The following is a 57,671-nucleotide window of genomic DNA, read 5'->3' as shown; positions in this document are numbered from 1 at the left end:
TTTTTATCGCCAAAGTTTATCCCATTGAACTTGCATATTGTTATGTTCAATTAAAATTTCTATCATCTCACTTACCGCCCCATTACCACCTTTTCTGTTTAAAACTTTATCAGTTTTTAAAGCCTTATGCGCATCTTTTGGCTTAAAACTATAAGCAACTGCTTCAAGTAAACTCATATCGTTATAATAATCCCCAATAGCAGCACATTGAGAAAAGTCTAAATTTAATTTTTCTAAAATTTCTTTAGCACAAGTTAATTTATCACTAATACCTTGATATACTAGATCAATTTTTAAATCTCTAGCTCTAAAATACACACACTCGCTAGTCCTGCCTGTAATAATAGCAACTTTTTTGCCAAGCTTTTGCCAAGCCTCAATTGCTGCACCATCTTTTACATTAAACTCTTTAATTTCACCATAATTTTGTGTGTAGATGATTTTACCATCTGTTAGACAACCATCTACATCTAAAAAAATAAGCTCTATCATAATTTTACTCTCTTACTATAAACGCACCAGGAAAAGAACCACCATCAACAAAATCCCTTGCCTCTTGCTCGCTTCTAAAGCCTTTTAAAAATACTCTATGTAAACCATCTTTAGCACTTGTTTGTATTGTTGAAGTATAAGAATTATAATTTTTATATCTACTTGCTATTAACTCTGCGCCACTTTTATTTCTAAATGCCCCAATTTGCACCATAAAAGCTCCACCTTGGAAAATATGGCCACTATCAGCAATCTCCCCACTGCTACCTAAATTAGAATTAGTATGCACTGAACCTGAATTTGCACTTGTTCCAAAACCAATTACTTCAAGTCTTACAGGAGCCGTTCCTGCTTGAATCATATCAATATCTCTTGCGGCCATATTAGATAAATCTATAATCCTACCTGCTACAAAAGGCCCTCTATCATTTATTCTTACGGTAGTTTGACGATGATTTTTTAAATTAGTTACCTTTACTATAGTATTCATAGGTAAAGTTTTATGAGCTGCTGTATAAGCATGTTGATCATAAGTTTCACCATTGGAAGTTTTTTTACCATGAAAGCCCGGTCCATACCAACTAGCTATACCATCAGCAGTCTCACCTACTTCTACTACGGTTGGATAATATGTTTTACCATTAATAGTATAAGGTTTCATAGTGCCTTTTAAGCCTGTATTATTATGCTTTATACTTTTAAAATCTCTTTCTGGATAATACACAGTAGGTGTGCTAATAGGCACCATACTACAAGCACTAAATAAAACCCCTACACAACTAACGACTAACGACTTTTGTATGAGAGTTTTTTGGTAATTTTTGAGTAGTTTTGATTTTTGCATTGTTATTCTCCTTAATTTTTAACACAAGTTTTTGATTAATATTAATCAAGTTTCCTTTGATTTTATTATATTCTTTAATGCTTTCAACACTAATTTTATGTTTTTTTGCAATAGTATAAAGACTATCACCCTTTTTTACTATATAAATTTTTGTATGCGGAATAGTTGTATCCACTTTAGCTAGCTTTACATTCTCTAATGCATTTTCCACAGCCACACTTTTGCTTAAAGGAATATACATATAATAATCTTTTTTATCAGGCGGAGTAAAGTCATAATTAAAATGTGGATTATAACGCTTAAATTCATTATAAGACATCTTAGCTACTTTAGCAAGCTCTCTTAAAGAAACACTTGGTGGAACAGGTATTTTTTTAACTTCACTCGATAGAGCATAATTAAGCAAAGCACTATCTTGTGAAATCAAAAAATCATTATTATTAGCCAAAAATGCCATAGTAAGAATTTTTCTAATAAAAATTCTAGTTTCCAATGGTAAATATTTTTTATCAGGATCAAGCAAGATTCTTAAATCATCACTTTTTGCTTTTTTTATAGCTTGGCGTAATTTACCATCACCACAATTATAAGCTAAAATTGCTAAATACCATTTTCCAAACTGCTCTTTTAATTGCTTTAAATAAGCAATGGCTGCATAAGTTGATTTGACTAAATCTCTTCTTTCATCAACATAAGGATCTATTCTTAAACCTAAAGTTTGTGCCGTTGGCTTCATAAACTGCCAAACACCTACTGCTTTAGTTCTAGAAACACTATGAATTTTTAAACCAGATTCTACAATTGCCAAATATAAAAATTCTTGAGGAATATTTTCTTTTTCTAAAATTTTACGGATAATTGGAGTGATTTTATAAAATTCTCTCATAGTATCAACTAAAGTTTTAGAATGCATATTTAAAGAAGATTCTTTAAATTCTAAAAATAACATATCACTAAGATAGCTTGCTTCTATGTCTAAATTTCTTAGAATTTGAGCTTGCTGAGTATAATATTCAGGAGTTACCTGCAAGGCTTTAGCATTTAAACATAATAATACTAATATAAAAAATATAAAGTTTTTTTTCATTATAAACCTTGAAAAAACAAACGATTAGCATTTAAATTCGTAAGTTTTACTACTTCAACTTTAGATAATTTTAAAAGATCAGATATTTTTTGTGCTACAAAATGCGTTAAAATAGGATCGTTTACTTTACCACGATGTGGTTCTGGAGTTAAATAAGGCCCATCTGTTTCCAAAACAAGTTTATCTTTTGGAATTTTAGGTAAAATTTCCACTAATTTTTTTGCATTTTTAAAAGTTAAAACCCCGCCTATACCAAAATAAAATCCTTCACCTGCTAGTTGAAGTAAAAGCTCGCTTGCATTAAAGCAATGCAAAACACCGCCTTGTAATTCTTTTGAGTATGTTTTTAGAATATTAAAGCTGTCTTCATTAGCTTCACGCACATGCACAATCAATGGCTTTTTATATTCAATAGCTAGTTGTATTTGAGCTATAAAAACTTCTTTTTGTCTTGTTTTGATAGTATCATCATTAGTATTTAAACGATAATAATCAAGCCCACACTCACCCACTGCGATACATTTTTTATCATCTACAAATTCTTTTAAAACTTCTAAATCAAAATCATCTATATCATAAGGATGCACCCCACAAGAAAAATACACATTATCATAAGTATGTGCTATCTCTCTTGCTCTTGGTAGATCTTTTATATCTGCACCTGGTATAATGATTTTATCTACACCATTTTCAAATGCATGCGTTAACATCTCATCTAAATATCCAAAATAAGCTTGACTATCTAGATGACAATGAGTATCTATGATTTTTTCGCTAAAATCACAATCTAAAAACATACCTCTACCCTATTTTTTCCATTAGCCTTAGCTAAATCTAATGCCTTTTGTGCGTTATTGAGCAAATCTTGCATTTGGCTTCCTTTGCTACCAAAAGCAACCCCCACAGAGATGCTATAATCAACCTCGTCTAAAGCTATCAAAACGCTTTCTTTGGAAATATTAACTCTTATATTTGAAAAAGCTTTTAAAGCCTCTTTATTGCTTATATTTTTTAAAGCAATGTAGAATTTACCATCTTCAATTCTAGTAGCTAAATCCATACCACGAATTTGATCTTTAATCTTTTCGGCTGTATGTTTTATCACTCCATCACCGCAATCATAACTTAATTCATAATTAATTGTTGCAAGATTATCAATATCAATCAAAGCCAACGCCATTTCTTCATTTTCTTGTATATCTTCTAAATAATCTAAAAATCTTTTTTCAAAAGTAGCATAATCATCAAGTCCTGTTAATAAATCTTTACCTAAACTATACTCATCTAGCAAAACACACTTTTGCATATAATCTAAACAATTATTTACTCTACAATTTAGTGATTCTTTTTGGAAAGGTCTAATCACATAATCATTCACACCTTTTCTAAAAGCTCTTGCTTCTAATGCATCATCTTTATCCCCAACCATAATCACACCAAGTTCTATTTTAGAATATTTTGAGCGAATTTCTACAAGTAAATCTTCCCCATTAATTACCGGCATAGTAGCATCGCAAATTACTAATTTTGTATCAGGATGATCGCTTAAATAGCTTAGTGCCTCTTCCCCATGAGCTGCTGCTAAAACATTAAAAAGCTGATTGTTTAAGTTTTTCTTCATTTCTGCGCGTAAAGTTACATTTGCAATTGCTAAAATTATCTTAGTTTTATTATTTTTTTGAAGCATTCTAATAGAATTTAACATTTCATTAATACAATCTTCACTTTCTTTTTGAATATAATTAATAATATCTTTTTCCATAAATTTTTTACGAGTTTGTCCGTCATTACTTCCTGTAAGAACAATAGCGGGGATATTTTTTTCTAAAACTACATCAACCACTTCACCATTAGGAGCATCTGGTAAACAAAGATCTACAAAAGCCATAAAATAATCATTTTTCAATAAATCTTTTGCACTATTCATATCAAAAGCAACATCTACCTTTAATCCTAAAGTATTTTCTACTTTTTTTGCTAAAAGTTTAGTTAGCATTTTATTATCATCAATGATTAAAATTTTTTCTTCCATGGTAAAACACTCTCTTTAAATAATTTTAAAAAACTAATTATATCATATTGAAATTTACTTTTTGTTTTTAAAGCAAAGTTCTAGTAAATTCTAAAGCTTCTTGGGTAATATTTTCCCCGCTTACCATTCTAGCAAGTTCTTTTACTCTTTCTTCTTTTTCTATCTTTCTTACCTTACTTTCATTTCCTATTTTTTCTACTAGGAAGTGATTGCTTGCTTTTGATGAAAGCTGTGGTAAGTGTGAAATTGCAAAAATTTGATAAAACTTAGCAAGCTCTTTTAAAACTTCAGCTATACTCATTGCTTCTTTACCACTTAAATTTGCATCAATTTCATCTAAAAATATTATCCCACTAGCTTTATTAGTAACATTACATTCAGTTGCAATAAAAGAAAGTCTTAAACGATTTATCTCACCTGAGCTTAAATTTTTCAAACTAGCTTCATTTATATTTAAATTCACTTCATCTTTACCTAAAATACTCAAAGCACAATCTTTAAGCTCTAATTTAATCTCTTTCATATAAAGTTTTTCAAGATAAAAATTAAGTAATTTCTCAAGCTCTTTTAATCTTTTTTTGCGCAAAGTACTTATTTTTTGGCTTTTCTCATCTAAAAGCATTTTAGCATTTTGCACTTTCTCTTCTAATTCTTTTTTTTCAAAACTTAAATTTTCATAATGAGCTAATTCTGCTTTTTTCTTCTCTAAAACTTCTAAGGCTTCTTCTATACTTCCATATTTTGAAATCAAAGAAGAAAGTTTTTCTATCCTATCAAGCACTTCTTCTATATCAAAATCAAAATCATCAAAACTTTGATTTTCCCACACCACCCTTAGTTCATTTAAACACTCTGAAAAAAATGAACTATCAACATCACTAATTTGCAAAGCTTCAATCACTGCTGATTCTAATTCAAAAATTTTGCTTGCCCTGTTCCAAGCTGCATCAATTTTGTCTTTTTTAGAAAGCCTTTTTTTTAAACTCATCAACTCATCAAATTCGCCTATTTTTGGGTTAATACTTTGGATTTTTTGTATTTCAAAGCTTGTAAATTCTTTTAATTCTTCTACCTTTTTTTCTTCTTCTTGAATTTTTTCTAATTTAATTTTATTTTCTATATATTCTTTATAAACATTTTTATATTCATTTAAAAAATCTTTAAATTTCTTATCCTCTTTTGATTGCATAAAATCAAGTAAGTTTAAAAATCTTTCATTTGAAAACTCATTATTTTCCTTAGCTGAAAGATATTTTACAAATTTCTTAGAAAGTAAGGCTAAATTCTTTTTTGAAATAAGTTGATTATTGACAAAATAACGCGAGCTTTTATCTTTTAAAAGTTTAAATACATTTAATTCTTCATTTTCAATGCCAAACTCATCTAATTCAAGCTCATCATTTAATAAAACTTCCACCATTTTAGCTTCGCTCTCACTTAAAGCAAATGCTGCTAAAATAGCCTTAAAAAGCACAGACTTTCCAGCACCACTTAAACCAGTAAAGACAGTAAGTCCCGCTTCTAAGTCTAATTTTGCTTGTTTAAAACCTAAATTTTCGTTGATTAAAATACTTTCTATCATCACTTACCCCAATTTAACTTTTCTTTTAAAACTTGGAAATAATCTCTATCTTTTTTATGTATAAAACTAAGTTCTTTCTTGCTAAGCCCTATAAGAATTCTATCATATTCTTTAGGATTAATCACTTCTTGCCCATCTAAATACAGCAAACAATGCTCAACTTTTAATTCAAGCTCAAAACCATAAGGTAAAACTATAGGTCTTTGGGTTAAAGAATGAGAACAAACCGGAGTTAGAACAAAAATTTTACTCCAAGGATGTACTATAGGTCCACCTGCACTAATATTATAAGCAGTTGAACCACTTGAACTAGCTATGATTAAACCATCTCCATAATAAGCATTAAAAAGTTTATTTTCAAAGAAAACTTCCACATTTGCCATTAAAGCATTATCGCGAGAAAAAACCGCGTCATTAAAAGCAAATTTTTTAATGATTTTATTCTTTTTACAAAGCGTTATTTGAAGCATTTTAGCTTTTTCTATTTTAAAGTCATTTTTAAAAAAATCTTTAAAAAAACTTTCTACTTCATTAAAAGAAAAAGCAGTTAAAAAACCTAAATTTCCTGCATTTATCCCCAAAATAGGCTTTTTTGCTTGATAAGCTTGCCTACATAAAGACAAAAGCGTGCCGTCCCCACCTAGAGAAATTAAAAAATCTAATTTCTGTAAATCTTTAAGATTATTTTTTTTCTGATCTAATAGCACAAGCTCTATATTTTTTTGCAAAAAAATTGTTTTTAAAAAAGCAATTTGCTCATTTAAATTTGTATTTAACCTGCAAAATAAGCCTACTTTTTGAATTTTTTCTATATTTATACATTTTTTCATAAAAAAATTATAACAAAACTTAGCTAAGCAAAAGAATAAAATACTATAATAACAAAATTGAACAAAATTAAGCTAAGGAAAAATTTTGAGAACTCATTATAATACAGAGCTTAACATACAAAATGTTGGCGAGGAAGTAACATTATGTGGTTGGGTAAATTCTTACCGTGATCATGGAGGTGTAATTTTTATCGATCTTAGAGATCGTAGCGGACTTATACAATTAGTATGCGATCCAGCGGATAATCAAGAAGCACATAATATAGCTTCATCAGTAAGAAATGAATATGTTTTAATAGCACAAGGAAAAATTCGCCCACGCGGTGAAGGACTTGTAAATCCAAAATTAAAAACCGGAGAAATAGAAGTTGTTATAAATAAACTTACTATTGAAAATGAAAGTGCTGTAGTACCTTTTGCTATAGGCGATGAAAGTGTAAATGAAGAATTAAGATTGAAATATAGATTTTTAGATTTAAGAAGCAAAAAACTTTATGATAATTTTGCTCTAAGATCAACTGCTTGTATAGCAACAAGAAATTCTTTAGCAAAAATGGGATTTTTAGAGGTTGAAACCCCTATTTTAACCAAAGCTACTCCAGAAGGCGCAAGGGATTATTTAGTACCATCACGCGTACATCAAGGTGAATTTTATGCCCTACCTCAAAGCCCTCAACTTTTCAAACAACTTTTAATGTGTTCAGGATTTGATAGATATTTTCAAATTGCAAAATGTTTTAGAGATGAGGATTTAAGAGCAGATCGCCAACCTGAATTTACTCAAATAGACATAGAAATGAGTTTTTGTGAACAAAAAGATATCATAGCTATGGCAGAAAATTTACTTAAAGATATTTTCAAAGCTTGCGGAAAAGAAATTAGCATACCTTTTAGGCAAATGAGTTACAAAGAAGCTATGGAAAATTATGGCTCTGATAAGCCTGATTTAAGATTTGATATGAAATTTATTGATGTGATTGATATTTTTGCAAAATCAAATAATGAAATTTTTGCAAATATCGCAAAAGACACGAAGAAAAATCGTATTAAAGCTTTAAGAGTTCCAAAAGGCGATACGATTTTTTCTAAACGCCAAATGCAAAGATTTGAAGAATTTGTGCGTAAATTTGGAGCAGCAGGACTTGCATTTATACAAATGAAAGAAGATGGTCCTAAAGGCCCACTTTGTAAATTCTTTAGCGAAGAGGACTTAAATGCTTTAATCCAAAGATGTGAATTAGAAGTTGGTGATGTAGTATTTTTTGGTGCAGGGATTAAAAAAACTGTGCTTGATTATATGGGCAGATTTAGATTATTCCTTGCTGATGAAATGAAAATTATCGATGAGGATAAATTAGAATTCTTGTGGGTTATTGATTTTCCTATGTTTGAGCAAAATGATGATGGAAGCTATTCTGCAATGCACCATCCATTTACTATGCCAAAAAATATTGATGAGCAAGACTTAGAAGAAATTAATTCTATTGCACATGATGTAGTGTTAAATGGTGTAGAATTAGGTGGTGGTAGTATAAGAATTCACAAAAGTCCTATCCAACAAAAAGTATTTAAGCTTTTAAATATTGATGAAGAAGAACAAAGAAAGAAATTTGGCTTCTTACTTGATGCATTAAGTTTTGGAGCACCACCACATGGTGGTATAGCAATAGGCCTTGATAGACTTATTATGCTTTTAACAAAATCTTCAAGTATTAGAGAAGTTATAGCATTTCCTAAAACACAAAGAGCGCAATGTCTTATGACTCAAGCTCCAAGCGAAGTAAGCAATGAACAAATGAGAGAACTAGGTATAAGATTAAGGGAGAATACTAAATGAAACAATTATTTTTAATCATAGGTGCACCAGGTAGTGGTAAAACAACCGATGCAAGCATCATAGCTACAGATGATGCAAGCATTACTCATTATTCTACAGGCGATTTACTAAGAGCAGAAGTGGCTAGTGGAAGCGAACTTGGAAAGACTATTGATAGTTTTATTTCTAAAGGAAATTTGGTTCCTTTAGAAGTGGTAGTTAATACTATCATCACTGCTTTAAAAAATGCACCAACTAATACTATATTAATAGATGGTTATCCAAGAAGTGTTGAACAAATGCTTGAGTTTGATAAGGTATTAAAAAATCAAAGTGAAGTAATTTTAAAAGGTGTGATAGAAGTTAAAGTTAGTGAAGAAGTTGCTAGAGAAAGAGTTTTAGGGCGTGCTAGAGGTGCTGATGATAACGAAGAAGTTTTTAATAATAGAATGAAAGTTTATTTAGAACCTTTAGAAGAAATAACAAATTTTTATACTAAAGAAAATATCCACCATGTAATCAATGGTGAAAGAAGTATTGAAGCTATCGTAGCTGATATGAAAAATTTAATCAATGATTTATTAAAATAAAGGATAAAAAATGGATATTAGCAAAATCAAAGTTGGAGAAGTACCAAATAAACTTAATGCAGTTATTGAAATTCCTTATGGATCAAACATTAAATACGAACTTGACAAAGAAAGCGGAACCATCATGGTTGATCGCGTGATGTATTCAGCTATGTTTTATCCAGCAAACTATGGTTTTATACCAAATACTCTTGCAGATGATGGCGATCCTATTGATGTTTTAATATTAAATGAATATCCTATCCAAGCAGGAGCTGTGATTCCTTGTCGTTTAATAGGGGTATTATTAATGGAAGATGAAAGCGGTATGGATGAAAAATTACTTGCTGTTCCTGTAAGTAAAATAGATCCAAGATATGATAATATTAAATGTTTAGATGATTTACCAAAAGCAAGCCTAGATAAAATCAAAAATTTCTTTGAAACATATAAAATGCTTGAGCCAAACAAATGGGTAAAAGTAAAAGAATTTGCAGGTATTGAAAAAGCAAGTGAAATTTTAGAAAATTCTATTAAAAATTATAAATAATCAAAGTCCTTTTGAGGACTTCACAAAGGATAAAAAATGAAAAGTATTATTGCTTTTAGTATAGCTTTTGTGGTGCTAATAGGCGCTAGTATTGGTTTTTATATGTGGTATTTTGAAGATGATTCAAATACTTATGTATATGATTATAAAAAAAGTAGTTCTTATCAAAGCTACACTCCGCCAAGTACTCAATACAATCAAGAAAGAAATAATATAAGTGATAATACTTATTATCCATCACAGCAAATAAATCCGGAGTCTTTAAAAGAAGAAACTCCAGTACAAAATAATCCTACCATAGATGAAAATACAAGCACTCAAGAAGTCGCACCAACAACCCAAACAAATATAGCTGAAGTTTCTAAAAATGAAACTATTACTCCTAAAGTAGCCCAAGAAGAACAAAAAGTTCTCGTTGAAAACAACAAACAAACAAGCATAAAAAAAGAAAAAACAACAAAATATAAAAATACTATGCAAGAATACATTACAAAAGGTAAAACTAGCAGATATGAACCAAGATTAAGTAATGATTTTGTTAAAGTTTATGTATTGGATGGAAAAAGTTTAAGTGATTATAGGGTTGATATGTTAAAAGAAATGATCAATCCTGTTAAAATTAATTCTCAAGATTATAATTTAACGATTTTTATCGATATGCTTTCAAATGACAATATGAAACTAAGCATATATAATAAAGATATTGTTTTTGCTAAAAATAAGAAAAAATACAATTATGTAGATGTTAAAATTTCTGATTTAAAATTTTTATTTGAAAGAAATGGATATAGTGAATACAGCAATGAAAATCTACTTGAAAAAATCAATCAAAATCTAGCAAGAGAAGATATACTCAAAAGAGTTAAAATTCAAGGTTATGCAGACGATAGAGGTAGCACTTTTGCAAACTATATGATAGGATTAAATAGAGCAATGAATGTGGCTAAACATTTCTTTAGTTTTACTGAGGTTATAGAAATAAAATCTTTGGGAAAAGACACCTATCCTACTAAAGATAAGTCTGATTCTCAAAGACAAAATAATCGTAAAGTAGAAATTAGTTTTTATAACTAATTTCTAAATTTCAAAACTTCTTTAACAATTTTAAGCTAACATAACAATTTATTTTCATTCTCAAGGTAGCAATTATGTATGATAAATCACTAGAAAAAGAATATTATAAAATTTGCGAAGAACGCGGATATTTTGAAATCAATGGTAATGAAAAAATTCAAGAAAAAGGTAAAAACTTTTGTATTATGATGCCACCACCTAATGTAACAGGTGTTTTGCATATAGGTCATGCTCTAACTTGTACTCTACAAGATATCACAACGCGTTATAAAAGAATGGATGGTTACAAAACTCTTTATCAGCCAGGACTTGATCATGCAGGGATTGCAACACAAAATGTTGTAGAAAAACAACTTTTAGCTCAAGGCATTAAAAAAGAAGAACTCGGTAGAGAAGAATTTGTAAAAAAGGTATGGGAATGGAAAGAGCAAAGCGGTGGTACCATAGTTAAGCAAATGCGAATTTTGGGTATCACTCCTGCTTGGAGTCGTTTGCGTTTTACTATGGATGAGGGTTTGGTAAATGCAGTAAAAAAAGCTTTTGTAGATCTTTATGATAAAAAGCTTATTGTACGTGGAAATTACATGGTAAATTGGTGCACTCATGATGGAGCATTAAGCGATATAGAAGTAGAACACAAAGAAAATAAAGGAAAATTATATTATTTAAAATATTTCTTAGAAAATTCTCAAGAATATATCGTAGTAGCCACCACAAGACCAGAAACTTATTTTGGTGATAGCGCTGTGATGGTTAATCCAAACGATGAAAGATTTAAGCATTTAATAGGCAAAAATGTCATTTTACCTTTAATAGATAGAAAAATTCCTATTATTGCTGATGAGCATGTGGATATGGAATTTGGTACAGGCTTTGTGAAAGTAACCCCAGCACATGATCATAATGACTATGAAGTAGGCTTAAGACATAAACTTGAATTTATTACCATCTTTGATGAAAAAGGTATCTTAAATGAACATTGCTTGCATTTTAAAGGCTTAGAAAGATTAGAAGCAAGAAATATTATTATAAAAGAATTACAAGAAAAAGGTTTTGTTGAAAAAATAGAAGATTATACTAATCAAGTAGGATATTGCTATCGTTGTAAAAATGTGGTTGAGCCATATATTTCTAAACAATGGTTTGTAAAAAATGAAATCGCAAAAGAAAGTATAAAAAAAGTTAATCTTGGTGGAAGTAAATTTTACCCTGCACATTGGATTAATAGTTTTAATGCTTGGATGAGGGATTTAAAAGATTGGTGTATTTCAAGACAACTTTGGTGGGGTCATCAAATTCCTGTGTATTACTGTGAATGCTCTCATGAATGGGCAAGCGAAGAAACTCCAAGTCAATGCCCAAAATGCCAAAGCACTAATTTCAAACAAGATCCTGATGTTTTAGACACTTGGTTTTCTTCAGGTCTTTGGGCTATGAGTACTTTAGGTTGGGGTAATAAAGACTGGGGTAAAAATACACTTTGGCATGAAGATGATTTAAAAGACTTTTATCCAAATTCTTTATTAATCACTGGTTTTGATATTTTATTTTTCTGGGTTGCTAGAATGATGTTTCAAAGCACTAATGCCTTAGGTGAACTTCCTTTTAAAGATATATATTTGCATGCTTTGGTTAAAGATGAGCAAGGTAGAAAAATGAGTAAGTCTTTAGGTAATGTCATTGATCCTGTGCAAAGTGTGGATGAATATAGTGCTGATATCTTGCGTTTTACTCTTGCTCTTTTAGCTATCCAAGGTAGAGATATAAAGTTAAGCAATGACAAACTCATACAAGTTAGAAATTTTACCAATAAGCTTTATAACGCAAGTAAATTTTTACTCTTAAATGAAGAAAAATTTGAAGATTTAGATAAAAGCAAAATTCAAACTAACTTAGCAAAATACATGCTATCTCGTTTTGAAGTATGCGTAAAAGAAACAAGAGAAAATTTAGACAACTACCGTTTTAATGATGCGGCAAATACTTTGTATAGATTTTTCTGGGATGAATTTTGTGATTGGGGGATTGAGCTTAGTAAGGCTGAAAAATCAAGCATAAAAGAGCTTGGAAGTATTTTTAAAGAAGCATTAAAGCTTTTAAATCCTTTTATGCCATTTATTAGTGAGCATTTATACCATGAGTTAAGTAAAACTTCTATCCAAACTCATGAATCTATAATGATTTCAAAATATCCTAAATTTAATTCTAGAAATGAAAAAATAGAAAAATTATTCAATATCATTATAGAAAGTATAGTGAGTTTACGCCGTGCAAAAACCTTAGTAGAACTTGCAAATGCAAAAATTCAAAAAGCTTGTATAAAATTAAACGATGAGAGTTTAATGGCTGAGTTAAAAAATTATATTAATTTCATCTCAACACTTGCAAAATGTGAAAACATCGAGTTTATCAATACAAATTTAGAAAAATCCATTAGAGATGTAAGCGAGAATTTAGAAGTATTTATACCAACCCAAGATCTTGATTTAAGCGGTGTTTTAAATAGACTTAATAGTCAAAAAACAAAACTTGAAAAAGAATTTAACAAGCTAGATGCTATGATGAAAAATGAAAAATTTATCTCTAATGCACCTACTGCAGTCGTTGAGCAAAATAAAACTCAACTTGAAAGCATTAAAACTCAACTTGAAAAAATCAATGATGAAATTTCTAATTTAGAAGGCTAATAAGTGATAAAAATACAAAATCTTAAAAAATATTATGGCAAAGAATTAGTTATAAATGATGTTTCTTTAGAAGTTAAAGAAGGAGAAATTTATGCTCTTGTTGGACACAGCGGGGCAGGAAAATCAACTTTGCTAAGATGTATTAATGGTTTAGAAAATTATCAAAGTGGTAGTGTGGAAGTTTTTGGTAAAGAAATAGCTACTTTAAAAGAAAAAGAGTTAAGAGTATTTAGAAAAGATATAGGGATGATTTTTCAGCATTTTGCACTTATGAGTAGAAAAAATGTATTTGAAAATGTAGCTATGCCTTTAGAAATTCATAATTTTGACAAAAGCACAATTCAAAAAAGAGTTAATGAACTTTTAGATCTTGTGGGACTTTTAGCTAAAAGCAAAGCTTATCCAAATGAGCTAAGTGGTGGGCAAAAACAAAGAGTAGCCATAGCTAGAGCCCTTGCTTTAAATCCTAAAATTTTACTAAGTGATGAGGCCACTTCTGCGCTTGATCCAAATACTACAAATAATATTTTAGAACTTATTGCCAAAATCAATCAAGAATTTAACATCAGTGTAGTATTAGTAACTCATGAAATGGAAGCAGTAAAACAAATAGCACAAAAGGCTGTATTATTAGAGCATGGACAAATCATAGGTCAAGGGAAAATCGAAGATTTATTCTTAAAACCAAGTGAAAAAATGCGTGAATTTCTAGGGGAAAGTGATTTTTTACCACTAAATGGAGTTAATGTGCGCTTATACTTTTGCAAAGAAAAAGCAAACCAAAGCATTATCACTCATATGGCTAGAAGTTTAAATATTGATTTTAATATAGTTTGGGGTAAGATAGAAAAACTAAACAACAATGCTTTAGGAAATTTGGTGATCAATATAGAAGCTAAAGATCAAGAAAGAGTTTTAAATTATTTACAAGAAAATGGCGTTATTTGGGAGCTTGTGTAATGAACTTAGAAACAATTTTAAGAAATTTTGAAAATATACTTTATCCGGCATTACTAGAAACTCTTTATATGAGTTTTACAGCCACTTTTTTAGCCTTTTTAATCGCGCTTATCCCTGCAATTGTGCTTACTATTACTGATAAAGGTGGCTTATGTGAAAACAAAAGCATTTATAGCGTGCTTGATTTTATTATCAATATTTTAAGATCTTTTCCATTTTTAGTACTTATTGTAGTTTTAAGTCCTTTTACAAAATATCTCATTGGTATTAGCATAGGAACAACTGCTACCATAGTACCACTTACCATAGGAATTGCGCCTTATTTGGCCAAAATGATTGAAAGTGCTTTTAAAGAAATTGATCCTGCTATCATTGAAGCAGCAAGATCTTATGGAGCTAGCAAAGCACAAATTATCTTTAAAGTTATGTTTAGCGAGGCTTTACCGAGTATTATTAATGGTATTACTTTAATTTTGATTATTGTTATTGGTTTTTCTGCTATGGCAGGAACTGTTGGTGGTGGTGGTTTGGGTGATGTGGCTATTCGCTATGGTTATGAGCGCTTTAGAACTGATATTATGATTCAAACTGTTGTGATTTTAATTATACTAGTGCAAATCATACAATTTATAGGAAATATTCTTTATAAAATTACCAAAAGATAAACAATGAAGCATAAACTTGGTATCTTACTAGCAGCGACTAAAAATTCAAGTTTTACCATAGGAACCTTGCTCATTAACATCATGGATGTTATGGGTGAAAAGGTAGATGTGTTTTACATTTTACATGATGGTTTTAGCTTGAACGATCAAAATATCATGCAAAAAATTGTTAAAAACAAAACAATTAAATTTATTCTTTTTACCCAAGAAGATTTTTTAACCACTCTTGATAAAAATCAAAACGATATTAATAATTTATTTTTCTTAAAAAGATGGACGCATATGGCTTTTGCAAGATTTGAAGCTTTTAAGTTTTTAGATGAATGCGAAAGTATTATCTATCTTGATTTTGATGTTTTACTTTTAAAAAGTATAGATGAACTTAGTAAATTAAGAGCTAGAAAATATCATTTTGGTGCAAGATTAGGTAAAACTTTACTTCTTGAAAGCTTACCTACAAAAAAAGAGTATCATCAAAAACGTACATATTTAACTGGAATTTTAGTCTTTACCGATCTTATACCAAATCCTTTAAAATGCTATCAATTTATATATAAACATTTAAACGAAAACATTCATAATTTAAACGATCAAGGATTGTTTACACTACTAGCACTAGAATACAAATTTAAAATAAAAGATTTAAAAGATACTTATAATGGAAATATTGATTATAGAACTAACTTATCACAAAATGCTTCTATAACACATGCAGAAGGTAGCAACAATCGTTTTTGGAATAATATTTTATGCAATCAAACATGGCCTAAATGGCAAGAATACTATGAAAAATGGTTAAAATTTGGAGGAAGTAGATATTTAGATGGAATAAAAGCTACTAATACTCAAGCAAAAGCAAGAGTAAGATATCATTTATCATACAAACTAGGTTATGCCTTTATAGAGTGTGCTAAGAATAAGAAAAAAATTCCTTTTTTACCTTTTACTCTACTAAAGATTTATTACAAACACACAAAACTAGCTAAACAATACCAAAAAGATTTGAAAACAAAACCTTACCTTAAACTTCCACCTTTATCAAGCTATGATGATTACAAAAGCGAAGGCATTAAAAATCAAAATACTTATTCTTATAAAATTGGAAAAGCCCTTATTAATGCTCAAAAAAGTTGGTATAAAGGTGGTTATATAAAATTTATAAAAGAACTTAAATGCTTTTCTAAAGAATATAAAAACAAACAAAAATAAAACTTTTCTCATCTTATTAATATTTTTACAATATAATCAAACATTTTAAAAAACTATAAAAAAGGAGTTAATATGAAATTGTTAAAATTGCTCGCTGTAAGCACAATTTTAGGTGCAAGTTTATTTGCTAATGAAGTTATCACTGTAGGTGCAACACCTGTGCCTCATGCTGAAATTTTAGAACAAACTAAAGATTTATTAAAAAAAGAAGGTTACACATTAGAAATTAAAGAATTTAATGACTATGTTTTACCAAATCTTAGTACAGATAATAAAGAACTTGATGCGAATTTCTTCCAACACCAACCTTATTTGGATGAGTTTAATGCCAATAAAGGCACAAAATTAATTAGCGTTGCAAAAGTTCACATTGAACCAATGGCTGTTTATTCTAAAAAATATAAAAATATCCAAGATCTTCCACAAAATGCTACTATAGCTGTACCAAATGATCCGACAAATGAAAGCAGAGCTTTAGATATTATCGCTAGTACTAAACTAGTTAGTTTTAAAAATATCGCATTAAAAACTCCACTTGATATTAAAGATAATCCAAAAAATATCAAATTTAAAGAGTTAAAAGCAGCACAACTTCCAAGAGCTTTAGATGATGTTGATTTTGCAGTGATTAATTCAAACTATGCTTTATCGGCAAATTTAAATCCTGTAAAAGATTCTATTTTAATAGAAAGTAAAGAAAGTCCTTATGCAAATATCTTAGTAACTACCCAAGATAATAAAGATAATCCTAAAATCAAAGCTTTAATAAAGGCTTTGCAAAGTCAAAAAGTAAAAGATTTTATCAATGAAAAATACCAAGGTGCTGTAGTTCCTGCATTTTAAAACAAGCCTTGAGTTTAAAACTCAAGGTTATTTATTTTTTAATAAGTTCTGTGGTAATTTTAGCTATTTCTAATTCTTCTTCTGTTGGAATAATTAAAATTTTAATTTTAGAGTCTTTTTTACTAATCTCACCATTTCTAAGTTGTGTATTTTTATCTAAATCTATATCAAATCCCAAATGCGCTAGTCTTTGACAAACTTTTGCTCTAACAATATTATCATTTTCTCCAATACCAGCTGTAAAAATCAACGCATCGACTCTAGGTAAAATCGCAAAATATGAGCCAATATATTTACTCAAACGATAACAAAACATATCAAGAGCAAGTCTTGCTTTTTCGTTATTTTCTTCAATTTGTGCTTCAATATCTCTAAAATCATTAAACCCACAAATTCCATAAACACCACTTTTTTTATTCATTATAGTATCTAAATCAGATGGATTTAAATTTAATTCTTTTGCTAAAAATGGCAATACAGCAGGATCAATATCACCACATCTAGTTCCCATAATCAAACCTTCTAGTGGAGTAAAACCCATAGAAGTATCTACGCATTTTCCATTTTCTATAGCACAAACACTCGCACCATTTCCAAGGTGAGCGCTAATTGCATTAAATTCATTAATATTTTTACCAAGTATATGTGCAGCTTGTTTACTTACATAAGAATGTGAAGTACCGTGAAAGCCGTATTTTCTAACTTGGTGTTTTTCATAAAACTCATAAGGCAAAGCATACATATAAGCATAATCAGGCATGCTTTGATGAAAAGCTGTGTCAAAAACTGTCACATTGGGAACTTTTGGAGCTGCTTTTATCATAGTTTTAATACCTATTAAATGTGCAGGATTATGTAAAGGTGCTATATGAGAAACCCTATCAATTTCTTTTAAAATTTCATCATCTACTAAACAATGTTTAGTTAAATTTGGACCTCCATGAACTATCCTATGTCCGCACCCATCAAGCTCATTTAAATCATGTAAAATTCCACTTTGAGCAAATAATTCATTTACTAATTCAATACCTTGTTCATGATCTTTAATTGCTAATTCTTTTTGGTATTTTTGACCACTTTTTAGATCTTTTAGTTCTATTTTAGAGCTTTGCTCGCCTATTTTTTCCACTAAACCAGATGCTAGGGCTTCATCTTTTTCAAAAAGCTTAAATTTAATTGAAGATGAGCCTGAATTTAAAACTAATATTTTCATTTTTCTCCTTATTCTTGTGCTTGAATAGCACTTAAAATCACAGTATTAACAATATCTTCCACCAAGCAACCTCTACTTAAATCATTAATTGGCTTTTTAAGACCTTGTAAAATCGGGCCAATAGCTAAAGAATTTGCTGTTCTTTGTACTGCTTTATAGCAAATATTTGCCGCATTTAAATCAGGAAACACATATACATTTGCCTTTCCTGCTACTTTAGAATTTGGCATTTTACTTTTTGCTGTTAGCATATCATATGCTGCATCAAATTGTATAGGACCTTCTAGCTCAAGTTGAGGATATTTTTCTTTAGCTATTTTAGTAGCTTCTTTAATTGCATCCACGCTAGCTCCACTCCCACTATCTCCACTAGAATATGAAAGTAAAGCCACTTTAGGTTCAAGTCCAAAAGCCTTAGCACTATTTGCACTCACATAAGCAATTTCAGCAAGTTGTTCAGGGGTTGGATTTGGCATAACAGCGCAATCAGCAAAAACCAAAACCTTATCTTCTAAAGACATAAAAAACATACCAGAAACCAAACTCACATCAGGTTTTGTTTTGATAATTTGCAAAGCAGGACGAATAGTTTCAGCAGTAGTTGTACTTGCACCACTTACCATAGCATGGGCTTTTTGAGTATGTACAAGTAAAGTCGCAAAATAAGTTTTATCTTGCACGAGTTTTTTAGCTTCTTCTTTACTCATACCTTTACTTTTTCTAGCTTCATATAAAAGTTCTTCAAATTCTTCATTATATTGAGAATTTTTAGGATTTATAATACGCACACCATCGATATTGATATTTAAACTATTAGCTTTCGCACAAATTTCATTGCTATCACCTAGCAAAATCAAATCAACAATTTCATTTTGTATTAAAAATTCACTAGCTTTTAATACTCTTTCATCAAAACTTTCAGGTAAAACTACTATTTTTTTATCTACTTTTGCTTTTTCAAAAAGCTCATAAGAAAATCTTGCCTGAGTTTTATAAGTATATTCTTGTAATAAATCTTGAGTAAAATCTTCATTTTCTTTTAACAAAACAAAGTCGCTAAGCTTTTGGCTTAGTAAAAAATTTAACATAGTATAATTTTCATCTTGACTTTTTGCATACAATGGAGCGTTTAGCTCTTTAGCTAAGGCTATATTTAAACTTAAATCCCCCATCAAGCCAAAATCATCTACTCCAACTACTATAGTAAAATCATTTTCTTTTTTTGTTTTCTCAAAATCTTCAATAATCTTTTTAAAAAAATCATTTAAATTTTGAGTGAATTTACCTTGATACTCATTTTTTTCAAAACTACTAAAAAAATCTATTTTAAGATTTCTTTTTGTGCAAAATGAAGTAATTTTTTCTTTATTTTTTTCACAAAAAACAGGAAAGTAAAAAGCTATTTTACCTCGTACCTTTTCTAAACACTGCTGCAAAAATTTTTCATCAATGCAGTTTAACAAAAACATAGATTTCATTTTTTCCTCTTTATTTAACAAAATAATTGTTTTTTATAATATAATTATTTTAAAATTCATCATAATAATATAAGGTTATAAAGCTATGAAATTTAAAAATGTTAATTTTTACTTGTTACCTTTTGTAATGTTTGGCTGTAGTGCCACAGTTGATCCACATATTAATATGAAACCACCTACTTATGTAGAAGAACTAGCTCCTAAGCAAAATCATAATACTCAAAGCAATCCTGGATCGCTGTTTGGTAAAGGAGATAACCCTTTATTTTCTGATAAAAAAGCAATGAATGTAAATGACTTGGTAACCGTAGTCATTAGAGAAAATGCTACACAAAATTCACAAGGCTCTAAATCTACAAGCAAAAACAACAATGTAAATTTAGGCGGTGGACAAATAACTACAGGTGCTGGACTTAGCAAAGTTAGAGATTTTGTTAATGACTATACAAATATAGGCTATACCACAGCAAGTACTTCACAATATCAAGGCACAGGAAGCCAAACTAGAAGTGAAAATTTCCAAACTACAATTTCTGCTAGAGTAATTAAGGTTTTATCTAATGGAAATTATTTTATAGAAGGAAGTCGTGAGCTTTTAATCAACGGAGAAAAACAAATCATTCAACTAAGTGGGGTTATAAGACCTTATGATATTTCTCAAGATAATATGATAGATAGTAAATATATAGCTGATGCAAAGATTCTTTATAAAACCGAAGGCGATATAGACAAATCTACACGCAAGCCTTGGGGGACAAAATTTATGGAGACCATTTGGCCTTTTTAAGCTAAATGGTTTTACATAAAACTTGGCGCATCATTGGAAAATAAAATCAAATCCCCATTTTGAGTTAATCTTGATAAAGTTTGCACAAGTTGAGATTTTTCTTTTAATACATAAAAATCTAATGTGATATGTTTTTGTAAAATCGCGCTATTAGCCTCTGAAGTAATAATCACAAAATCAAAACATTCATTAATAATTTTACATAATTTTATATTTTCTTCTTCATTAACTTCAACTATACCAGGAGTTACTAAAACTCTTCTTCCTTGATAGCTTTTACAAAGCTCATAGCTTTGACTCATACCCTTAAAATTTCCATTAAAGCCATCATCTATGATAAATTTAGGCTCTTTAGAAATCACTTGCAAGCGATGTTCTACTGCTTTTAAATTCGATACGCTTTTTGTAATATTTTCTATTTTAATTCCTAAATAATGTGCAAGCAAAATACACACGCTAATATTATAAGCATTAAAAGCACCTAGTAAATTTGCATGAAAGTCATAAATACTATCATCTAATCTTATTTTAAAATCCAATCCTTCCAAACTTGCCCTAACATCACTTAAATACTCATCATAAAATTCATTTTCATATAAGGTGCTTGAGTGCAAAAAGTATTTTTCTAAACGCTCGGATTTTAAAGCTTGCAACTTAGCTTTGCGGATATTATCTTGAGTTTTAAAATATTCCAAATGCGCCAAACCAATCTCACCTACTATGCAAATTTGAGGATTTAAAAACTCTGTAATTTCTAAAATATCATTTTGCTCTCTTGCACCAGCTTCTACAATATAAATTTCAGTATTATTTTCCAAATTTTCATTGATATCTTTTACTATACCCATAAAAGTATTAACACTTCTTGGAGTCTTATAGCACTTAAACTCATCTTTTAAAAGTTCGTATAAAAAATTTTTTATACTTGTTTTTCCAAAACTTGCAGTTATTAGAATAATTTTTAAATTTGGATTATCACAAATCTTTTTACTTGCTTTTTTTATAAAACTTTTCTGATTAATTTTTTCCACAAAAAAGCTTAATAAAAATGTAACTACCAAAGCTTCTAAACCTATCCAAAAAAATGGCATAAATATCAAGCTAAAAAGTAACAAAAATAAAAAATAACGCTTAATCCTAGCAGTAAAAACTAGCTTTTTATCTAAATTTTTATATAAATATCCACCATATAGTAAAGATAGAGTAAAAACTATAAAATATAAATAAAAATTTCCACTATACAAAAAAAATACAAAAGCAAAATAAGGAATTATTAAAAAATACAAATGCCATAAAGGTTTGGGAAAGTGTAAAATTATGCGTGAAAATTTATAAGAGTACCATTGTAAGGCTAAAATCAGATAAAATCCAAGTAAAAAATTTAAACTTAAAAAAGCTATCATACTAATCATTTTTTAAAAATTCCTCATGTATTTTTTCATTTATAAAATCAGCATGTTTTAAAAAGAAAAAATGATCCCCATCTAATGCAAAAAATTTCCCTTTTTGTGCTAAAGAATGGATAATTGCTCCGCTTTTTAAAGGTGTAGCCTTATCTTCATTACCCCAAAAAATCAAAATAGGATTTTTAAGCTTTTGAAATTCATTTTCTAAATTTTCATTAACAACCTTTTTAAAGGTTTCATACATCACTTCATTCATGCCTTGAGCGTCTTTACTAATAAAAAATTTCCTCCAAAAATCCCCATAAGGGAGATTTTTCAAAATTTTAAACAAGGCTATTTTAAACTTCACTTTAAAACTTTTTGGTAAGACCACGCCTGCACTAGAAAGCAAAATCAAACCTTGAAAATTAGCATTTTGGCACATAATAGTCGCAACTTTTCCGCCAAAAGAATGCCCCATTAAGTAATCTGTTTTTTGCTCAATTGTAGTTAAAAAGTCTTCTACAACCTTTGCATAAGCGTAAGAATCCATAGGTGCATCTATACTTGAATTTCCAAAACCAGGTAAATCTAAATAAATTTGCTTAAAATCACTCAAAGGCTTTTCAAAAGCTTGTTTCATAAGCTCTTTATTAGCACCCCAACCATGTAAAATAAGAATTGTTTTTTCACATTTTGGATTGATGATTTCATAACTTAAATTATAAAAATACCCATTAGAATATACTCTAGTTTTTGCCATTTCTAGCCTTTTTTATCTTTGTAAATCTTTTCTAAAAGCATCACAGCTTCATTTAAACGCTCATATTCTTCAAAATTCAAAAGTACAGCTTCAAATTTATTGTTTTTCACAATCACTACTCTACCATTTTCACTTTTTTTTGTTTTTTCAAGCATAGTGCTGAAATTTCTTACCACTTCAGTTGCAGTATAAATTTCATCTTTGCTAAAAGTAGCCATATTATAATTTACCTTTTTGTCCATTAATACTATGAATAAAAGCATAATCAATCTTAATTTGCTTTTCAAATTCTATATTTTTAGCTAGACTATTAATTACATTAGTAAAATCTTCAAATAAATAATTTGCTAAAGATCCTGGATTTGGATTGATCTCATTTAAATAAACCTCATCATCTATCACAAAAAAATCACAGCGAATCAAAGCTCCTTTAAATAAAGGATTATAAATTCTAGTAAAATTATCCCTTAATTTTTGTTTTAATTCTTCACTAATATTTGCTTCACTTACTTTAGAACTTTCTGAAAAACCTAAATATTTTTGTTCAAAATCTAAAATTTCATTTTTTCTAGGCTCTTCAATAATAGAAAATTCCATTTTTTCATCTATCATACAACCTGCTAAGTTATATTCTTTAATATTACTTACAAATTGTTCTATCACAACATCCTCATCAAATTCAAAAGCAACATCTTTGGCATACTTAAGCTCGCTTTCATCTTTAACTATGCTTATACCTATACTACTACCTAATCTTGCAGGCTTTAAAATACAAGGAAAATCCAAAGATACATTTTGCTCTTTATGCAAATTTAAAACCTTATAATCAAGTGTTTTCACCCCTACGCTTTGTGCATAAAGTTTAGTTAAAACCTTATTAAAAGATAAAACACTAGCTTCTATGCGTGGGCCTATGTATTTTATACCATAAAAATCAAGCAAAGCAGCTATTTTGCCATCTTCACCATCTTTTCCATGTATGATATTTATCGCTATATCAATGTCAAGTTTTTTCTCACCTAACATAGTTTTTATAAAAAACCCACCCTGCTTTAACACCAAAGCTTTTTCTTTTTTATAAGCACCGCTGCTAAAAGTTTTTGCATTCATTTTTTCTTCATCTATAAGAAAAAATTCCTTATTTTTATCACAAAATATAAATTTTTTTTGTGCTTTGAGTATTTTTTTTAATACCACAGCACTTACAATGCTAATTTCATGCTCATAAGAATTTGCACCAAAAATTACACCATATATCATTATATTTTTCCTTTTATTATGCTAATTTTTTCAAAGCCTCTTTAATAAGCTCACTAGTATTTTTACTCTCACAAGTTCTTAAAACCTTTAAAATATTTTCTTGTTTAAAACCAAGTGAAAGTAAAGCTGCCAAAGCTTGTGCTTGGTCTTGATTAGAATTTTCTATATTGATTTTTGCATCACTTAACTCAGCTATAATTCTTTTTGCACTCTTTGGACCAATACCAGGAACCTTTTTAAATACACTCTCATCACCACTTTGCAAAGCTGCATAAAAAGTATTAGTATCTAAGCTTGAGCAAAGTGCCATAGCAGTAGTTGCTCCTATACCACTAATTTTAATCAACAACTCAAACATTTTTTGCTCATTTATATCTAAAAATCCATATAATTTATGAGAGTCTTCTTTGATAATTTGTGTGATTAAAAACTCAACCTTTTGATCTTTTTCAAAATTACTTGAGCAAAAAAGCGAAACAAAAACACCATAACTTACCCCACTTGAAGTTTTCAAAACTACAAAAGTAGGTTCTTTTTTACTCACTATTCCTTCAATTGCCACTATCATTTAGTTTCTTCCTTGTAATTGCTAATAGCACGAATTTCAAAAAGTTCCATCTCATTTTCTGTATTAATTTTTTGAAGCTCAAAACATTGAATTTTTTCTTCATCATGAGGATAATAGCTTAATTCTTTTCTAGGATTTAACAAAATGAATTTAATTTCATTTAAATCCATCCATTTTCCACTTTTATTAATAATCTTAGATTTTAAAAGTTTTTCTTGAATTTTCTTAAGCTTTTCCATATTTGCTTTTTCTTCTTCTTTTAAAGATTCTATTTTATTGGCAAAAATACTTAGATTTTCAATCTTTTGATTAAAATCTTTAATAGTAACTTTATAAGCTTGCGGTATAGCTCTTTTTGCACTCATTAATTCTTTTACTTTTTGCTGTAAAATTCGTATGGAGTCTTTACTTATATTGATTGTGTGTTTAGTCTCTTCTATTTCTTTAGCTAAATTTTCTTGTTCTTTTTTCAATCCATCAACATGTATTAGTATCTCTTCTCCGCTTTTTTCTTCTCCAAAAGCTTTAAGATCTTGAATTATAAATTTATTTCCACTGCCTTGAATTTTTTCAACATGGATTAAACTTTTAGCACTACATAAACAATTTCCACCGAGTTCTTGTATGTAAATTTCATCAGCAATAATCTCTCCACCCATAGCCTTTTTAATATTTACTTTTTTAGCCTTGATAGAGCCATTTTCCAAAGTTTCAGCAAAAACCTCCTCAGCCTCACAATATCCTCTTAAGATATTAACCTCAACCTTTTGTCCTATGATAGTGCTTTTATGATGCATATTGCCTTTAAGAATTATTTTTTTACCTCTTAAAACAGAATCTTGAGCCATATTACCAGTAACTTCTAATTCCTGAGCCTCAACAGTAATTCTAGGACCTATTGCATCTTCTAGAGTGTTTGTATTTTTAATCACAATAATAACTTGCTTATCAAAACCCGCCCAAATAGAACCTGTACTTTTAAAATCAACTTTACTAAATTCTAAATAATTTTCTATCTCATAAATGGATTTTCTTTGTATAATAAAACCATCTTTTTTAGCAATATATTTTATACTCTCATCATCTTCTTTAACTTCAAATTTATCAGAACAAACAACTTTTTCTTTATTTATTTTTGGTGGAAGTGCTTTTAAAATTTTAAATCTTAAATCCTTGCCATCGCTACCCTCTTTTGGCTTGATTCTCTCAATAGCCACCTCATCTTTTCCTATAGGTGCTACATAGTTTCTATTCATCACATCGTTGTGTTTTTTTAGATTTTCTAGATAGTGATATTGAATTTCTTCATTTGTAGGCTCTTGTGGATTAACTCCCTTACATACTTCAAATTCAACTTCAAAATCAAATTTTTGCTTCTCTTTAACCTTAGCATTAAAATCAATAATTTGCTTTTTAAAATCAAAAATTCTAAGCCCAAGCAAATATTTTTCTTTTATCATCGCTTTATAAATAGCCTCTAAAAGCTCTAGTGCTAATTTATCATGAAAAGCAATAGTTTCACTAGCTCTAACGCTAGCTTTTAATAAAGTACAAAACTCATTAGCATGCAAACTAACCTCAAAAGCTGGCATATGTGCAAATTTTTTAAAATAAATTTCTATTTTATATTCTTGTTCTATATTTAATTCATGATTTAAAAATTTCTCATCTTCTTCAAAAATTTTCAACTCTTTTTCATTAACTTTTATCCATTCTTGATTATCATAAGTATAAGAAGTACTAAAACTTAACAACCTAAAATCAAGTTCATCAACTTCACATTTATTTTCAGAAGCAAATATTAAAAGCTCTCTATAAGGGTCTTTAGTGTATAAAATTTTCTTTTCTTCCATAGCTTAAGCTTCCTTATTATATATAAAATTTTGATTTTAGCAAAAATAAAATCAAAATTTAGTTAAAATTAGCTCTATTAAAAATTTTATAATACTCAAACTAATGTTTAAAGAATGAAAATTAATGAGAAAAAATATTGTTTTTAAAAATTTCATCATCAATGCCTTAGGAATTTTATTTTCTAGGATTATGGGTGTTTTAAGAGATATTGTTTTAGCTTTGTACTTAGGAGCTGGAATTTATAGCGATATTTTCTTTGTGGCTTTAAAAATGCCTGCTTTTTTTAGAAGAATTTTTGCAGAAGGGGCCTTTGGACAAGCTTTTTTACCAAGTTTTTTAAAAGCAAGTAAAAAAGGTGCTTTTTGTATAAATGTTTTATTGCAATTTAGTATAATTGTTTTTTTAACCTGTATTTTAGTGAGTTTTTTTGCTGAATTTTTTACAAAGATTTTTGCTTTTGGCTTTAATAAAGAAACAATTATCCTAGCTGCGCCTTTGGTTTCTATTAATTTTTGGTATTTGTTTTTTATTTTTTTGGTAACTTTTTTAGGCTCTTTATTAAATTATAAGCAAAATTTTTTCATCACTTCTTTTTCTGCTTCATTTTTTAATCTTTTTGTTGTGATTGCAGGTTTTTTTGTCAATCAAGATGAGCCTTTAGAGGCCTTGTATTATTTTTCATATGCGACTGTCTTAAGTGGTTTAGCTCAACTTATATGGCATATTTTTGCTTTAAAAAACACTAGAATTTTAAAAAGTATGTATTTAAGCATAAAACTTAAAAAAACAAAGACCAATTTAGATAAATTTCATTCTACTTTTGCCCATGGACTTTTAGGCTCTTCGGCAAATCAAATTAGTTCATTATTAGATACTACTATAGCTAGTTTTTTAATGGCTGGAAGTATTTCGTATTTGTATTATTCTAACAGAGTTTTTCAGCTTCCTTTAGCTCTTTTTGCAATCGCTCTAAGTCAAGTAAGCTTCCCAAAAATACTAAGACATTTAAAAGCAAATGAAGAACAAAAAGCCTTAGCTTTTATGCAAAAAGCTTTTGAATATTTAAGTGTGCTTTTGATTTTAGCTAGTATAGTTGGGATTATCTTAGCTAAAGAAATTGTGGAGTTTTTATTTCAAAGAGGAAATTTTAATCAAGAAGATACAAAAATCACTGCATTTTTATTACAAGCTTATCTTTTAGGACTTTTACCTTTTGGTTTGCAAAAACTTTTCTCTTTGTGGCTTTATGCTAAATTTAAACAAAAAATAGCCGCTGTAATCGCCTTTAAAACACTTTTTATATCAGCATTTTTTAGCGTAGCGATTATTTTACTTATCAAAGAAGAAACTTATAAGAGCTTAGGCATTGCATTAGCTTCATCTATTAGTGCTTTTTATTTATTATATGCTAATATTAAAGAATTTGGCTTTAAAAATCTTTGGGGTATTTTTAGGGTTAAATTTTGGCTTATTAGTATAGTATTTTTAAGTTTATTTGCTCTAGGCTTATTTGAAATTAAAGATATTTTAATACAATTTTTAATTGGAATTTATCATTTTTTTAAAGGTTTATTTTAATGGTTTTTTTTGATAGTGTTTTAAAGAAAAAATGCGAATTTATCCCAAATGAGGCAAAAAAAGCAAACATTTATCTATGCGGACCTACTGTATATGATGATGCACATTTAGGACATGCAAGAAGTAGTGTTTGTTTTGATTTTTTAAGAAGAGTTTTACTAGCAAGTGATTATGAAGTGATTTTTGCTAGAAATTACACTGATATTGATGATAAAATTTTAAAAAAAATGCAAGAAAGTGGTAAAAGCTTAGAAGAAATTACAAATTTTTATATTAAAAGATATGAAGAGGATATGCAAGCGCTTAATATCTTAGAACCTGATTTTAAACCAAAGGCTACAGCTTATATTGAGCAAATGATTATATATATAGAAAAACTTTTAGAATTAAACCTAGCTTATAAACTTGAAGATGGAATTTATTTTGATACCAGCAAAGATGATAAATACTTTTATATCTCTAAAAGAAATTTAGAAGATAATCAATCACGCCTAGAAGAAAGCGTGGCTAAAAAAAATGATAGCGATTTTGTTTTATGGAAATTTGATGAAAAATTTTATCCTGCAAGTTTTGGTAAAGGAAGACCAGGCTGGCACACAGAATGCGTTGTGATGATAGAAAGTATTTTTAAAGATAAACTTGATATTCATGCAGGAGGCATAGATTTACTTTTTCCTCATCATGAAAATGAAGCTTGTCAGTGTCGTTGCAAAAACAATCATGAGCTGGCTAATTTTTGGCTGCATAATGGCTTTGTGCAAATTAATGGTGAAAAAATGAGCAAAAGCTTGGGAAATAGCTTTTTTCTAAAAGATTCTTTAAAACTTTTTAGTGGAGAGATTTTGAGATTTTATCTTTTAAGTGTGCATTATAGAGCACATTTTAACTACGCTTTAGAAGACTTACAAGCTGCTAAAAAAAGACTTGATAAATTTTACCGTTTAAAAAAACGCTTAAATTTAAATGCTTTTATAGATGAAAAAACTACCATAGAAAGTGAAGTAGCTAAAAATATCTTAGAAGTTTTAAATGATGATTTAAATGCCTCTAAAGCCTTGGCTTTACTTGATGAGTTTATCAATGAAAGTAATATTTACTTAGATCAAAACCTAAAAGACAAAGCTTATAAAATACAATTAGAAAAAACCTTAAAAGAACTCGCTTTTATTTTTGGTATAGGTTTTATGGATACTATAAAATATTTTCAATTTGGCATTAGTGAAGAAAAATGTCAAGAAATAGAAGAAAAAATCGCTCTACGCAACAAGGCAAAGCAAGAAAAAAACTATGCCTTAGCAGATCAAATTCGTGATGATTTAGCTAAAGAGAATATTCTTTTAATGGATACACCAAATGGTGTGGTATGGGAGAAAAATGGATAAAAATTACAAAGAAATGAAGCTTAAAGAGGTTTTTACTCGCTTTAAGCCTTATTATAAAGATTATTGGTTTTATTTTGTTTTAGCTATTATTGGCATGCTTTTAACTAGTGGTGGAACGGCAGCTAGTGCATACATCATAGAGCCTATTTTAAATAAAATTTTTATAGAAAAAAATGTTGATTTGCTTTATTATATGCCTTTGCTTGTTGTTTTAATTTATGCTTTAAAAAATCTTGGTGCTTATATGCAAGTTTATTATATATCTTATGTTGGGACAGATATTTTAAGAAGATTAAGAGAATTAGTTCTTGGCAATCTTTTGCGCTTAGATATGAGCTTTTTTCATAAATACAGAAGTGGAGAATTAATCAGCAGATGTACTTCTGATATTGGAGCTTTACAAAATATAGTTTCTACTATAATACCTGAAATTTTAAGAGAAAGTTTAACCGCGATTGGACTTTTAAGTGTGGTAATTTATCAAAGTCCAAAACTTGCTTTTTTTGCTTTAGTTATTTTACCTTTAGCAATTTACCCTCTTGCTATTTTTGCTAAAAAAATCAAAAAAATAGGACGCAATACTCAAGAAAAAAATTCTGATCTTACTTCAAGATTAAGTGAAATCTTTTCTAATATAGAACTTATTAAAGCTTCTAATGCAGGTAAAAATGAAATGCAAAAATTCAGCCAAACTAATAGCGAAGTTTGCAAACTTTCCTTAAAAGGCATTAGAATTGAAGCTTTAAGTAGCCCTTTAATGGAATCTATGGGTTCAATTGGCTTTGCAATAGTAATTATAATAGGTGGTAAAGAAGTAATTGATGGAAGTTTAAGCATAGGTTCTTTTTTTAGCTTTACTACAGCTTTATTTATGGCTTATACTCCTATTAAAAGACTTTCTTCACTTTATACAAGATTGCAAAATGCAGTAGCAGCTAGTGAGAGAACTTTTTATCTAACTGATTTAGAACCGCAAATTAGAGGTGGCGATGAAAAACTTGCAGAAAACATCCAAAATATTCATTTTAAAAATGTCTCTTTAAGCTATCAAAAAGATAAAATAGTATTAAAAGATGTAAATTTTTCTTTTGATAAAGGAGAAATTCTAGCCTTAGTTGGATCAAGTGGTGGAGGAAAATCTTCTATTATCAATCTCTTGATGTATTTTTTTGAAAAAGATAGTGGTGAGATTTTAATCAATCAAAAAGACATTAGCTCTTTTGATATTATTAGTTTAAGAGAAAATATTTCTTTGGTAACTCAAAATATTTATATATTTAATGACACTATAGCTCAAAATATTGCTTATGCTAAAGAATATAACGAAACACGCGTGATAGAAGTTTTAAAACAAGCTAATGCTTATGATTTTGTCCAAGAACTTGGTGGTATACATACTGAATTAAAAGAACATGGAAAAAATCTCTCCGGCGGACAAAAACAACGCATTGCCATAGCAAGGGCTTTATATAAAAATCCTCAAATTTTAATTTTTGATGAAGCAACCTCAGCACTTGATAATGAAAGTGAAAAAGCCATAGTAAAAACCATAGAAAGCTTAAAAAAAGATCGCTTAATACTCATCATCGCTCATAGGCTTAGCACTATAGAAAATGCTGACAAAATTGCTGTGCTTGATAAAGGAAAAATAGCTTCTATAGGAAATGATGCTTATTTAATGCAACATTGTGAAATTTATCAAAAATTAAAACAAAAAGCACAAAAAACTGATAAAGTTAAAGAAAATGAAAACTAAGAATTATCATTTTTTTAGTAAAATATGCTATTTTGTAAAAAAGGAAAAATATGACTTATGAAAGTTTAAAACCTTTAATATATAAATTAGATCCAGAAAATGCCCATGCTTTAGCTGAATTTAGTATGCGAACGCTAGATTGTATATTTCCTGGAGGGCTTAGTTTTTTTGCAAAAGATTGTATAATAAATGATGAAATTTTAAATCAAGAAATTTTTAATTTAAATTTTTACAATCCTGTGGGCTTAGCAGGTGGCTTTGATAAAAATGCAACTATGATAAGACCGCTAAGTGCTTTAGGTTTTGGTTTTTTAGAATATGGAACTTTCACCCCAAAACCTCAAAATGGCAACGAAAAACCTAGACTTTTTAGACTTGTTGAACAAGAAAGTATTCAAAATGCTATGGGTTTTAACAATAAAGGTAAAGATGCTATCGCAAAAGAAGTAAAAAAAGTCTATCCTTTTAGCATACCTTTAGTAGCAAATATAGGCAAAAATAAAATCACTCCAAATGAAGAAGCTATTAATGATTATATTATTTTATTAAAAGAATTTAAAGATTTGTGCGATTTGTTTGTGATTAATATATCCTCTCCAAATACCAAAAATTTAAGAGATTTACAAAGCGAGGAATTTGTAAGCACCCTATTTAATCAAGCAAAAGAAATCACAAAAAAACCTGTGATTTTAAAAATTGCTCCAGATATGAGTATAGATAGCGCAATTTCACTTTGCAAAAGTGCTATTAGTGCAAAAGCTGATGGTATTATCATGGCAAATACTAGTATAGATTATTCTTTAATTGATAATACAAGAACCTTTGGTGGAATTAGTGGTAGATTAATCACTCAAAAAAGTGCGACATTTTTTAAAGAAGTAGCTAAAGAAATTTATCAAGATACTATTTTAATAGCAAGCGGTGGTATAGATAGTGCTGAACTTGCTTATGAACGCATTAAAAATGGGGCTAGTTTGGTTCAAATTTATACAGCTATGATTTTTAAAGGACCAAGCATTGTTAAAAATATCAATCAAGGATTAATTGAACTTTTAAAACAAGATGGTTTTAATCATATTAGTCAAGCTATAGGAGTTAATTTTAAATGATTAATTATAAAAAAATCACCCTTGAAAATGAACTTGAAATTTACACTTTACCTGTAAATAAAAAAAGCGGGGTTATAAGTGTAGATATTTTTTATAAAGTTGGCTCAAGAAATGAAAAAATGGGAAAAAGCGGCATAGCTCACATGCTTGAACATTTAAATTTTAAAAGTACAAAAAATTTAAAAGCAGGCGAATTTGATGAGATAGTCAAGGGTTTTGGTGGAGTGGATAATGCAAGTACTGGTTTTGACTATACGCATTATTTTATAAAATGCTCTAGTGAAAATTTAGACAAATCTTTGTGGCTTTTTGCTGAATTAATGCGTAATTTAAATTTAAAAGATGATGAGTTTCAGCCTGAAAGAAATGTAGTTTTAGAAGAAAGGCGTTGGAGAACTGATAATAATCCTTTAGGATATTTATATTTTAGATTATACAATCATGCCTTTTTACATCATCCATATCATTGGACTCCAATAGGCTTTTTTAAAGATATACAAAATTGGAAAATAGAAGATATACAAGATTTTCATCAAACTTTTTATCAACCCAAAAATGCTATTTTGCTTGTGAGTGGCGATATTAATGAAGATGAAGTTTTCAATCTTGCTAAAAAACATTTTCAAGATATAAAAAACACCAAAGAAATCCCTATAGTTCATGAAAAAGAACCTGAACAAGATGGTGCTAAACGCGTGATCTTGCACAAAGAAAGCGATACGCAACTACTAGCACTTGCATACAAAATTCCTGCATTTAATCATGAAGATATGCCAAAACTTTGCGCATTGAGTGAGCTTTTAGGAAATGGAAAAAGTTCTTTAATAAGTGAAATTTTAATTGATAAATTAGAACTAATCAATGAATTTTATGCCTATGCAAGTGAAAATATAGATGAGAATTTATTTATATTTATTTGTGTTTGTAATGAAGGTATAAAAGCAGAAGATGTTGAAAAAGAGCTTTTGAAAATTCTTGAAGATGTAAAAAATGCCAAATTTGATGATACTATCATGGAAAAAATCAAAAATACCGTAAAAAGTGATTTTATTTTTTCACTAAGCAATGCAAGTAGCGTTGCAAATATTTATGGATCTTATCTTGCAAAGGGTGATTTAAAACCTTTGCTTGATTATGAAAAAAATATAGAAAATCTAAGCAAAGATGATTTAATTCATTGTACTAGAAAATACTTCAATGAAGACAAATCTACAACAATAATCTTAAAAAGGGGCGAAAATGGACAATAACATCATCATAGGAGCAATGACAGCTTTAATAACTCCATTTAAAAATGGAAAATTAGATGAGCAAACTTACCATAAACTTATCAAAAGACAAATCGCAAATGGAATTGATGTAGTAGTGCCTGTTGGAACAACCGGAGAAAGTGCCACCTTAACCCATGAAGAGCATAGAATTTGTATAGAAATAGCACTAGATGCATGCAAAGGAAGTTCTTGTAAGGTTTTAGCAGGAGCAGGAAGCAATGCCACACATGAAGCTGTAAGTTTAGCTAAGTTTGCACAAGAGCATGGAGCTGATGGAATTTTAAGCGTTACTCCATATTATAACAAACCCACACAAGAAGGTTTATATCTTCATTATAAAGAAATAGCAAAAAGTATAGATATACCTGTACTTTTATATAATGTCCCAGGAAGAACAGGGTGTGAGCTTCAAACAGAAACTATTATAAGATTATTTAGAGATTGTGAAAATATTTACGGAGTAAAAGAAGCTAGTGGAAGCATTGATAAATGCGTTGATTTGCTAGCGCATGAACCTAGAATGATACTTTTAAGCGGGGAAGATGCGATTAATTATCCTATACTTTCAAATGGCGGTAAGGGTGTGATTTCAGTTACTTCAAATTTACTTCCTGATATGATTTCAAAATTAACTCATCTAGCTTTAAAAGAAAAATACATTGAAGCTAAAAAAATCAATGATGAGTTATATAATATTAATAAAATTTTATTTTGTGAAAGCAATCCTATACCTATTAAAGCGGCAATGTATATAGCAGGTTTAACCCCTACTTTAGAATATCGTTTGCCACTTTGCAAACCTAGTGATTGCAATTTAACAAAAATAGAAGCGATTATGAAAAACTATAACATAAAAGGATTTTAATGGATACTTTTTTTCAAAATAAAACTTTAGTAATTAGCGGTGGAACAAGAGGGATTGGTAAAGCTATTGTATATGAGTTTGCAAAAGCAGGAGCCAATGTAGCTTTTACTTATAATTCTAATGCAGATTTAGCTCAAGAAATTGTGAAAGATTTAGAAAATAATTATAAAATCAAAGCAAAGGCTTATGAATTTAATATACTTGAACCAGAAACATATAAAGAGTTGTTTGAAAAAATCGATCAAGATTTTGATAGAATAGATTTTTTCATCTCTAATGCTATCATTTCAGGTCGTGCCGTTGTAGGTGGATATACTAAATTTATGAAATTAAAGCCAAAAGGTATTAATAATATTTTCACAGCAACCGTAAATGCTTTTGTTGTTGGAGCACAAGAAGCGGCAAAAAGAATGGAAAAAGTTGGTGGGGGTAGTATATTATCTATTTCTTCAACAGGAAATTTAGTTCATATTGAAAATTATGCTGGTCATGGTACAGCTAAAGCAGCGGTTGAAGCTATGGCAAGATATGCTGCAACCGAGCTTGGTTCTAAAAATATCCGTGTAAATGTAGTTAGCGGTGGACCAATTGATACTGACGCGCTTAAAGCATTTACAAATTATGAAGAGGTAAAAAATGCAACTATCAATCTTAGTCCGCTAAACCGCATTGGACAGCCACAAGATCTAGCTGGCGCATGTTTATTTTTATGCTCTGATAAGGCAAATTGGATCACAGGCCATACTTTGATCGTAGATGGTGGCACCACCTTTAAGTAATATTACCTTAAGGGTGCTTTATAAAGGATTTTAAAAGTATGAATTTACCCAATATCTTAGCTTTTATAAGGATATTATTAGCTCCACTTTTGTTTTTTTTACTTATTAATGATTTTGAAAATATCCATCCTAGTTGGGTAAATTATTTTGCTTGTGTTATTTTTAGCATAGCTGCTTTAACTGATTTTTTCGATGGCTATATTGCAAGAACTTGGAATCAAACTACTAAACTTGGAGCTATTATAGATCCTTTAGCAGATAAAATGCTTATTCTAGCTGCATTTTTAGGGTTATTACTTACACAAAAAGCTGATCCATGGATGGTTTACATTATCTTAGTAAGAGAATTTTTCATCACCGGCTTTAGAGTGGTTATGGTAAGTGAAAAATTTGATGTAAGTGCTTCTTTTGCAGGCAAAATAAAAACAACCTTTCAAATGATAGCTATTATATTTTTAATCATGCAATGGCCTTTTGCCAATACATTGTTATTTATTGCTTTAGTGCTTACACTTTATTCAGCTTTTGAATACATACTAGCTTATGTAAAACATTTAAAAAAAGGTATAAATTGAAATCATATTTATTTTTATTTATTATCTTAGCTATTGGTTTTAAATTTTATTCTTTTAGTTTTTTAATAACACTTTTAGTGATATCTTTTTTAATTTTTTTTCACGAATTAGGACATTTTTTAGCTGCAAAACATATGAGAGTTGATGTAGAAATTTTTAGCATAGGTTTTGGAAAAGCTATTTTTAAAAAAACTTACAAAAATACAGAGTATCGCTTATCCGCCCTACCATTTGGTGGTTATGTCAAGCTTAAAGGACAAGATGATTTAAACCCTAGTGAAAAAAATTATGAGCCAAATAGCTATAACACTTTAAGTCCTTTAGCTAGAATTTATATACTTTTTGCGGGACCATTTTTTAACTTTTTTCTAGCATTTTTACTTTATATAGCCATAGGTTTTTTAGGAGTTCAAAAACTTGCACCTGTTGTTGGAGATATAGCACCAAACTCAGCTGCACAAAAAGCAAATTTACAAATTGGAGATAAAATCCTAGCTATAGATGGGGTTCAAATTCAAAGTTTTGAAGAAATTGGCAAACTTGTTCACGCAAAACCAACCCTGCTTGACATAGAACGCGATAATAAATTTATCAATATCACTTTAACACCGCAAATTGACCAAGGCTATAATGAGTTTTATCAAAAAGTTCAAAAACCTCTTATTGGTATAGCACCTAAGGGTGAGTTTATTACTATTTATCACTCAGGAATTAGCAGTTTGAAATATGCTTATGAAGAAAGCATAAATGCTTCTTTGCTTATTTTTAAAGGTCTTGCTAAAATCATCAGTGGGGAATTAGATGCTAAAAATATGGGTGGAATCATCACTATGGTGGATATAACCTCCAAAGCAGCAAATACTAGTATAGTAGTTTTATTTTTAATCACAGCTTTAATTTCCATCAATCTTGGAGTACTAAATTTACTTCCGATACCAGCACTAGATGGAGGACATATACTTTTTAATCTTTATGAATTAATTTTTAAAAAAGAAGTACCAAAAGTATGTTTTGAATATCTTAGTTATTTTGGCATGGCTTTACTTTTAAGCTTAATGGTATTTGTAACTTACAATGACATTGCTCGTTTTATGAGCAATTAATAAGTCCTAGTAGCAAAATCATAGCGATTAAACTCGGCTATACTATTTTTACGATAAAAGCTATTATAAAATTGCTTACTTAAACTTTGCTCATAATTTAGTCTAAACTTAACCCACATTGCTGTTTGATCTTTTGCACTAGTTTTTTCATCTTGATAATTAAGCGATAAATCCAAAATAGAAATTGGAGAATAAGTAATGTTATACTGATTTTGTGTTTCTTTCATGTTAGAATTTACATTTAAAACATTTAAATAAGGTAAATCAAATATAACCCCAAACTCTGTACTATCATCACTATTATTTTCTTTTATATCATAATGATTAGCATATGCTTTAAAATATTGACTAAATTGCAATTCAGCACCAAAACTATTTTTTGCATAAGCTTGTTTATATTGATCATTAAAATAATTAAAACCCAAATTGATTTCATCAAATTCATAACGATTAATAATTCCCAAAGAATAAGCTTGCTCTAACTGCCCTATTCTTGCTTGTTTTTCTAAAAGTAAAGTAGCATTATCATAATCTAAAATTGAGTTGATATTTTTAATATTTACATTTAAAGCGTTATAATCTAAACTAGCTTCTGTTTTGTCCTTTGAGCTTAAATTTAAAACCTGCGCTAAAGAATTACTAGCAAAAGTACCAAAATCAACATTTTGAGCTTGATACTCTTGTGGTTTTTGAAAAAATACTTGTTTAGAAATTGCATTTGTTTTTTGTTCTTTAGTTATATTAACATCACCCTCACTTAAGCTTTCTTCTAAATTAGAAGCAAGCACATTTAAACATATACAACTTAAAAAAATGTATTTTTTCATTTAACCTCTTATTAAATATGTTTTTTATGCTCTATTTCGCTTATCATTTTTTCATTTATATCTTGAATTTGCTTAATATGTGCATAAATTTTTCTTTCCTCTTTGACTATTTGATTGTTTCTTATACAATCAAATAATTTTTCTATATAAGAATTTAAATTTTGATTTAAAACATAAATATTACTTGTAGAATCAAATTTGGCTAAATTTTTATCTTCTATATCTTCTATTTTGGAATTAATCACACAAGAGCAAGCTAAATATGTTTTTAAACAACACTCTAAATAAAGCAATATTTTATTAGTATCAACACTTGTCTTAGAAATCTCATCTAATAAAATTTTAGCTTTTTCATCAACACCAGTAAACACCTCTTGGAATTCTTCTAAACTTGAGTTAGATTTTTTAGCAACTTTATAAGCTTCATTAGTTATGTTTTTAATATTACTCATTTGCTCTATTGATACTTTAATCATCACAGAAATTTCTTTGGCGGCCTCTTGAGTTTTTTCAGCTAAATGTCTTACCTCATCTGCAACTACCGCAAAACCTCTACCATGCTCTCCTGCACGAGCTGCCTCAATAGCTGCATTTAATGCTAAAAGATTGGTTTGCTCTGTAATATCTTCTATAATAGATATAAAAGAAGAAACATTATTAATTTGCTGTGAAAAAGTATCCATTAAAGTATGAATTTGAGTGATATTTTCGCCTAAATTTTGCAAATCGACTGAAATTAATTCTGCATTTTTGGCACTTTTTGAAGAATGAGTAGAAATATCATTTGCTTGCTCATATATATCATGCATAGTGCTTGCATTATCATTTAATTTCACATTAATCAAAGCTAATTCTTTTTGCAAAGAATCTGACATATCCTTAGAAACATTTTCAACGACAATACTTCTTATGGATAAATTTTGAGTTTTTTCTATTTCTAAAGTAGCTTCATTAATAATTTTAGCATTATATGCGAAAGTACCCATTAAGCCTTCTAATCTTGCTTTTCTATAAAATCTTTGTTCTTTTACAGCTAAAATAGCATTAAGAATTTCTCTATTAAAAGCCTCCATTTGATCAGCTAAATCATTCACAACCCAACTTAATTTTCCTACTCCAGATTTTGGAACAGCTATGTGAGTAATTCTTGCTTCCAAATTTCCTTTTGTAAGCTCATTTAAAACTTGAGTAATCCTTAAAACTTCTTTATTTCTATAATAAGCACTAGCAAGTCCGAATAACACCACTAAAGTTCCAATCACACAAAAAATAAAACCAAAAATATTATTTTCTACTATTTCCAAGATTGCCATCAAACAAAATAAAAATAAAGCAAAATAATTTACAGATTGATTGATATTATATTGATAAAACCAATTCTTCATAACTCATCCCTTTTGTATTTAAATAATCATCAAGTTTCTTCCTTGATGCACCTTTTCCACCTTTTTGCTCTTCAATCAAAAGCTCTTTGTATAATTTTTCTATTTTTTCAACTGCTTCTTTTTTGGGTTTTAAACGCATAGAATAATACCCAACAACTTCTCCTTTGGAATCAAACGAAGGACTGACAAAAGCCAAAACCCAATAAAATGATCCATCTTTTGATAGATTCTTAACATAAGCTATAATCTCTTTTTTACTCTTAAGTCTTTCCCAAAGTAATTCAAAAACAACTTTTGGCATATCCGGATGACGCACTATGTTATGAGGTTTTCCCAATAATTCTTCCTCACTATAGCCCGAAAGAGAAATAAAGATTCTATTGCAATATATAATTTTTCCTGTAGTATCTGTTTTGGAAATAATCATTTGTCCGTCATTGAAAAATTTTTGATTATTATTTGGCAAAATTTTTCTTTTCATATACCCTCCTTAAAATATTAATTTTAATATACCAATATATAAAATTAATAAATCAAGGATTAAATAAGTCCTTTTTTAAGCTTTCTAATTAAGAATCTTGCAGGATGTAAGGCATGTAAAAATTCTTTTTTTATTCTTGGCTCATCAAAAATCAATGAGCTCATCACTCTAGCACAAACAATAGCACTAGCAAAAGCTCTAGATCCATGAGCAATAGAAAAATACAAAGGAATAAAATCATTTGGTATGACTTGATTTTTATTTTTATGCCATAAAAGTGCTTTATAATTTTGCATATAAAAATTTTCATCATAGGCTTGACCTGCTATGGCAAATCTATCACTAGAATATGATCTAAATCCTACTTTACCGCCCATTATCTCTAAATTTTCATCATGTAAAAACTCTTTTACATTTTCAATATTTTGTAAATCATCATTTTTTAAAAGCGTTGTATCTTGATTAAGCCTATCATAACTTGCACCAATAAGTTGTAAATCAAGCTCCTCATTAATAGGACAAATATATCCTTTAGAAGATAAGGCATGCGGGTTTTTTAAAAATGGTTTTAAATGAGTACATTGACCTCTTACACTACTTAATTTCATATATTTATACTCTAAAAATTTCTTAGCATCAGCACCTTGAGCATAGATTAACACATCATAATCTTTTAAAATTTTTTGATTATTAAAATTTAAAAAAAACTTTTCATTTTTATAAGAATAATCTTTAAATTCATACTCAAAAAATACCCTAGCCTTGCTTTTTTGCAAAAGTGTCTTCACAAGCTCTTGAGGTTTTATACAAAATCCATCTTTTAAAAAGGCTTGATTGTTAATAATTTCAAATAAAACATTATCTTTTTGACTATCAAAACGCTCTTGCATAAGCTCATTATGAGCAAACTCATAAACCCCTTGTGGAGTTAAATTTAAAATTTGTCTATAAAATCTACTTGCTTCTAAAAAAGCATATTGTGAAAACTCACCCAATAAAACATCGGGTTTTAAAATCAAAGAGCTTAAAATTCCATTGATATTTCCAGAAGCGCCTTTTCCTAATGAATTTTCTTTTTCAAAAACATCTACTTGAACATTTCTTAGAGAAAGCTCATAAGCCATGCTTGCTCCGGCTATACCTGCTCCGATAATAGCTATTTTTTGAATCTCTTTTTTTAAAGATGGGGTATTAAAATATGCAAATTTATCTTCAAATTCTAAACCATTAAAAATGGCTTGTATCATTTCTCTTTTTCTAAAACCTTTTATCTTTTGCACTTGAAAATTGTTGTTAATTAAAGCCTTTTTTAAAACACTAGCAGAAGAAAAAGTTAAAACCTTAGCATTTATTTTTGAGTTTTTAGCAACATCGTTTATAATATTATCATCAAACATATCTTGATTTTTAGAAGGTGAAAAACCATCTAAATACCAAATATTTGCCTTAAAGTCTAAATTTTGTAGATTTTCTTTAGCATCACCAAACACCAAATCTAAAAAACAATCTTGAAAATAAAACCTATAGACTCCATCCTTACATGGAGGATAAAAATTTAAAAATTGCTCTAAAACTTCTTTAAATTCCTCATAAAAACCAAGTTTTTTATAAATTTCTCTTAATTTATCTTTTTCTATATAAAAATTTTCAAAGCTAAGATAAAAAAGTCTTTGATTATGTTTTTTTTCTTTTAAAAAACGCTTTAATGTAAGAAAGAAATTTAAGCCTATACCAAAACCAAGTTCTGCTACAATAGTTTGTTTATTTTCAAAGTCAAAAGCATTTGTATATATAAATTTGCTTTCACTTAAACCATCACTAGAATTAAAATAATAATCATCAAAATCTAAAGAAAAAGGCGCATTATTTTTTATAATAATATTTGCTTTTTTCATTGATTCTTATAAAAATAACTTTCAATTCCATTGGCAATACCAATGGCTAATAATTCTTGGAAATTTTTATTTGTCAATCTATTTCTTTCACTAGGATGGCTAATATAACCTGTTTCAATCAAAATCGCTGGCATTTGTGCTCCTACTAAAACCCAAAACGGAGCCTCTCTAACCCCACCATCAACAACTTTATATTTTTTTCTTACATTGCTCAAAATTTTTTTCTGTACATCGATAGCTAATTTATTTGAAGCAACTATTTTTTCACGATTTAAAAAATTTAAAAATGTTTGCTTGGAAAAATAATTCATTTCTTCAAAATCTGATTGATTTTCTGCTTCAGCAGCTTTTTTACTTCTTTCGCTTCTTGCAGGAGATAAAAAGAAAGTTTCAATTCCTTGTAAAGTCTTAGCTCTTTGTTTATTTGGTGCTGCATTTGCATGGATAGAAATAAACAAATCTGCCATTTTCTCATTAGCCATGGAAGTTCTATCTCTAAGGTTTATAAATTTATCAGTACTTCTTGTGTAATAAATTTTATATCCTCTTTTTTTTAGCTCATTTCCAAGTTTTAAAGCCACACTTAAAACTACATCCTTTTCTCTAACACCCTTATCTCCTAAAGTTCCTGGATCCTTACCTCCATGACCTGGGTCAATTACTATAATTTTGCCTGATTTTTTGATAGTAGCTTTTGCTGCTTTTGAAGTATTTTTTATTGGTGTTTTTTTAATCTTTTTCTCAAATCCTACAAATAACTCATCATCATCCAAATCAAGACTAGTCTTAAAATCACTAGTAGAATTTAAAACAATTCTTACTGTAGTTTTATTAAACTGCACTATTGTGATAGATTGATTTTTATTAATATCAATTTTTTTTCTATCACCTTCTAGAATAGCTTCAAAACTCACAATAGAGCGATACATTTTACCATCTTTAAAAGAGTTAATTTTAATATCTTCAATATCAATATCATTGTTTAATTTTAAATTAACACCACTTTTATCTTTACTTGATTTTAAAATATATAAAGGTTCATTTCTAACAACTTCTTTTTTAACTTCTGTTTTTTTAATCTCGCTTTGTTTTTTAACTATAGGTTTAGGTTCTTCTTTTTTTTCTATTTTTTCAAGTCCCATAAAAAGACTTTGATCTTTAAGCTCTATTTTTACTTTTAACTCTTTTTTAGAACTCAAAACTAAACGCATGCTAGTTGGATTAAATTGTGATACAATAATATCAAAATCTTTAAATTCAAAATTTCTCTTTGGCCCTTTTAAAATTCCATCAAAATCTGCAACATAACGAAAATTATCACCTTTTAAAGTAAAATTTTTTATATCTTTTTGGCTAATTTTTTCACTCAAATCAAGCAAAATACCATTATCTAATTTTTTAACATCAAGAATAAAAAGCTCTTTTTGTGCCGAAGTTTTTTTATCTTCTTTTTTATCTTCTTTTTTATCTTCTTTTTTATCTTCTTTTTTATCTTCTTTTTTATCTTCTTTTTTATTAGTAAAAGCCGTAGTATTAGTTTCGTTTTTTACTAGCTCTTTTTTTATTTTTTGATCTTGTATAACTTTTAAAGCATTTTTTAAACGCGAAATTTCTTCTTCACTTACTCCGCTTTCTTTAAGCTCTTGCACATAAGCCTTATCATCAAAACCTAAAAAATTTGAACTAATGATTAATCTTTTTAAAATCTCATTTTTTTCTTCATTATTATCATTAATTACGCTTTGTATATATAAAGATTTTAGTTGTTGATGTAATTGCAATTTTTCTTCTGCATTAGAGGTTAAAAAGTTTTGATCAAATTTTTTAACCTCTACATTAGCAAAAACACCAATATAAAATAATAAAAAAATAAAAAATATTCTAAGCATCTTCACCATAAACTAATTTTTTCATTAGTTCTTCTACGCTAATAAGTTTATCCAATCTATACCCATTAGCTCCTGTAAAAAATAAACCTGTTTCTTTTTTGCCACTCCAAGCATCGTATAATCTATCCGCTATACAATAACCTACTTTAGTAGCTTCCTTGCCTCTACCACATGGTGCAACGCAGTTGCTCACACAAGAAATTTTTGGCCCCATTCTTTTATCTACTAAATTTAAAAGATTAGTTCTTACTCCTCTTGCAGGATAACCAACCGGGGATTTTAAAAGCTCAATATCTTCTTTTTTACAATCAAGTAATACTTGTTTAAAATCATCACTCGCATCACACTCAAAAGTTCCTATAAAACGAGTTCCCATTTGAACGCCACTTGCTCCTAAAGACATCATCTTTTCTATATCTTGCTTATCCCAAATTCCACCTGCAGCAATCAGTGGTATGTCGCCCCAATTTTTAATTTCTTGCGCAACTTGTGGCACCACATTTTCTAATTGATATTCATCCATTAAACATTGCTCATAAGTAAAACCCTGATGTCCGCCGCTTTTTGGTCCTTCAACTATAACTGCATCAGGTAAGCGATTGTATCTACTTTGCCATCTTTTACAAATAATTTTTAAAGCCTTAGCTGATGATACAATAGGTACCAAAGCAACATCAGGATAATCTTGTGTAAATTCAGGTAAATTTGTAGGAAGTCCTGCTCCTGAAACTATCACATTAAAACCAACCTCACAAGCATTACGAGCAATTTGCGCATAATTATTACTTGCATATAAAATATTACAGCCCAAAGGTGCGTCTTTGCAAACCTTTCTAGCATTATCTATCAAAGCTTTTAAGCCTGCTTTTGAGTAAAAATTATCACTACCATAAGGTTTTGCATTAAGTTCTTTATCTATATGTGTTCTATTTTCATAATACCCAGTTCCCACTGAAGAAATAATCCCTAAACCACCATTTAAAGAAACTGCAGAAGCAAGCTTATCCCAACTTATACCAAGCCCCATTCCACCTTGAAAAATAGGATATTTTATCTCATGCTTTCCAATTTTTAAAGCTTTAAAACTCATTATATTACCTTTAATTTTGCAAATTTTCTTTTTCCAACTTGTATAATATATTCTCCACTTTCTAGTTGGTATTGTTCATTTTGAACTTTTTCTCCATTAATACTTACTGCATTAGAACTAATCAATCTTCTAGCAGCTGAAGTAGAGCTTTCCATTTTACATTCCACTATAGCTTTTGCAAGCCAAATACTACCTTCTAAAGTAAAACTTGGCATATCACTAGGAAGCTCTTTTGCACTATGAACTTTGTCAAATTCCTCCTTAGCTTTTAAAGCACATTCATTTGAGTGAAAACGAGCTGTTATTTCTAAAGCTAAATTTTCCTTAGCTTTTTTAGGGTGTAATGAGCCTTTTTTAATATCATCTTTCATTTGCGAAATTTCATTTAAGCTTTTTTCACTTAAAAGCTCATAATATCTAAACATCAACTCATCACTTATGCTCAAAACCTTAGCATACATATCTTTAGCATTTTCTGTTACACCGATATAATTTCCTAAGCTTTTACTCATTTTATTTACACCATCAAGACCTTCAAGCAATGGCATCATCATCACCGCTTGTTCTTTTTGACAATTATATACTCTTTGAAGCTGTCTACCCATTAAAAGATTAAATTTTTGATCCGTTCCACCCATTTCTATATCACTTTTTAATGCAACGCTATCATAACCTTGTAAAAGTGGATATAAAAACTCACAAATTGATATAGGACTTTGCTCTTTAAAACGCTTAGTAAAATCATCTCTTTCAAGCATTCTAGCAACACTAAAAGTCGAAGTAAGTTCTACTATACCAGCAGCACCAAGCTCATTTAGCCATTTAGAATTAAAATGAATTTGAGTTTTACTTGGATCTAAAATCTTAAAAACTTGCTCTTCATAAGTTTTAGCATTTTTAAGCACTTCTTCTTTATCAAGTTTTTTTCTTGTTACACTTTTTCCTGTTGGATCGCCTATTTGAGCAGTAAAATCACCTATTAAAAATTGTACTATAGCTCCATGCTTTTGAAGTAAAGCCATCTTGCTTAAAACTACAGTATGACCCAAATGCAAATCAGCGGCCGTAGGATCAAAACCAGCTTTTACAAAAAAGTTTTCACCTTTTTCATAATAATTTTTTACCAAAGAAATCAATCTTTCCTCATCAATAATTTCTGCTATTCCTCTTTTAATTTCTTTAATAATTTCTTCAATATTCATTATAAAACCTTTTTTTAGTGATTATTATATGCATCATTTAAAGATGTAAAATCTAAAATTTTATACCTAGCTTTTAATCTTTCTTTTGCATTTTCAACATCTATATTATTAGGTAATTCAACTTGCACTTCAAAATAATTTGCCACCACAGGCTCTGAATCGGCTGAATTAATACTTAAAACATTAATCTGCATTTTAGCCAAAGTAGTTAGAAAATCCGCTAAAGAGCCTTTTTTATTTTCTATAGAAACAATGATTTTGTAACTTTTTATCGAGCTATCATTCCAAGAAACAAAAACCATTTCTTTGTTATCTTCTATCATCTTCATTGCTTGTTCGCAAAGTTTATGGTGTATTGTAGCACTAGTTGAATGTCTAAAAGCGATGATTTCATCTCCTCTTTTAGGTCTACAACAATAATCAAAATTAATCGTAGTTATTTTATAATTAGAACCAATCACTATGCTTTCAAATTTTTGTTCATTTTGTTCAAATTTAGCTGCTTGATTTTGTCCTACATATTTTCTAAGAGCTATAATTACCTCTTTAAAATAGTTAAAATCCAAGGCAATTTGTCTGAGCTTTTTATTAAATTTTTCTTTTTCAAGCCATTCTTCTATAAGTTTAGAATCTTTATTAAATGCCGTAGATAAAAGATTAATGGCAATTTTATTGTTTAATTCTTTTTTCTTTTGCTTACAAAAATCTCTTATACTAGCTCTAGCTTTTCCTGTTTTAACACTATCTATCCAAGAGCATCTAAAAAATTCTTCTTCCGAAGTTTCAATACTAACTATATCTCCATTTTTAAGCACAGTTAAAAGCGGGACTCTCATACGATTTACAAAGGCGGTTTTTGCATGAAGTCCTACTTTAGTATGAACCTCATATGCAAAATCCAAAGCCGTAGCTCCACGCGGTAAGGTAAAAATTTCACCTTTAGGAGAATATACTGCTATATCCTCAATATATAAACTATCCTTTGCATATTCATAAAGCTCAATAGCATCACAATCTTGTATATTATTTCCTTCTTCTTTACCATGCATAGAAATATCTTCAAGCCAATCTAAATTTGGTGTTGCAATATTTCCTTCTTTATATTTCCAATGTGCTGCAACGCCAAATTCAGCAGTTTTATGCATATCAAAGGTGCGAATTTGAGCCTCTATGATATTTTTTGCATCAAAAAGTGTTGTATGTAAGGTTTGATAGCCATTTTGTTTTGGCAAGGCTATATAGTCTTTAAATCTTGAAATCAAAGGATTAAAATGCGTATGTAAAATTCCTAAAGCCAAATAACAATCATAAACTTTTTCAACCAAAATTCTTACACCCAAAAGGTCTAAAACTTCATCAAGCCCTACACCTTTTCTTTGCATCTTTAAATAAATAGAATAATTATGTTTAATTCTTTTATGTATAACAAAACTACCTTGTCTAAACCCATTTTCCAAAAATAACATTTCTATTTTTGAAATAAATTCATTAAATCCAAGTTGAATTTGTTGATCTTTTGCATTTATATAATTATCAATTTGTGCATATTCATCAGGAAGCAAAAATTTAAAACTTAAATCCTCAAGTAAATTCTTTATACTTGAAATTCCAAGTCTATGAGCTATAGGTGCATATACCACCAAGGTTTCTTCGCTAATTCTTTTTTGCTTATCTTCTCGTAAATAATTTAAGGTAAGCATATTGTGCAATCTATCACAAAGCTTTATTACAAGCACACTCACATCTTCAACACCCGCTAGAAGCATATTTCTAAAAGTCAGAGCAGATTTTGCAAGTTTCTCATTGGAATTAGAATGAGTAAGATGATCTTCTCTAATACTAACTATTTTAGTTAAACCTTGAACTAATTTTGTTACTTCTTCGCCAAAATTTGCATTTAACTCTTCTTCATTACAATTTGTATCTTCTAATACATCATGTAATAATGCGGCTATAATCATAGATTGTATAGGACTTAAAAAAGCTACAAAAGAAGCTACTAATATAGGATGAACCGCATAAGGTTCTCCACTCTTTCTAAATTGCCCTTCGTGTTTTTGGATACAAAATTCCACTGCTTTTTCCAAAACAGCAGATTGTGGAAAAACCATAAAAAGAATTTCTTTTGCTCTTTGTAAATCCTTGCAATTTTTTACATCATCAACAAGTTTATCTAGCAATAACTCATCATTTACCAGCTTCAATAAATCCCTCTAATACGATTTTATCTTCTGCTATTTCATATAAAGCAATATCAGTATATTTATATTTATTTTTATCTAAATTTACTAAAGGTTCTGCACCATTTGCAAGCTCTTCAGCTCTTTTAGCCACCACAAGAGCTAATTTGTATCTATCATCTTTTAATTTTTTTAATGCCTTTGCAGCTATTTGTTCTACTCTCATTTTTTACCTTTAATCTTGATTTTTAACAATAGAGCATAAGCTCATATCGCCTTGGATAATTTTTAATAAATTTCCTTCTTTAAACATATTACATACCACAATAGGTAAAGCATTATCTTTAGCTAGAGCTATTGCTGTATCATCCATAACTTTTATATTATCATGTAAAGCTCTTTCATAGCTTAACTCATTAAGCATAATAGCATCATCAAATTTTTTAGGATCTTTGTTATAAATTCCATCTACCTTAGTTGCTTTAATGATCATATCTGCTTGAATTTCAACCGCTCTTAAAGTTGCAGCAGTATCTGTAGTAAAATAAGGATTGCCAGTACCACAAGCAAAAATAACTATGCGTCCTTTTTCTAAATGTCTATGTGCTCTTCTCATAATATATGTTTCGCAAAATGCTTCCATTTGGATAGCACTTTGAACCCTCACATCAAGTCCAGCACTTTCTAATGCTTCTTGCATAGCTATAGAATTAATTACAGTAGCAAGCATACCCATATGATCGCCACTTGTTCTTTTTATCAGTCCATCTCTTGCAGCAGATACCCCTCTAATGATATTACCACCACCTATTACAATACCTACTTCAACATTTTCATGAATCAAACTTTTTATTTCAGAAGCTATATATTTTAAAATAGAATTTTCTATACCAAATCCATTTTCTCCAGCCAAAGCTTCTCCAGAAAATTTAACCAATACTCTTTTTCTTTTATTGTTCATTAAATTTCTCCTTTGATTTAAAACTATATCAAAATTCGCATTAAAAAAAACTAATTTATTTAATCATTTCCAAAGGATTGATATGAAAATTCTTTTGGGTTACTTCAAAAGTTAAATCACTTTCAACCCTACCTATAATATAACCTTTCTTGATATTTCTACCTACTTTAACCCCAGGAGCAATTTTATCTAAATGTGCATAAATAGTATGTATACCATCTTTATTTTCAACAATCACAACTTGCTTTAAAGTTGGAGTTGCTTTTGCAAAAACTACTTTTCCATCTAAGACATTTCTTACCGCAGCATTAGCACTATCACTTTTTAAAACTACATTTTCATTATAGATCTTAATATTATAAATAGGATCTATATAATTTCCAAATTTTTGCTTTACTGTGTAAGATTCTAAAGGAGCTATTGTCTTAGAACCATTATATCGCTTAACACTGCTTGTTTGATAGCTTGAACCCACTTGTTTTATGTTTGAATTTGACTTTTGATCATCCTTTTTTTGTGCTAATTTTTCTTCTTCTTTTTCTTTGATAATTTTTAATTTATTGAGTGTTTTTCTTAATTCTTGCTGTTGGGCTTGCAAATTAGAAAGTTTTCTAGTATAAATTTCTTTATCAGTTTTTTGTTTAGCTATTTCTTGCTCTTGTTTTTTTCTAAGGTTTTTGAGCTCATCAATTTGATCTTTATAAACTTTTAAATTATTATTAATTGTAGTAATTTGTCTTTGCTTTTCTTCTATTTTTTTGCTCACATCTTCATAATCTTTTGAAATTTGATAAAATTCTTCTTTGAAAATTTTATCCAAAACCCCAACTAACTCCAAAGCAATAATACTATCTTCACTTTCAATATAATTTTTAGGGATTGCTAAATCATAAGCAAAATCTTTAGCAATTAAATCAATTATTTTTCCTTCGATCTTATTTTTATTTTGCAAAAGATCTTTATTTTGTGCATTAAGCTGTTCTAATGCTTTTATTTGAGTTTTCACAGATCCTTCAAGTTTAGAAGTTTTTGAAGTTAAGGTGCTAATTTCTGAAGCAATTTTTTTTAAATTTTTCTCATTATCTAAAATTTCACTAGCTAAATCTTCTAATTTTTTAGATAATTGCTTTACTATGCGTTCATTTTCTTTAATATCTTTTTGCTTTTGTGCAATTTCATTTGCAAATAAAACAGAAAAGGAAAATAAAAAAAGCAAAAAGCATTTTTTCATTTTCTAACCTTAAACATCACAAAATTCACACAAGCAAAACAAACACAAAGCATTGCTAAAAAAATCAAAAATAAATGCGTGAAAATACTTATTTTAGGCAAGCTAATGTCTACACTTTGTAAAGCTAGTTTAATGGATTCAAGATCATAAACTTGGGTAAAAAATAATACAAGCAATAAAAATGCTATAAAACAATCAATAAAAACTATCTTATAAAGCATAAAAGATCTAAACCAAAATGGGGCGCCAAGCAAGCACATGATTTCCACTCTTTGAGTATGCTCGAAAAGCCAAATTTTCATTTGTTTAAGCAATAATACAAAACTAAGCAATATTATAATAAACAAGAAAAACCATAATAAAAATTTCACTAAAACTAAAAGTTTATAAATTTTTGTATGCGTTTTTGCAAAAGTCTCCACTCTAGTAATGTTAGGATTTTTTAAAAGTTTATCTTTTAAAATGTTTAACTCATCTTCTGATAAAAGCTTATTAAGCTTCAAAGTATAAAATTTTGGTAATGTAGCCTTTAAAACCTCTATGTTTTTGGCTGATATATCATTTTTAAGTCTGTCTATCATTTCATTTGGATTTAAAATTTCTAAAGACTGAAAATGACTTACTTGATCTTCTATGCTTTTTTTATCTAAATGAGTTTTACCTACTAAAATAATATTATAATCTTTATTTAAAAGTTTTTCATAATATTCAATAGTTTTATTTGTGATAATCAAAAACTCAAAAGCAAACATCATCACCATTAAAGCAAATATTAAAGAAAGATGATTTTTAAAAGATTTCATTCATTCTCCCATTTTCTATATTAAAACGACGATAATCAAGTCTTAAATTAGTAGGAATTCTATGTGTAACAACTACCACGCAAGTTCCAAGTATTTCTCTAGCTGATTTTAACAAAGTCCATATAATATCTGAAGAATACTCATCTAAATTTCCCGTTGGCTCATCACATAAGAGTAATTTTGGATTATGTGCTAGAGCTCTTGCCATGGCCACGCGTTGCTGCTCTCCACCTGAAAGTTGAGCTGGCTTTTTATCAGCTTTGAAAGTTAAATTTACATGCTTTAAAAGCTTTGCGGCTTGTTCTTTACATACATTTTTACTATAACCTTTAATCATCAAAGGTAACATTACATTTTTTTCTACACTAAATTCTTGAACCAAACGATAATCTTGAAAAATAATTCCTATTTTTTGCCTAAGCTGCAAAAGTTCAGCATTAGAAATATCCACTAAATCATTATTGCAAACCTTTAAATTTCCACTTATTGGCTCCAAATCCCCATAAAAAGATTTTAACAAAGTTGATTTTCCACTACCACTTTTTCCTGTGATAAAAACAAAATCATTATCTTTTAGCGAAAAACTAGCATTTTCTATAACAAGCTCATCATAACCAAGACAAAGCTTTTTGGCTTCTATCATCACTGCTTTTTCCTTATCATTTGTTTGATAATTATTTAAATCATTATTATTTAATATAAGAATACAATATTTCTCTTAATTTTTCTATAGCTTTTAAATTTTCTTTAGTTTTAAAAGGTTGCTCAAAGATAAATTCTATCTTTTGTAAGTTTAATACTATATAAACATGTTCAGGTTTATAAAAAGCACCAAAAGCTATTTTAATAACAAGTTCTTCATCTTTAATATACATTTTTTCAAAATGCAAGAAAAAATCTTCGCCTTTAAAAACTTCATTTTTAAAATTCTTTTTTATACAAGCTAATTCTTTTGTATTTAATTTTAAATCCTCAATAGCAAATTTTTGATTTTTATTCAAGCTTTTACTCTTGCTAAAACCACTAATGATTAAATCATATATATCTTTATTTTGTCTTTTCCAACGATCTTCATATTTACTTGAAATTTCTAAATTTTCATTTTTTTTGATTAAAGCTTTTAAATGTGAGAAAGTTAAAAAAGTCTCCAAAGTAAAATCAAAATACAAAAAACTATCCGTTCTAAGTTCAAATTGTCCATCTTCTTTTAAAACTCTAGCGCATTCATTTGCAAAATTTAACCCCACTACTCTACGGTGAGGCTTTTTATCCCAAGGAACAGGAAAATGCAAAAAGATTTTATCCACAAGATTAGATTCAAGTACGCTTAATAATAATCTTGCATCAGTTTCTATTAATAAAACATTGTTTAAATTTTCACTTAAAGCAAGTTTAGCTACTTGTTCTAATGCAGGAGTGTAAATTTCTATACCAATTATCAGTACATTAGGATTTTGCCTAGCTTGATAAAGCAAATGTCTACCGCTTCCAAAACCTATTTCAATATAAATTTGTTTTTTATTTTTTATTTGTTCTAAAATTTCTTTTAAATCATTAGCAATTAAAGGTGTTTTTTGGATTAACCTTGTGTGTTTTAGCGCCACAGCTTCACAAACTACATCTTGAGTAAAATTTTCTTTAAATACAAGTAAAGCCTTTTGCAAATACCCAATTTGCGAAGGCTTAGTATGTTTTTCACCCTTTATAAGCCATTCTTGACTTTTTTCATCTTTTTTAATTTGTAAAAAAAATTTTTCTTGGTTTATACGCGTAAAAAGCAAATCAACATTTTCACCTTTAGCAAGCCATAAGAATTCAACTCCATCTTTTTCAAAAGGAAGTTGAATTTCTTTTAAAATTTTACACTTAAAATTTGGCATTATTTTACTGCTGTAAATTTATCAGAAGCTTTTGATTCTATGCCATTTGCATCAATTGCAATAACTTCATAACTATATACTTTTCCAGGAGCTGCAGTAATATCTTTTAATTGTTTAGATTTAATCTCTTTAAACACAGCATTACTTCCACCACCACTTCTTTTAACTATGTATTCTTTAGCTCTATCATCATTATCAATCCACTCTACTCTAATACCATCATCTTCAACAGCACACAAAACAATACTTGGCGCTAATGGTGCTCCTAGGGTAATACCTTCCACAGGCTCACTTGCTATAGGACTTTCTAGGCCATCTTTATCGACCATACTAACTTTATAATATCTTTTTTCAGCCACACCTTTAACCACATCTTCATAAGTATTTTCAGAAGTTTTAGCTACCACACTAAAAGGTAAAAAAGTAGTTGAACTTGAATAAATTTTATAATAAGCAAAATCAGCATAATCAATTTTATCCCAAGTTAAAATAATTTTTCTTGGTGCGTCTTTACTTGCTTGTAAATTACTTACCATAGGAGGAAGGGCTTTGGTAGTTGATTCTACTATTTTACTTGGAGTGCTTTTAATACCATCATAAGTTAAAGCTATGATTCTATATTGAAAACTTTCATCGGGTTTTAGCGAATCATCTATATATTCAGCACTTAAGCGATTTTTGATTCTAGCTAATTCTTTAAATTTCATATCTTTCATATTTGCACGCTCAATGATGTATGAATTTACTCTTACATCAGGATGTGGTCTCCAAACTATTTTCACACGATTTGGCAACCCCACAATAGCTTGCACAAAAGGCACTGGATCAATCACTCTATTTGTAAAAGCTTCTATGCTTACACCATCTTGAGAAACTTGTCCAAGTTCATTAAAGGTTTTCATAGAATAATAATATCTTGTATTTGGTGCTAAATTTGTATCAGTATAGTGAGTTTGAAATTTATTTTTGATTTTTGCTATAAGCTCCATAGGTGCACCAGCTGCATTTGCTCTATAAATATAATAACCTGCTATATTTTGATCATACAAAGGTTCCCATTCAAACGCTATACTTGTAATATCACTTATACTTTTAATACTTGATATTTTTGGTAAAGTATCATTTACTTGAGCAATTTGCGGTGAACTTACACTACAAGCACTAAAAGCTAAAGCAGAACTTAAGATAATCCAATGAAGTTTTTTCATCTATCTCTCCTTGTGTAAAATTTTCTTTTAAAATTTGATAAAAATCATCAAACATAGGAGCTTTTACAAACATCAACTCTTTAGTCCTAGGATGAATAAAATAAATCAAATACGCATGAAGCATTACTCTATTATACTTTATTTTTCCTTTATATCCGTATAATTGATCTCCTAAAATATATCGATTAAAATCTGCTAAATGCACCCTGATTTGATGAGTTCTTCCTGTGTATAACTTAGCAGCTATCAAAGAGCAATTTTTAGCACTTAATAAATTTATAAAATCTGTTTTTGCATTTTTTGCTAAAGGATTTTTAGTATTTGTAGTAATTTTTTTAAGCCTATTGCTAGGACAACGCATAATAGCTTTTTCATTACTCATTTTATCATTTTTCAAAGGCAATTCACTCAAAGCAAGATAAAATCTACCCATACTTTTATCCAAAAGCTGATTTGCTAAAAATTGATGTGCTTGATTGTTTTTAGCTATGATGATAGCTCCACTTGTGCCTTTATCAAGTCTATGCACAAGCCCTGCTCTATGCTCTCCATTTAAATTTGACAAAGCATAGCCCTTATACAAAAGCCAATCCACCAAAGTCGCTTCTTTAACACTACTTGCACCATGCACGACAACATTAGGAGCTTTGTTTAAAACTAAAACATCATCATCTTCATATAAAATTTCTATATCAAACTCAGGCGTGTAGCTTTCTTTGGCTTCTTTTACTAAAGGTAAAAAAATACTTATTTCATCTTTTTGTTTTATTTTTTTAGAACTTTTATTTTCTATTTTTTCATTAATATATATGCAGTTTTCTTTGATTAGTTTAGCAACTTGCGAACGACTTTGCTTAAGTATATCTGATAACAAAACATCCAATCTTTCTTCACAAAGTGATGAAATTTTTAGCATATTATATTTCCTTGTGATAAAATTTGCAATTTTAGCATATAATTATGTAATATTTTATAAAAAAGGGTAGCTTTGATAAAACTTGATAGAAGAATTTTAACACATTTTGACTTTGTACAACCTCTTTTAGTGTTACCTATCATAGCTATATCTTTTCTCTTAATTTATGAGGCAAATACGCGCTTAGCTGAAAAACAATTTATCTATACTTTAGTGGGTTTTGCAGGATTTGCGTTTTTTTTCTTTTTACCCTTAAGAAGACTAATGTGGCTTATACCTGTGTTATATTGGATTAATATAGCTTTACTTTTAAGTGTGGATATTTTTGGTGTTGAAAAACTTGGAGCTAGAAGATGGCTTGAAATACCTTTTACGCATTTTACCATACAACCTTCTGAAATTTTTAAGCCCTCTTTTATTTTAATGTTAGCTTATTTGATTTATCAAAATCCTCCACCGCCTAATGGCTATGGCTTAAAACAATTTTTAAAGCTAAGTTTTTATATTTTGCTTCCGTTTTTGCTTATAGCAGGAGAACCTGATTTAGGAACAGCTTTAGTACTTTTAATAGTAGGCTTTGGAACGCTTTTTATCATAGGAGTAAATTATAAAATTTGGCTTAGTATTTTTTTAGCTATAGCCATAGCCTCACCTATTATTTATAGTGATTTTTTAAAGCCTTATCAAAAACAAAGAATTCATGATTTCTTAGCTGAAGAGCCAAGTTACCATGTAAAACAATCCATCATCGCTATAGGAAGCGGTGGTTTGAGCGGAAAAAAAGCAGATGAAGCTACACAAACACATTTTAAATTTTTACCTATTTCTACGAGTGATTTTATCTTTGCATATTTGTCTGAAAGATTTGGTTTTATCGGTGCAGTTGTAATCATACTACTTTACACCTTACTCATTTTTCATTTATTGAGTTTAAATTATAAGCTCAAAGATGATTATTTTACAAGAGTGGTGACAAATTGCATTGCTTTATTTATTTTCATATATGTAGCGGTAAATATATCAATGACCATAGGTTTTGCTCCTGTTGTTGGTATACCTATGCCATTTTTTAGTCATGGGGGAAGTTCTTTTGCTACTTTTATGATTTTCTTTGGAATTTTACAAAATTTAATAACCTTTAGATATTTAGCAATAGAAAAAGCGGTAAAAATAAAATTCTAAATTTAAATTAAGGAAATAAAGATATAATAACATTTTTATTTTAACTTCTGGCGGATTTATAGCTCAGTTGGTTAGAGCAACCGGCTCATAACCGGTTGGTCGCAGGTTCGAGTCCTGCTAAATCCACCATTTATTTTGCATTACAACTTGATTTTCAAAAAAACATTTTCCAATGATTTTTTAGTATTTTGATAATATTTTTACAAATTTCTTTCTTTTTGCTTTCTTCTATTTGGAGTTTATCTAAAAAAGTTTCTTCAAGAGTGTTAATAAGTTGCATACATTCTTTTGCATTAAATCTTTCTACTTCGTTTAAAGGTGATAACGCTTTTAACAATAAATCTTTATATTCCATAAGAGTTTTAATATCTACCTCTGAAAGCTGGGCTAACAGAGATAGAAATTGTGCAAAATTATACAGTGGCATATATTTCTTTCTTTTTCCACAACATTATAAAATGTGCCTATATATCCGACTAATAAAATCTTTCATGATCTCCACCACCAAAAGTAACCGCTCGTGTTTCTGTGACATTTACACCTAAAGTATTAAATCTCATTGTAAAAGTAGGAGTATCGGTCAATGGTTTAGTGCACCATGTAGTTGATATTACAACTTTTGCTTCACCAGAATTATCAAATTCTTTATCCCATCTTTGTATAATTGGCACAGTTTGACCAAGGCCAACTAAGAGATTAGTTCCACTAAAATCAACTTTTTCTCCTGCAATTCCATCGGTTAATGTTAAAGTTGCACTGGTGTAGCATGAAGCAGGATCTTTCCAAGTATCATATATTGCATGAATGCGTTTTTGCACCTCAATACTTCCTACAATTGCTTCAGAATCAGCTCCATCCCATTCTTTATATTTCACTTTAAGACTAAAAATTCTACCGGTGTGTTCAGTAACTTTTCCAATAGGTTTAAAATTTAAATAAACTGAACCTTTATCATCAGTATGAAGCGTGCCTTTATTTACAAAATTAGTATAACCAAGATACTGATCTGGTTGAACATCTACACTAGAGTTTGGAATTAGTCCATATAGCTCTATAGTTGCTCCTGTATCAAATGGAATATTATTTACATTTATTCTTGGACGAATTGGACCATTAAATACAGCTGTTTCACTAGCTTTTTCACTTCCATCTTCATATTCAACGCTTACTGTTATCGGACGAACATTAGGATTAATTGTTCTAAACTTAGTTAGCGCAACACCTTTACTATCAAAATATTTTGGAATTAGATCTTCTTTTGGAAGTACTCCATCGCCGACAATACTCCATTTTATTTTTGCATAAGGAGTGCCTTTTGCCAATATACTGACAGTTTCAATCAAATATGGATTTAGCCTTGTTTTACCAAGAGTTAATTGAATTGGAATCTTCTTATAATTTAATTCTTTACTTAAATTTTTACCCATAGCATTTACACTAATTACAGGGTTATTTTTAAATGGAGCTTTGGAAGTAATAGTTACTTTAGCTTCACCACTAGAATTAAATGTTGTATCATGATCATTTAAAGTAGCGTCTCCACTTATATTCCACTCTACTTTTTCATAAGGTTTT

The 57,671-nt window shown here is 29.0% G+C and carries 53 protein-coding genes, 1 tRNA gene and 1 pseudogene (1 of these 55 running past the window's edge); 21 read left to right on the top strand and 34 right to left on the bottom strand.

The genetic code is table 11. The annotated features are described in order from the left end of the window. The 8 genes from L8T82_RS05805 to L8T82_RS05770 form a co-directional block, all read right to left on the bottom strand. Nucleotides 1–13 carry the start of a hypothetical protein gene (locus L8T82_RS05805; RefSeq protein ID WP_220566660.1) on the bottom strand. The gene continues 494 nt to the left of window position 1, outside the view, so the window shows 13 of its 507 coding nt (coding positions 1–13); the start codon lies at nucleotides 11–13; its stop codon lies beyond the left edge, outside the window. Next, nucleotides 4–492 carry an HAD hydrolase family protein gene (locus tag L8T82_RS05800; RefSeq protein WP_220566659.1) on the bottom strand — a complete coding sequence of 163 codons (489 nt, stop codon included), beginning with the start codon at nucleotides 490–492 and terminating at the stop codon, nucleotides 4–6. Before L8T82_RS05800 ends, L8T82_RS05805 begins: the two co-directional genes overlap by 10 nt. 4 nt (nucleotides 493–496) lie before the next feature. Beyond that, the gene (locus tag L8T82_RS05795) at nucleotides 497–1,336 is read right to left on the bottom strand and encodes a septal ring lytic transglycosylase RlpA family protein (RefSeq protein ID WP_133319212.1); all 840 of its coding nucleotides are present in this window, start codon (nucleotides 1,334–1,336) and stop codon (nucleotides 497–499) included. Continuing rightward, nucleotides 1,272–2,423 carry a lytic transglycosylase domain-containing protein gene (locus tag L8T82_RS05790; RefSeq protein ID WP_133319213.1) on the bottom strand — a complete coding sequence of 384 codons (1,152 nt, stop codon included), beginning with the start codon at nucleotides 2,421–2,423 and terminating at the stop codon, nucleotides 1,272–1,274. Before L8T82_RS05790 ends, L8T82_RS05795 begins: the two co-directional genes overlap by 65 nt. After that, nucleotides 2,423–3,220, bottom strand: a complete 798-nt coding sequence (locus tag L8T82_RS05785) for a TatD family hydrolase (RefSeq protein ID WP_263726089.1) — start codon at nucleotides 3,218–3,220, stop codon at nucleotides 2,423–2,425. Before L8T82_RS05785 ends, L8T82_RS05790 begins: the two co-directional genes overlap by 1 nt. Continuing rightward, entirely contained in the window at nucleotides 3,211–4,455 is a 1,245-nt protein-coding gene (locus L8T82_RS05780; protein ID WP_133319215.1) for a diguanylate cyclase, read from the bottom strand. Before L8T82_RS05780 ends, L8T82_RS05785 begins: the two co-directional genes overlap by 10 nt. Nucleotides 4,456–4,522: 67 nt before the next feature. Then, nucleotides 4,523–6,037: an AAA family ATPase gene (locus L8T82_RS05775; RefSeq protein ID WP_263726087.1), complete on the bottom strand. Its 1,515-nt coding sequence runs from the start codon at nucleotides 6,035–6,037 to the stop codon at nucleotides 4,523–4,525. Beyond that, on the bottom strand, nucleotides 6,037–6,867 hold the full coding sequence (locus tag L8T82_RS05770; RefSeq protein WP_263726086.1) for an NAD(+)/NADH kinase: 831 nt from the start codon (nucleotides 6,865–6,867) through the stop codon (nucleotides 6,037–6,039). The genes L8T82_RS05775 and L8T82_RS05770 overlap by 1 nt, the downstream gene beginning before the upstream one ends. Nucleotides 6,868–6,952: 85 nt before the next feature. Between L8T82_RS05770 and aspS the strand changes: the two genes are divergently transcribed. From aspS to L8T82_RS05725, 9 genes and pseudogenes are all read left to right on the top strand, one after another. Next, nucleotides 6,953–8,704, top strand: coding sequence for an aspartate--tRNA ligase (aspS, locus tag L8T82_RS05765; protein ID WP_133319218.1), 1,752 nt, complete (start codon nucleotides 6,953–6,955; stop codon nucleotides 8,702–8,704). Continuing rightward, a complete protein-coding gene (locus L8T82_RS05760; RefSeq protein ID WP_220566653.1) occupies nucleotides 8,701–9,273 on the top strand; it encodes an adenylate kinase in 573 nt (190 codons plus the stop codon). The genes aspS and L8T82_RS05760 overlap by 4 nt, the downstream gene beginning before the upstream one ends. A gap of 10 nt (nucleotides 9,274–9,283) precedes the next feature. Beyond that, nucleotides 9,284–9,802 (top strand): inorganic diphosphatase, encoded by a 519-nt coding sequence (gene ppa / locus L8T82_RS05755; protein ID WP_263726085.1) that lies wholly within the window; start codon nucleotides 9,284–9,286, stop codon nucleotides 9,800–9,802. Nucleotides 9,803–9,838: 36 nt separating this feature from the next. Then, nucleotides 9,839–10,876, top strand: coding sequence for a hypothetical protein (locus L8T82_RS05750; protein WP_263726084.1), 1,038 nt, complete (start codon nucleotides 9,839–9,841; stop codon nucleotides 10,874–10,876). 74 nt (nucleotides 10,877–10,950) lie between these two features. Beyond that, a complete protein-coding gene (locus tag L8T82_RS05745) occupies nucleotides 10,951–13,563 on the top strand; it encodes a valine--tRNA ligase (protein WP_263726083.1) in 2,613 nt (870 codons plus the stop codon). Between the two features lie 3 nt (nucleotides 13,564–13,566). Next, entirely contained in the window at nucleotides 13,567–14,523 is a 957-nt protein-coding gene (locus L8T82_RS05740) for a methionine ABC transporter ATP-binding protein (RefSeq protein ID WP_263661301.1), read from the top strand. Nucleotides 14,524–14,546: 23 nt separating this feature from the next. Continuing rightward, a pseudogene (locus tag L8T82_RS05735) lies at nucleotides 14,547–15,182 on the top strand (methionine ABC transporter permease); the annotation flags it as partial. Between the two features lie 9 nt (nucleotides 15,183–15,191). Continuing rightward, entirely contained in the window at nucleotides 15,192–16,397 is a 1,206-nt protein-coding gene (locus L8T82_RS05730) for a glycosyltransferase (protein WP_263726081.1), read from the top strand. A gap of 72 nt (nucleotides 16,398–16,469) precedes the next feature. Beyond that, nucleotides 16,470–17,240: a MetQ/NlpA family ABC transporter substrate-binding protein gene (locus tag L8T82_RS05725; protein ID WP_263726080.1), complete on the top strand. Its 771-nt coding sequence runs from the start codon at nucleotides 16,470–16,472 to the stop codon at nucleotides 17,238–17,240. Nucleotides 17,241–17,271: 31 nt separating this feature from the next. On the opposite strand, the gene L8T82_RS05720 is transcribed toward L8T82_RS05725, so the two are convergent. Then, on the bottom strand, nucleotides 17,272–18,453 hold the full coding sequence (locus L8T82_RS05720) for an acetate kinase (protein ID WP_263726078.1): 1,182 nt from the start codon (nucleotides 18,451–18,453) through the stop codon (nucleotides 17,272–17,274). 8 nt (nucleotides 18,454–18,461) lie between these two features. Further along, on the bottom strand, nucleotides 18,462–19,931 hold the full coding sequence (gene pta / locus L8T82_RS05715) for a phosphate acetyltransferase (protein ID WP_318530097.1): 1,470 nt from the start codon (nucleotides 19,929–19,931) through the stop codon (nucleotides 18,462–18,464). A gap of 85 nt (nucleotides 19,932–20,016) precedes the next feature. Here pta and flgH point away from each other — a divergent pair, with 85 nt between their 5' ends. Continuing rightward, a complete protein-coding gene (gene flgH / locus L8T82_RS05710; protein WP_133319229.1) occupies nucleotides 20,017–20,718 on the top strand; it encodes a flagellar basal body L-ring protein FlgH in 702 nt (233 codons plus the stop codon). An 11-nt stretch (nucleotides 20,719–20,729) separates the two neighbouring features. Here the strand turns inward: flgH and L8T82_RS05705 are convergent, their stop codons facing one another. From L8T82_RS05705 to L8T82_RS05680, 6 genes are read right to left on the bottom strand one after another with little or no spacing between them, the layout of a single operon-like run. Further along, nucleotides 20,730–22,130, bottom strand: coding sequence for a Mur ligase family protein (locus L8T82_RS05705; protein WP_263726077.1), 1,401 nt, complete (start codon nucleotides 22,128–22,130; stop codon nucleotides 20,730–20,732). Further along, nucleotides 22,123–22,866, bottom strand: coding sequence for an alpha/beta fold hydrolase (locus L8T82_RS05700; protein WP_263726076.1), 744 nt, complete (start codon nucleotides 22,864–22,866; stop codon nucleotides 22,123–22,125). The genes L8T82_RS05705 and L8T82_RS05700 overlap by 8 nt, the downstream gene beginning before the upstream one ends. Before the next feature lie 2 nt (nucleotides 22,867–22,868). Then, nucleotides 22,869–23,084, bottom strand: coding sequence for a type II toxin-antitoxin system Phd/YefM family antitoxin (locus L8T82_RS05695; protein ID WP_087699049.1), 216 nt, complete (start codon nucleotides 23,082–23,084; stop codon nucleotides 22,869–22,871). 1 nt (nucleotide 23,085) lies between these two features. Continuing rightward, nucleotides 23,086–24,126: a D-alanine--D-alanine ligase gene (locus tag L8T82_RS05690; protein ID WP_263726074.1), complete on the bottom strand. Its 1,041-nt coding sequence runs from the start codon at nucleotides 24,124–24,126 to the stop codon at nucleotides 23,086–23,088. Nucleotides 24,127–24,142: 16 nt separating this feature from the next. Next, on the bottom strand, nucleotides 24,143–24,694 hold the full coding sequence (gene ruvA / locus L8T82_RS05685; RefSeq protein ID WP_220566641.1) for a Holliday junction branch migration protein RuvA: 552 nt from the start codon (nucleotides 24,692–24,694) through the stop codon (nucleotides 24,143–24,145). Further along, a complete protein-coding gene (locus tag L8T82_RS05680; protein ID WP_263726073.1) occupies nucleotides 24,691–26,547 on the bottom strand; it encodes a FapA family protein in 1,857 nt (618 codons plus the stop codon). Before L8T82_RS05680 ends, ruvA begins: the two co-directional genes overlap by 4 nt. A gap of 124 nt (nucleotides 26,548–26,671) precedes the next feature. Between L8T82_RS05680 and murJ the strand changes: the two genes are divergently transcribed. The 9 genes from murJ to rseP are packed head-to-tail and all read left to right on the top strand — an operon-like array spanning nucleotide 26,672 to nucleotide 36,966. After that, the gene (murJ, locus tag L8T82_RS05675) at nucleotides 26,672–28,126 is read left to right on the top strand and encodes a murein biosynthesis integral membrane protein MurJ (RefSeq protein WP_263726072.1); all 1,455 of its coding nucleotides are present in this window, start codon (nucleotides 26,672–26,674) and stop codon (nucleotides 28,124–28,126) included. Next, nucleotides 28,126–29,508 carry a cysteine--tRNA ligase gene (cysS, locus tag L8T82_RS05670; protein WP_263726071.1) on the top strand — a complete coding sequence of 461 codons (1,383 nt, stop codon included), beginning with the start codon at nucleotides 28,126–28,128 and terminating at the stop codon, nucleotides 29,506–29,508. Before murJ ends, cysS begins: the two co-directional genes overlap by 1 nt. Beyond that, the gene (locus L8T82_RS05665) at nucleotides 29,501–31,264 is read left to right on the top strand and encodes an ABC transporter ATP-binding protein (RefSeq protein ID WP_263726104.1); all 1,764 of its coding nucleotides are present in this window, start codon (nucleotides 29,501–29,503) and stop codon (nucleotides 31,262–31,264) included. Before cysS ends, L8T82_RS05665 begins: the two co-directional genes overlap by 8 nt. 50 nt (nucleotides 31,265–31,314) lie before the next feature. Then, nucleotides 31,315–32,373, top strand: coding sequence for a quinone-dependent dihydroorotate dehydrogenase (locus L8T82_RS05660; RefSeq protein ID WP_220566636.1), 1,059 nt, complete (start codon nucleotides 31,315–31,317; stop codon nucleotides 32,371–32,373). Next, entirely contained in the window at nucleotides 32,370–33,623 is a 1,254-nt protein-coding gene (locus tag L8T82_RS05655) for a M16 family metallopeptidase (RefSeq protein WP_263726069.1), read from the top strand. The genes L8T82_RS05660 and L8T82_RS05655 overlap by 4 nt, the downstream gene beginning before the upstream one ends. Beyond that, on the top strand, nucleotides 33,613–34,509 hold the full coding sequence (dapA, locus tag L8T82_RS05650; protein WP_133319239.1) for a 4-hydroxy-tetrahydrodipicolinate synthase: 897 nt from the start codon (nucleotides 33,613–33,615) through the stop codon (nucleotides 34,507–34,509). Before L8T82_RS05655 ends, dapA begins: the two co-directional genes overlap by 11 nt. Next, nucleotides 34,509–35,288: an enoyl-ACP reductase gene (locus tag L8T82_RS05645; RefSeq protein WP_087689753.1), complete on the top strand. Its 780-nt coding sequence runs from the start codon at nucleotides 34,509–34,511 to the stop codon at nucleotides 35,286–35,288. Before dapA ends, L8T82_RS05645 begins: the two co-directional genes overlap by 1 nt. A gap of 38 nt (nucleotides 35,289–35,326) precedes the next feature. Then, entirely contained in the window at nucleotides 35,327–35,863 is a 537-nt protein-coding gene (pgsA, locus tag L8T82_RS05640; RefSeq protein WP_263726068.1) for a CDP-diacylglycerol--glycerol-3-phosphate 3-phosphatidyltransferase, read from the top strand. After that, nucleotides 35,860–36,966, top strand: coding sequence for an RIP metalloprotease RseP (rseP, locus tag L8T82_RS05635; protein ID WP_263726067.1), 1,107 nt, complete (start codon nucleotides 35,860–35,862; stop codon nucleotides 36,964–36,966). The genes pgsA and rseP overlap by 4 nt, the downstream gene beginning before the upstream one ends. On the opposite strand, the gene L8T82_RS05630 is transcribed toward rseP, so the two are convergent. The 16 genes from L8T82_RS05630 to L8T82_RS05555 form a co-directional block, all read right to left on the bottom strand. After that, entirely contained in the window at nucleotides 36,963–37,793 is an 831-nt protein-coding gene (locus L8T82_RS05630; protein WP_220566632.1) for a hypothetical protein, read from the bottom strand. The two genes, rseP and L8T82_RS05630, sit on opposite strands and share 4 nt — an antisense overlap. An 11-nt stretch (nucleotides 37,794–37,804) precedes the next feature. Continuing rightward, nucleotides 37,805–38,602, bottom strand: coding sequence for a methyl-accepting chemotaxis protein (locus tag L8T82_RS08055; protein ID WP_259443340.1), 798 nt, complete (start codon nucleotides 38,600–38,602; stop codon nucleotides 37,805–37,807). Nucleotides 38,603–39,152: 550 nt separating this feature from the next. Beyond that, nucleotides 39,153–39,659, bottom strand: coding sequence for a PAS domain-containing protein (locus L8T82_RS05620; RefSeq protein WP_220566630.1), 507 nt, complete (start codon nucleotides 39,657–39,659; stop codon nucleotides 39,153–39,155). A gap of 59 nt (nucleotides 39,660–39,718) precedes the next feature. After that, on the bottom strand, nucleotides 39,719–41,554 hold the full coding sequence (gene mnmC, locus L8T82_RS05615) for a bifunctional tRNA (5-methylaminomethyl-2-thiouridine)(34)-methyltransferase MnmD/FAD-dependent 5-carboxymethylaminomethyl-2-thiouridine(34) oxidoreductase MnmC (protein ID WP_263726066.1): 1,836 nt from the start codon (nucleotides 41,552–41,554) through the stop codon (nucleotides 39,719–39,721). Beyond that, a complete protein-coding gene (locus L8T82_RS05610; RefSeq protein ID WP_263726065.1) occupies nucleotides 41,551–43,443 on the bottom strand; it encodes an N-acetylmuramoyl-L-alanine amidase family protein in 1,893 nt (630 codons plus the stop codon). The genes mnmC and L8T82_RS05610 overlap by 4 nt, the downstream gene beginning before the upstream one ends. Further along, nucleotides 43,436–44,533 carry a nitronate monooxygenase gene (locus L8T82_RS05605; RefSeq protein WP_263659924.1) on the bottom strand — a complete coding sequence of 366 codons (1,098 nt, stop codon included), beginning with the start codon at nucleotides 44,531–44,533 and terminating at the stop codon, nucleotides 43,436–43,438. The genes L8T82_RS05610 and L8T82_RS05605 overlap by 8 nt, the downstream gene beginning before the upstream one ends. Beyond that, entirely contained in the window at nucleotides 44,533–45,735 is a 1,203-nt protein-coding gene (gene tyrS / locus L8T82_RS05600) for a tyrosine--tRNA ligase (RefSeq protein WP_220566337.1), read from the bottom strand. The genes L8T82_RS05605 and tyrS overlap by 1 nt, the downstream gene beginning before the upstream one ends. Nucleotides 45,736–45,749: 14 nt before the next feature. Continuing rightward, entirely contained in the window at nucleotides 45,750–47,939 is a 2,190-nt protein-coding gene (locus tag L8T82_RS05595; RefSeq protein WP_133319249.1) for a RelA/SpoT family protein, read from the bottom strand. Further along, nucleotides 47,923–48,141: a DNA-directed RNA polymerase subunit omega gene (locus tag L8T82_RS05590; protein WP_133319250.1), complete on the bottom strand. Its 219-nt coding sequence runs from the start codon at nucleotides 48,139–48,141 to the stop codon at nucleotides 47,923–47,925. The genes L8T82_RS05595 and L8T82_RS05590 overlap by 17 nt, the downstream gene beginning before the upstream one ends. A 9-nt stretch (nucleotides 48,142–48,150) precedes the next feature. After that, nucleotides 48,151–48,876, bottom strand: coding sequence for a UMP kinase (pyrH, locus tag L8T82_RS05585; RefSeq protein ID WP_133319251.1), 726 nt, complete (start codon nucleotides 48,874–48,876; stop codon nucleotides 48,151–48,153). A gap of 55 nt (nucleotides 48,877–48,931) precedes the next feature. Beyond that, nucleotides 48,932–50,107 carry a murein hydrolase activator EnvC family protein gene (locus L8T82_RS05580; RefSeq protein WP_263726064.1) on the bottom strand — a complete coding sequence of 392 codons (1,176 nt, stop codon included), beginning with the start codon at nucleotides 50,105–50,107 and terminating at the stop codon, nucleotides 48,932–48,934. Then, complete coding sequence (locus L8T82_RS05575) at nucleotides 50,104–50,910, bottom strand: ABC transporter permease (protein WP_133319253.1); 807 nt, start codon at nucleotides 50,908–50,910, stop codon at nucleotides 50,104–50,106. The genes L8T82_RS05580 and L8T82_RS05575 overlap by 4 nt, the downstream gene beginning before the upstream one ends. Continuing rightward, entirely contained in the window at nucleotides 50,897–51,553 is a 657-nt protein-coding gene (locus tag L8T82_RS05570; RefSeq protein ID WP_039625813.1) for a cell division ATP-binding protein FtsE, read from the bottom strand. Before L8T82_RS05570 ends, L8T82_RS05575 begins: the two co-directional genes overlap by 14 nt. A gap of 46 nt (nucleotides 51,554–51,599) precedes the next feature. Then, entirely contained in the window at nucleotides 51,600–52,790 is a 1,191-nt protein-coding gene (gene trmB, locus L8T82_RS05565; RefSeq protein WP_263660620.1) for a tRNA (guanosine(46)-N7)-methyltransferase TrmB, read from the bottom strand. Beyond that, entirely contained in the window at nucleotides 52,790–53,998 is a 1,209-nt protein-coding gene (locus L8T82_RS05560) for a ferrous iron transporter A (protein WP_220566341.1), read from the bottom strand. The genes trmB and L8T82_RS05560 overlap by 1 nt, the downstream gene beginning before the upstream one ends. After that, the gene (locus tag L8T82_RS05555; protein WP_263726062.1) at nucleotides 53,952–54,914 is read right to left on the bottom strand and encodes an RluA family pseudouridine synthase; all 963 of its coding nucleotides are present in this window, start codon (nucleotides 54,912–54,914) and stop codon (nucleotides 53,952–53,954) included. Before L8T82_RS05555 ends, L8T82_RS05560 begins: the two co-directional genes overlap by 47 nt. A 72-nt stretch (nucleotides 54,915–54,986) precedes the next feature. On the opposite strand from L8T82_RS05555, the gene L8T82_RS05550 reads away from it, so the two are divergent. After that, nucleotides 54,987–56,096 carry an FtsW/RodA/SpoVE family cell cycle protein gene (locus tag L8T82_RS05550; protein WP_087700555.1) on the top strand — a complete coding sequence of 370 codons (1,110 nt, stop codon included), beginning with the start codon at nucleotides 54,987–54,989 and terminating at the stop codon, nucleotides 56,094–56,096. 52 nt (nucleotides 56,097–56,148) lie between these two features. Next, nucleotides 56,149–56,225 (top strand) — tRNA-Ile (locus tag L8T82_RS05545). A gap of 25 nt (nucleotides 56,226–56,250) precedes the next feature. Here L8T82_RS05545 and L8T82_RS05540 read toward each other — a convergent pair. Both L8T82_RS05540 and L8T82_RS05535 read right to left on the bottom strand, forming a co-directional pair. After that, nucleotides 56,251–56,523: a hypothetical protein gene (locus L8T82_RS05540; protein WP_133319257.1), complete on the bottom strand. Its 273-nt coding sequence runs from the start codon at nucleotides 56,521–56,523 to the stop codon at nucleotides 56,251–56,253. A 49-nt stretch (nucleotides 56,524–56,572) separates the two neighbouring features. After that, on the bottom strand, nucleotides 56,573–57,671 hold a 1,099-nt coding region (locus L8T82_RS05535), incomplete at its 5' end, for a hypothetical protein (protein WP_263726061.1).

This window comes from Campylobacter sp. IFREMER_LSEM_CL292 (genome assembly GCF_025771615.1).
GTDB classification, from domain to species: domain Bacteria; phylum Campylobacterota; class Campylobacteria; order Campylobacterales; family Campylobacteraceae; genus Campylobacter_D; species Campylobacter_D lari_D.
Note: the sequence above shows the minus strand (reverse complement) of the source record. Positions and strands in the feature narration are given on the sequence as shown.

Bases quoted from the DNA above. Each gene is read 5' to 3' on its own strand.
- flgH (WP_133319229.1), top strand. From the start codon at position 20,017: ATGAAATTTAAAAATGTTAATTTTTACTTGTTACCTTTTGTAATGTTT.
- L8T82_RS05680 (WP_263726073.1), bottom strand. From the start codon at position 26,547: ATGGAAGAAAAGAAAATTTTATACACTAAAGACCCTTATAGAGAGCTT.
- L8T82_RS05575 (WP_133319253.1), bottom strand. From the start codon at position 50,910: ATGAAATCTTTTAAAAATCATCTTTCTTTAATATTTGCTTTAATGGTG.
- L8T82_RS05780 (WP_133319215.1), bottom strand. From the start codon at position 4,455: ATGGAAGAAAAAATTTTAATCATTGATGATAATAAAATGCTAACTAAA.
- L8T82_RS05690 (WP_263726074.1), bottom strand. From the start codon at position 24,126: ATGATATATGGTGTAATTTTTGGTGCAAATTCTTATGAGCATGAAATT.
- L8T82_RS05770 (WP_263726086.1), bottom strand. From the start codon at position 6,867: ATGAAAAAATGTATAAATATAGAAAAAATTCAAAAAGTAGGCTTATTT.
- L8T82_RS05705 (WP_263726077.1), bottom strand. From the start codon at position 22,130: ATGATTAGTATGATAGCTTTTTTAAGTTTAAATTTTTTACTTGGATTT.
- L8T82_RS05590 (WP_133319250.1), bottom strand. From the start codon at position 48,141: ATGAGAGTAGAACAAATAGCTGCAAAGGCATTAAAAAAATTAAAAGAT.
- dapA (WP_133319239.1), top strand. From the start codon at position 33,613: ATGGACAATAACATCATCATAGGAGCAATGACAGCTTTAATAACTCCA.
- L8T82_RS05580 (WP_263726064.1), bottom strand. From the start codon at position 50,107: ATGAAAAAATGCTTTTTGCTTTTTTTATTTTCCTTTTCTGTTTTATTT.
- trmB (WP_263660620.1), bottom strand. From the start codon at position 52,790: ATGCCAAATTTTAAGTGTAAAATTTTAAAAGAAATTCAACTTCCTTTT.
- L8T82_RS08055 (WP_259443340.1), bottom strand. From the start codon at position 38,602: ATGCATGATATATATGAGCAAGCAAATGATATTTCTACTCATTCTTCA.
- L8T82_RS05725 (WP_263726080.1), top strand. From the start codon at position 16,470: ATGAAATTGTTAAAATTGCTCGCTGTAAGCACAATTTTAGGTGCAAGT.
- L8T82_RS05570 (WP_039625813.1), bottom strand. From the start codon at position 51,553: ATGATAGAAGCCAAAAAGCTTTGTCTTGGTTATGATGAGCTTGTTATA.
- cysS (WP_263726071.1), top strand. From the start codon at position 28,126: ATGGTTTTTTTTGATAGTGTTTTAAAGAAAAAATGCGAATTTATCCCA.
- L8T82_RS05540 (WP_133319257.1), bottom strand. From the start codon at position 56,523: ATGCCACTGTATAATTTTGCACAATTTCTATCTCTGTTAGCCCAGCTT.
- ruvA (WP_220566641.1), bottom strand. From the start codon at position 24,694: ATGATAGTGGCAATTGAAGGAATAGTGAGTAAAAAAGAACCTACTTTT.
- L8T82_RS05795 (WP_133319212.1), bottom strand. From the start codon at position 1,336: ATGCAAAAATCAAAACTACTCAAAAATTACCAAAAAACTCTCATACAA.
- pyrH (WP_133319251.1), bottom strand. From the start codon at position 48,876: ATGAACAATAAAAGAAAAAGAGTATTGGTTAAATTTTCTGGAGAAGCT.
- L8T82_RS05700 (WP_263726076.1), bottom strand. From the start codon at position 22,866: ATGGCAAAAACTAGAGTATATTCTAATGGGTATTTTTATAATTTAAGT.
- tyrS (WP_220566337.1), bottom strand. From the start codon at position 45,735: ATGAATATTGAAGAAATTATTAAAGAAATTAAAAGAGGAATAGCAGAA.
- L8T82_RS05750 (WP_263726084.1), top strand. From the start codon at position 9,839: ATGAAAAGTATTATTGCTTTTAGTATAGCTTTTGTGGTGCTAATAGGC.
- L8T82_RS05730 (WP_263726081.1), top strand. From the start codon at position 15,192: ATGAAGCATAAACTTGGTATCTTACTAGCAGCGACTAAAAATTCAAGT.
- L8T82_RS05800 (WP_220566659.1), bottom strand. From the start codon at position 492: ATGATAGAGCTTATTTTTTTAGATGTAGATGGTTGTCTAACAGATGGT.
- L8T82_RS05720 (WP_263726078.1), bottom strand. From the start codon at position 18,453: ATGAAAATATTAGTTTTAAATTCAGGCTCATCTTCAATTAAATTTAAG.
- L8T82_RS05655 (WP_263726069.1), top strand. From the start codon at position 32,370: ATGATTAATTATAAAAAAATCACCCTTGAAAATGAACTTGAAATTTAC.
- mnmC (WP_263726066.1), bottom strand. From the start codon at position 41,554: ATGAAAAAAGCAAATATTATTATAAAAAATAATGCGCCTTTTTCTTTA.
- L8T82_RS05745 (WP_263726083.1), top strand. From the start codon at position 10,951: ATGTATGATAAATCACTAGAAAAAGAATATTATAAAATTTGCGAAGAA.
- L8T82_RS05610 (WP_263726065.1), bottom strand. From the start codon at position 43,443: ATGCTTAGAATATTTTTTATTTTTTTATTATTTTATATTGGTGTTTTT.
- L8T82_RS05695 (WP_087699049.1), bottom strand. From the start codon at position 23,084: ATGGCTACTTTTAGCAAAGATGAAATTTATACTGCAACTGAAGTGGTA.
- L8T82_RS05665 (WP_263726104.1), top strand. From the start codon at position 29,501: ATGGATAAAAATTACAAAGAAATGAAGCTTAAAGAGGTTTTTACTCGC.
- L8T82_RS05620 (WP_220566630.1), bottom strand. From the start codon at position 39,659: ATGAAAAGAAAAATTTTGCCAAATAATAATCAAAAATTTTTCAATGAC.
- L8T82_RS05555 (WP_263726062.1), bottom strand. From the start codon at position 54,914: ATGCTAAAAATTTCATCACTTTGTGAAGAAAGATTGGATGTTTTGTTA.
- L8T82_RS05560 (WP_220566341.1), bottom strand. From the start codon at position 53,998: ATGAAAAAACTTCATTGGATTATCTTAAGTTCTGCTTTAGCTTTTAGT.
- L8T82_RS05660 (WP_220566636.1), top strand. From the start codon at position 31,315: ATGACTTATGAAAGTTTAAAACCTTTAATATATAAATTAGATCCAGAA.
- pgsA (WP_263726068.1), top strand. From the start codon at position 35,327: ATGAATTTACCCAATATCTTAGCTTTTATAAGGATATTATTAGCTCCA.
- L8T82_RS05645 (WP_087689753.1), top strand. From the start codon at position 34,509: ATGGATACTTTTTTTCAAAATAAAACTTTAGTAATTAGCGGTGGAACA.
- L8T82_RS05785 (WP_263726089.1), bottom strand. From the start codon at position 3,220: ATGTTTTTAGATTGTGATTTTAGCGAAAAAATCATAGATACTCATTGT.
- L8T82_RS05605 (WP_263659924.1), bottom strand. From the start codon at position 44,533: ATGAGTTTTAAAGCTTTAAAAATTGGAAAGCATGAGATAAAATATCCT.
- ppa (WP_263726085.1), top strand. From the start codon at position 9,284: ATGGATATTAGCAAAATCAAAGTTGGAGAAGTACCAAATAAACTTAAT.
- L8T82_RS05775 (WP_263726087.1), bottom strand. From the start codon at position 6,037: ATGATAGAAAGTATTTTAATCAACGAAAATTTAGGTTTTAAACAAGCA.
- L8T82_RS05630 (WP_220566632.1), bottom strand. From the start codon at position 37,793: ATGAAAAAATACATTTTTTTAAGTTGTATATGTTTAAATGTGCTTGCT.
- L8T82_RS05760 (WP_220566653.1), top strand. From the start codon at position 8,701: ATGAAACAATTATTTTTAATCATAGGTGCACCAGGTAGTGGTAAAACA.
- murJ (WP_263726072.1), top strand. From the start codon at position 26,672: ATGAGAAAAAATATTGTTTTTAAAAATTTCATCATCAATGCCTTAGGA.
- L8T82_RS05790 (WP_133319213.1), bottom strand. From the start codon at position 2,423: ATGAAAAAAAACTTTATATTTTTTATATTAGTATTATTATGTTTAAAT.
- pta (WP_318530097.1), bottom strand. From the start codon at position 19,931: ATGAAATCTATGTTTTTGTTAAACTGCATTGATGAAAAATTTTTGCAG.